The organism is Sporosarcina sp. 6E9 (genome assembly GCF_017921835.1).
Classification (GTDB): domain Bacteria; phylum Bacillota; class Bacilli; order Bacillales_A; family Planococcaceae; genus Sporosarcina.
In genome coordinates this window covers 1,381,801-1,439,471 of the sequence record NZ_JAGEMN010000001.1, presented here as the reverse complement: position 1 = coordinate 1,439,471, position 57,671 = coordinate 1,381,801, and the positions used below count along the sequence as shown (strand labels likewise).

Sequence of the window (57,671 nt, the reverse complement as noted above, 5' to 3'; positions counted from 1 at the left end):
TGCAGGACCACTCTTCAACTTTATTCTTGCATTCTTCATTTTTATGGCCATAGGGCTTTTACAAGGCGTACCTACAATGGAACCGATAATAACGGAAGTTCAAACGACAGGTTCGGCTTATGAAGCTGGCATGCAGAATGGCGATCTGATAAAAAAGGTTGATAATAAAGATATTACGACTTGGACTGAATTCGCTGAAATTATTCAGGAAAGCCCGGGCGAAATGTTGTCGTTTACAGTAGAACGTAATGATTCACTAGTCGAATTACAAGTGGTTCCGGATACATTAAAAGAAGCCGGCCGCGAATTTGGTCAAATCGGAGTTCTATATTCAAGTCCTATTGAAAAAAACGCATTGAAATCAGTGGCATTCGGGGCTGAACAGACTTGGTCATGGTTCACGAAAATCCTTGAACTACTTGGAATGCTCGTAACAGGGAAGTTTACGATTGATGCACTATCAGGCCCGGTCGGTATATATAAAGCGACTGAGGAAGTGGCAAAGTACGGCGTATTCAACTTGATGAACTGGGCAGCGATCTTAAGTATAAACCTGGGTATTATGAATCTGCTTCCGTTGCCAGCACTTGATGGTGGTCGTTTATTATTCTTTTTATTCGAAGCAGTCCGTGGAAAACCAGTCGATAAACAAAAAGAAGGAATGGTCCATTTTGTCGGGATTATTCTATTAATGCTCTTGATGCTTGTCGTTACTTGGAATGATATTCAACGCTTTTTCTTTTAACAAAAATATAGAAGTTCTTGCTCGAAAAACAAACTATGGGGTGAAATGATGAAACAATCTTTAACGTTTATTCCTACAATGCGTGAAACACCATCGGATGCAGAAATTAGATCTCACCAACTCCTATTGCGTGCAGGTTTCATTCGTCAAACGACGAGTGGCATCTATTCCTATTTACCTTTAGGTAAAAAAGTTTTAGCGAAAATCGAGAAGATTGTTCGTGAAGAAATGGAAGCAATTGATGCGGTCGAGGTGCTAATGCCTGCTATGCAACATGCAGAACTTTGGCAAGAATCCGACAGGTGGTACAACTACGGTCCCGAATTATTTCGTTTAAAAGACCGTCATAATAGAGAGTTTGCACTTGGGGCAACTCATGAAGAAGTTATCACGGCACTAGTACGTGATGAGTTGAAGTCCTATAAGCAGCTACCATTAACGATGTATCAAATTCAGACAAAATTCAGGGATGAACAACGTCCTCGTTTTGGATTGCTTCGTGGTCGGGAATTCATCATGAAAGACGCGTACTCTTTCCACGCATCTGAAGAAAGCCTCGATGAGAAATATCAAGATATGAAGCAAGCCTATACAAATATCTTTACAAGACTTGGCCTAAATTTCCGATCTGTAATTGCGGATGCAGGAGCAATCGGCGGGACGGGTACACACGAATTCATGGCGCTTTCTGAAATTGGTGAAGATACAATTGCGTATAGCAATACTTCTCAATATGCGGCTAATGTTGAGATGGCGGAAGTACTAAATGACTACGCTAAATCTGATGAACCGTTAAAAGAAGTAGAGAAAGTATCAACGCCAGATATGCGAACAATTGATGAAGTTGCTTCGTTTTTAAATGTCGAAGCAAGCAAAGTTATTAAAACACTTGTGTTTAATATAGACGGTGAACTAGTCGTTGTACTAGGGCGAGGCGATCACGAAATTAACGATATTAAATTGAAAAATGCGCTTGATGCGACTTCGGTTGAATTTGCTTATGAAGGTGATATTTACGAGTTGCTCTCATGTGAAGTCGGTTCGATTGGTCCTGTTAAACTACCAGTTGGCGTTAAAGTAATTGCAGATAACGCGGTTGCGGCAATTGTCAATGCTGTAACAGGTGCAAACGAAGATGGATATCATTTAATAAATGTGAATCCTGAACGTGATTTTGCAGTCGATAAATATCTAGACCTACGGTTTATCGAAGAAGGAGATCCATCGCCGGATGGTGAAGGAACTGTTAAATTTGCTAAAGGTATCGAAGTCGGACATATATTCAAACTAGGAACAACTTATAGTGAGCCGATGGGCGGAACTTACCTTGATGACAACGGTAGAACGAAACCATATATTATGGGTTGCTACGGAATTGGCGTTTCACGAATTATGGCAGCAGTTGCTGAACAATTCAATGATGAAAACGGTTTGAAATGGCCGAAACACCTCGCGCCATTCGACATCCATCTCGTGCCAATCAATTTGAATAATGAAGATCAGAAAGAAGTCGCGAATAATTTATACAAGCTCCTTAAGTCGTATAAGTTTGACGTCTTGTATGATGATCGCTCGGTTCGCGCGGGTGTGAAATTTACTGATTCAGACCTTATCGGTTTACCAATTCGGATTACAATCGGCAAGAAAGCCGCTGAAGGTATTGTTGAAGTAAAATTCCGCGAATCAGGTGAGTCAACAGAATGGCATGTTGAAGAAATCACTGAAAAGCTCCAAGAGTTTTTCGGAGCCGAATAAAACAGTAGAGGGAAGACCGTTGTCGGTGCTTCCTTCTTTTTTACTGATTAGTAAGGGGGAAGACATTTATGGGCGAATTACTTGATCAAAAAATGAAGTTGCAACTTTTATTAAAACAAATCGATATGACTGATGATGAATATACTCGACACTTTGAAAATGCATTATTACAACGCGTAAGCATTCACCGTAAATCGAAAGTCTGGCAATTTAATCTCCAATTAGCTAATCCACTACCAGTCGATGTGTATACAGTTTTTTCCCAGCGAATCAATCAAGCGTTTTCTGCAATAGCAAAAATCAGACTCCAAATTACAAGTCAAAACACGATTTCCGATGAACAATTAATCGCAAGCTATTGGCCATTCGTTATTGAAGAGCTACAAGATATGTCGCCGCCAATTCGTGAAAGGTTGACGAGTCAGAAACCAGCCGTAATGGGCGGGAAAATGACACTTATATGCGTCAATGACATGGAGCTTCAAACGATGAAAGGAAAGTATGCGCCTCTAATTTCTGACGCATATACAAAGTTTGGATTCTCCCAACCGATAATTGATTTTCAATTAACCGAAAACACGAACGAGGCGGAAGAAGCGCACCAAGCATTCCTCAAACAACGTCAACTAGAAGAAGAGGAAATGGGAAGACAAGCACTTGCCGACATGCAAAAACGCGAACAAAATCGCAAGGAAAACGGCGATGCACCGTCCGGTCCGTTCCAATTAGGTACGCCAATTAAAAATAATGAACCGATAATGGAAATCCGTAATATTCAGGATGAGGAACGCAGCGTTATTATTGAAGGTTATGTGTTCGATACCGAGGTTCGTGAACTCAGAAGCGGTAGATCACTCCTTACGATTAAAATAACCGATTATACAGACTCCATCATCGTTAAAATGTTTTCGCGAAATGAAGAAGATGGCCTGCTCATGTCGAATTTAAAGAAAGGCTCCTGGGTTCGTGCACGAGGTGGAATCCAAAACGATACATTTGTTCGAGATCTAATCATGATGGCACAATCCATAATGGAAGTATCCCCCATTATTCGCCAGGACAAAGCGCCAGAAAACCGAAAGCGAATTGAACTGCATGCGCATACGACGATGAGTCAAATGGATGCAGTTGTTACACCGTCTGCACTAGTTGAACAAGCGGCAAAATGGGGACATCCAGCCATAGCAATAACAGATCATGCAAACGTCCAATCTTATCCGGATGCATATTCAGCCGGAAAAAAACATGGCATAAAAGTTCTATTCGGAATGGAAATTAACCTTGTCAACGACGGTGTTCCGATTGCATACGGCGAGCAACACCGTAAACTCGAAGATGATACATACGTCGTTTTTGACGTGGAAACGACAGGCTTATCGGCAGTTTACAACACAATCATTGAGCTTGCCGGCGTTAAGATAAAGAATGGTGAAGTGATAGATACGTTCGAACGATTTGCCAATCCGCATCAACCAATATCCGCTTTAATAACAAACCTCACGGGAATTACGGATGATATGGTGAAGGATGCACCTGATGTTTCAGAAGTTGTCACCGACTTTACTGAATGGATTGGTGATTCAATACTTGTTGCGCATAATGCATCGTTTGATATGGGGTTCTTGTATGAGGCATCTAAAAATGCTGATTTGCCTTCTGTTACGTATCCAGTAATCGACACGCTTGAACTTGCTCGTCTTCTCCATCCAGAAATGGGGAATCATCGACTGAATACACTTGCGAAGAAATATAATATCGAATTAACGCAACATCACCGTGCAATTTACGATGCTGAAGCTACAGGACATTTATTCCTCAGACTTCTGGCAGATGCGCAAGAAGAAAAAGGAATTACTTACTTGGATGATTTCAACAAGCATATCGGCGGTGGCGATACGTACAAACGTGCACGACCATCGCATTGTACGATTCTTGCAACGGATGATGAAGGTTTAAAGAACCTATTTAAACTTGTTTCACATTCGCATATGGATTACTTTTTCCGTGTTCCGCGAGTTCCAAGATCCCTCCTGGTTAAACACCGAAAAGGTCTTTTAGTCGGTTCGGGTTGTTCAAATGGGGAAGTATTTCAAGGGCTAATGCAAAAATCTCCTGATGAAGTTGAAGAAATTGCAAAGTTTTACGATTATCTTGAAATACATCCGAAAGCCGTTTATTCACACCTGATCGATATGGAACTAATTCGTGATGAATGGAATATGGAAGATATTATGCGTAAGTTATTGAAACTTGGTAAAGCAGTTAATCTACCTGTTTGTGCGACAGGTAATGTCCATTATTTAGATGAAAATGATGCGATGTTCCGTAAAGTTCTAGTTCGTTCACAGGGCGGCGCAAATCCGTTGAACCGTCATTCGTTACCTGCCGTCCATTTTAGAACGACAGATGAGATGTTGGCTGAATTCGCTTTTCTAGGCGAACATATTGCAGAAGAAATCGTAATTGACAATCCACGTAAGATAATGGAAAGAATCGGCGATGTTAAACCGATTAAAGATGATTTATATACACCTAAAATTGAAGGTGCAGAAGACGAAGTCAAAGATTTAAGTTATTCCATGGCTCATGAACTATATGGCGAAGATTTACCGGAGATTGTCGTAGAGCGATTGGAAAAGGAACTTACCTCTATTATTGGAAATGGTTTTTCTGTTGTCTATTTAATCTCTCATAAGTTGGTTAAACGTTCTCTCGATGACGGTTATCTAGTTGGTTCCCGTGGGTCAGTAGGCTCGTCATTTGTTGCAACGATGATGGAAATTACGGAAGTGAATCCACTGCCGCCACATTATGTGTGTCCTGATTGTAAAAAGGCAGAATGGTTCACAGATGGATCTGTCGGTTCTGGATATGATCTACCGGATAAAAATTGTGCTGATTGTGATGTACCGCTTAGTAAGGATGGGCAAGATATTCCATTTGAAACATTCCTAGGATTTGAAGGGGATAAAGTTCCAGATATTGACCTGAACTTTAGTGGAGATTATCAAGCGAACGCGCATAACTATACGAAAGAACTCTTTGGAGAAGACTTCGTATACCGGGCAGGGACAATTGGAACGGTCGCTGAACGGACGGCATACGGCTATGTTAGGGGCTATATGAATGATAATGGACTTCATTTGCGCGGCGCTGAAATTGACCGCCTCGTTATCGGATGTTCCGGCGTAAAACGAAATACCGGTCAGCATCCAGGTGGAATTATAGTTGTTCCGGATACGATGGATATACACGACTTTACACCGATTCAATATCCAGCGAACGACTTGAACTCTTTATGGAAAACGACGCACTTTGACTTCCATTCAATAGAAAACAACCTGTTGAAGCTCGATATTCTAGGTCACGATGACCCAACTATGATAAAAATGCTGGAAGATTTATCTGGTATCGATCCGCTATCAATTCCGCCTGATGATGAAGGCGTCATGAAATTATTTAGCGGAACCGAATCACTCGGTGTTACACCTGAGCAAATCGGATGTAAAACAGGAACGCTTGGCGTGCCTGAATTCGGTACGCGCTTTGTCCGTCAAATGCTAGAAGAAACAAAGCCGTCGACATTTTCGGAACTCATTCAGATTTCCGGATTATCGCATGGTACGGATGTTTGGCTAGGAAATGCACAAGAATTAATAAAGAATAAAACCTGTGAGTTATCGGAGGTTATTGGTTGTCGAGATGATATTATGGTGTATTTAATGCACCAAGGTCTAAAACCATCTATGGCATTTAGTATCATGGAGTCCGTTCGACGAGGACGAGGACTTACACCGGAGTTCGAAGATGAGATGCGCTCACAAGGCGTACCGGCTTGGTATATTGACTCCTGTAAAAAAATTAAATACATGTTCCCGAAGGCGCATGCCGCGGCCTATGTATTAATGGCACTTCGAATTGCATATTTTAAAGTGCACCATCCAATCTTTTATTACTCGGCATACTTTTCGGTAAGAGCTGCTGATTTCGATTTATTAACAATGACAAAAGGATCAGCGTCTATCCGGGCACAAATACAGGAAATAAATGCGAAAGGGTTGGAGGCATCGCCAAAAGAGAGGAATTTATTGACGGTGCTTGAGATATCTCTAGAAATGTATGAGCGTGGATTTTCAATTAGTAAACCTGATTTGTATAAATCAGATGCTTCTACTTTCATCATTGATGGCGATTCACTCATTCCACCGTTCAATTCGATTCCATCACTTGGGACGAACGTCGCGAAAACGATTGTTGAAGCACGAAAAGATGGCGAGTTCTTGTCAAAAGAGGATTTACAGCAACGTGGCCGTGTTTCCAAAACGGTTATTGAGTATATGGATTCACTTAATTGTCTTGAAGGTTTGCCTGAAGCTAACCAGCTATCGTTGTTCTGACCGCATTGTTTGCAACACCCAATTGCCTATGTTATAGTTAATACAACTTTTGTAATAGTCTTGCGCAGAGAGTGGGATTTCCCGCTCTTTTCTGTTGTTCAGTAGTTTTTTAGCATCATTTCGCAACTTCGAAATGAGGTTAAAGCATTGGAAGAATGCCAAAGATATTGAATAAGGAAAGTTAATTTGAAATCCAGACGCAAACATTTCAAGGCTGATTAATGTGATTATGGGAGGGATAAAATGAGTAAAATTACGGAAATAGTCGAAGAGCTCGTTCATCCAATTGTAGCTGATTTAGGACTGGAGCTTGTCGATGTAGAATTTGTGAAGGAAGGACAAGATTGGTTCCTACGCGTTTATGTTGACACACCAGAAGGTGACATCGACATTGATCAATGTGCGCTCGTAAGTGAACAATTAAGCGAGGAGCTTGACCGTACCGACCCAATTACACAAAACTATTTTCTGGAAGTTTCATCTCCAGGAGCTGAACGACCATTAAAAAAAGATGAAGATTTTGAAAATGCGATTGGACAATACGTATACATTAAAACATATGCACCAATTGATGGCATGAAAGAATTTGAAGGTTATTTGTTGGCATATGGTCCAGACGGAGCAGAGGTTGAAATACGTATTAAAACTAGAAAAGTTACTGTTTTAATTGAAAAAACGAAAATTGCAGTTGCACGTTTGGCAATTGACTTTTCCGCATAAATGATAATAGGAGTGATGAGAAATGAGTAGTGATCTACTCGATGCATTAACAGCTCTTGAACAACAAAAAGGAATTTCAAGAGACGTATTGCTGGAAGCGATTGAAGCGGCGCTTGTAACTGCATATAAAAGAAACTTTAATCAAGCTCAAAATGTTCGGGTTGACTTGAATTCTGATATCGGTTCAATGAAGGTATATGCACGAAAAGATGTTGTAGAAGAAGTTGAAGATGATCGTCTTCAAATTTCGATAGAGGATGCACATCTTATCAATCCTGCATATGAAATCGGGGATGTTTTTGAAGAAGAAGTTACACCAAAAGATTTTGGACGAATTGCAGCGCAAACGGCAAAGCAAGTTGTAACGCAACGAGTTCGCGAGGCAGAGCGCGGCATGATATATGATGAATATGTAGATCGTGAAGATGATATCGTGAATGGTATTGTAGAACGACTCGATGCGCGTAATATTTATGTGGGTCTAGGAAAAGTTGAAGCGGTATTGCCGTCTGGAGAACAAATCCAAGCTGAATCCTACAAACCGCATGATCGTATTAAAGTATATATTACAAAAGTTGAAAAAACGTCACGAGGACCGCAAGTATTCGTTTCAAGAACGCATCCGGGACTCCTCCGTAGATTGTTTGAACTTGAAGTGCCTGAAATCTATGAAGGCATCGTTGAAATTAAAACAATTGCTCGTGAAGCAGGCGACCGTTCGAAAATATCAGTCTTTACAAACCAGGCTGAAGTGGATCCGATTGGTTCATGTGTCGGTTCTAGGGGTGCTCGTGTACAATCAATCTCTACGGAATTAAATGGCGAGAAAATTGATATAGTAGAATGGTCAGAGGATCCAGTCGTTTTTGTTGCGAATGCATTGAATCCATCCAAAGTACTGGATGTTCAGGTGAATGAAGAAGAGCGGTCAACGACAGTAATTGTACCTGACTATCAGTTATCACTTGCTATCGGAAAGCGCGGACAAAATGCGAGACTTGCTGCTAAATTGACAGGATGGAAAATCGATATTAAAAGTGAAGAAAGTGCGCGCGAACTTGGAATTTATCCGCCAAGTGATAAAGCGGGCGAAGTTGACGCATACTTTGAAGAAGAAGATTATGCTAATCATGATGAACCAATTGATTTATATAAAGAAGACGAAGACTGAGAAGAAAGGATGATCACACATGACGAACATGAAAAAAGTACCTTTGCGTAAATGCGCAGCGACAGGCGAAATGTTTCCTAAAAAAGAAATGATTCGCATCGTTCGCCCAAAAGAAGGGGAAGTTTCAGTCGATCTAACAGGTAAGAAATCAGGTCGAGGGACTTATGTGTCAAAATCCGAAGAAGCGGTCGAAACTGCACGACGTAATCGTTCCATTGAAAGTCAACTGAAGACGGCTATTCCAGAAAATGTGTATGAGGATTTACTACATGCAATCCGTCGGGAGTCTTTGAAATGAAAGACAAACAGAAAATCTTTCAGTTGCTCGGTTTAGCAACGCGCGCGAGAATGGTAGTAACGGGTGAAGACCTCGCAATACGCGAAGTTCAAAACGGCAAAGCACAACTCGTCATCGTTTCGAATGATGCATCTGCAAACACAATGAAAAAAGTCACGGATAAATGTACCTTTTTTAACGTTGAGAAGCATGTTTTTGGGAGTCGAGAAGATCTGGGACACGCAATTGGCAAGGAGTCGAGAGTCATACTTGCAATAACGGATGCTGGATTTGCTAAAAAACTTTCCGAGCTTCTTAACGAATACAACCGGGGGTGAGCGCATGACAAAAGTACGTGTACATGAATACGCGAAACTAGTGAAAAAAACGAGTAAAGAAGTAATTGAAGAACTCGGGAAATTAAATGTGAATGTAACGAATCATATGTCTACAATAGATAAAGATGTCGTTACAAAACTGGATCAGTCATTTGGCGGAAATAAAGAAAGAAAAGAAGTATCAAAAGCGCCAACAAGTAAACAAGGCGGCCAGAATCGTCCAGCATCGGGCGGCCAAAATCGTCCGGCATCGGGCGGTCAGAATCGTCCAGCATCGAGCGGTCAGAATCGTCCGGCATCGGGCGGTCAGAATCGTCCAGCATCGGGCGGTCAGAATCGTCCGGCATCGGGCGGTCAGAATCGTCCAGCGTCGGGCGGTCAGAATCGTCCAGCATCGGGTGGCCAAAATCGTCCAGCATCAGGTGGAGCTAATCGTCCAGCTACGACATCACCAGGTGGATCGACAGGTCCGGCTTCACGTCCTGCAGGGGGCAGAGCACCAGGTCGTCGCGGTGGACGTCCACCAGCACGAGGTATTAACCAAGGAAGAAGAAGATACCGTCCAGCACCAACTCCGAAGGTTCAACAACCTCTTCCAGAAAAAATTACGTTTTATGAATCTCTTTCAGTAGGGGAACTTGCACAGAAATTAGGTCGCGAACCTTCTGAGATTCTTAAAAAGTTATTAATGCTTGGCGTTATGGCTACAATTAACGAAGAACTTGATAAAGATGCGATTGAGTTAATTTGTTCAGATTACGGTGTAGAAGTTGAAGAAGAAATTCGTATTGATGTTACTGACCTTGATATTTATTTCGAAGAAACTGAAGGCTTTGAAGAAGAGGTTTCTTCACCGGAAAATATTATTGAACGTGCACCAGTGGTAACAATTATGGGTCACGTTGACCACGGTAAAACGACGCTACTTGACTCGATTCGAAATACGAAAGTAACACAAGGCGAAGCGGGCGGAATTACACAACATATCGGTGCTTATCAGATCGATAATGATGGTAAAAAAGTAACGTTTTTAGATACACCTGGTCACGCGGCATTTACAACAATGCGTGCACGTGGTGCTTCAATAACGGATATTACAATTCTGGTTGTTGCAGCTGATGATGGTGTCATGCCCCAAACAGTTGAAGCCATTAATCATGCGCAAGCAGCAGAGGTTCCGATTATTGTAGCTGTAAATAAAATCGATAAGCCTGCTGCAAATCCAGAACGTGTTATGCAAGAACTTACAGAACACGGACTCGTATCAGAAGAGTGGGGCGGCGAAACAATTTTCGTTCCAATCTCTGCACTAACAGGCGAGGGAATCGATACATTACTTGAAATGGTTCTACTTGTAGCTGAAATTGCTGAACTTAAAGCAGATCCAACAATTCGTGCGCGCGGATCGGTTATTGAAGCCGAGTTAGATCGCGGACGCGGTGCTGTTGCAACGTTACTCGTGCAAGATGGAACACTTAAAGTCGGAGATCCGATTGTAGTAGGAAATACATTTGGTCGCGTACGTGCAATGATTAGCGATACAGGTCGTCGTGTTCAATCTGCTGAACCTTCTACGCCAGTTGAAATTACTGGACTAAGCGATGTACCACAGGCAGGTGACCGTTTTGTCGTCTTTGAAGATGAGAAAACAGCACGTCAAATTGGTGAAGCAAGAGCTGGTGAAGCGATTCTAGAACAACGAGATGTGAAAACCAGAGTTACATTGGATAACTTGTTTGATCAAATGAAACAAGGCGAAATGAAAGAATTAAAACTAATTGTTAAAGCCGACGTACAAGGAACGGTTGAAGCAATGGCGGCATCTCTCATGAAAATTGAAGTAGAGGGCGTCAATGTGAAAATCATCCATACAGGTGCGGGAGCAATTAATGAATCAGATATATCCCTTGCAGCAGCTTCAAACGCAATCGTTATTGGATTTAACGTTCGACCGGATGTGAATGCAAGACGTGCTGCGGATGCTGAAGGTGTCGATATTAGACAACACCGTGTCATTTACCAAGTAATCGAAGAAATCGAATCAGCGATGAAAGGAATGCTAGATCCGGAATTCGAAGAAAAAGTCGTCGGTCAAGCAGAAGTGCGCGAAACCTTTGTTGTGTCTAAAATCGGTACTATCGCAGGTAGCTATGTCACTGAAGGTAAAATAGTTCGTGACGCTGGCGTGCGCGTCATACGCGACAGCATCGTAATCTTTGAAGGTGAACTAGAAGCTTTGAAACGTTTCAAAGATGACGTTAGAGAAGTTGCAAGAGGGTACGAATGCGGGATTACAGTGAAGAACTTTAACGACATTAAAGAAGGCGACATTATTGAAGCCTTCGTGATGGAAGAAATTAAACGGGTATGATCGTCTACGCTGAATGTACGTTTTTCATTCCCATGGCTGCTTCGTTAAAAGAAAAACGCTCTGTTTTGAAAAGCATGACGGATAGGACGAAAAATGCCTATAACGTATCCATTGCAGAAATAGACCATCAAAATCTTTGGCAGCGAACGACATTAGCGCTTGTAGCAACAGCATCATCAAAAGATGCTGCGGAACGAGAGGTAAGAAGGGCAATCCGATTATTGGAATCAAATCCAGAATGGGAAATGACCCAGATGACAGTAGACTTTTACTGATTACGAATCGGGGTGACTATCCATGTCAAAACGTGTAAATCGTGTTGCGGAACAGATGAAGAAAGAACTTGGCGAAATTATTTTGCAAAAAGTAAAAGACCCAAGAATCGGTTTCGTCACCGTGACCGATGTAGAGGTAACAGGTGATTTGCAAAATGCAACAATCTTTATTTCCGTTCTTGGAAATGAATCAGAAAAAGAAGCAACTTTAAAAGGCTTAGATAAGGCAAAAGGTTTTATTCGCACTGAAATCGGCAAGCGAATCAGACTTCGAGTAACGCCTGAGATTGAATTTGCATTCGATGAATCCATTGCTTATGGAAATAGAATCGAAACGCTTCTCACTCAAGTGAATAACGAATCTAAAGAATAACAAAATGGAGGAAGTCGGTGTCCAAATGGACTTTCCGACTTCCTTTAATTTACATAGAAAACGGGGTTTTGACATGAATGGGATTCTCCCACTATGGAAGGAAAAAGGGATGACGTCACATGATTGCGTATATAAATTACGCAAAATATTGGGGACGAAAAAGGTCGGACATACTGGCACGCTGGATCCAAGTGTAGAAGGTGTCCTCCCTATTTGTATTGGCCAAGCGACGAAAGTGGCAGAATATATAACCGACGCAGGGAAAGAATACATTGCTGTCATTTCAATTGGCAAAGCGACTGAAACCGAAGATGCCGACGGCGCAATTGTTACAGAAAATGATGAGTTTAAACGTTTTTCACGATTGGAAATTGAAAATATCCTCTTAGAACTTACTGGGGACATTGAACAAATCCCGCCAATGTATTCAGCTGTTAAAGTAAATGGTCATAAGTTATATGAATATGCTCGAAAAGGTATCGAAGTAGAAAGACCGAAGCGAATTGTAAAAATCCATGAGTTGGAATTACTTGACGATGCGAATACGTTTGAAGGAACGGAAGTGAGTTTTAAAATCCGTATTAGTTGCGGAAAGGGAACTTACATCCGAACGCTTGCTGTTCAAATCGGTGAGTTATTGGGTTATCCTGCACATATGGCATCACTTGTTCGAACAGCCTCTGGCACCTATGGAAAAGCAGACTGTTACACGCTGAAAGAACTCGAAGAACTCAAAGCAACTGATCAACTTCACACATGCATACATCCGCTGGAGGACGCATTAGTCGAATTTCCATTTGTTGAGGTAGACAATCAAGATTATGATAAAATAATACATGGGCAAGTGTTGCCTAAAAACCCGTTGCTTGATGAAGGACAGCCAATTGTCTACACGAAAAATAATCAAGCTTTGGCTGTCTATAAAATTCATCCGACTAAGCCTGAATTAATGAAGCCAGAAAAGATGTTTCCATTAAATCATTGAGAGGGAGGGGACGAATATGAAAGTTTTCAAGCTAGATTTTCCGGAAAATATGACGATTGATAGTGATGATGAATATTCTTTAGCAATCGGCTTTTTTGATGGTCTGCATAAAGGACACCAAACTGTAATTACGAAAGCCATCGAAAAAGCGAAAGAATTATCGATTCGCTCTGCTGTGATGACATTTGATCCGCATCCATCTCATGTATTAGGCGGAGGCGAAAATAAGATTGGCTACATTACCCCGTTTAAAGAAAAGAAAAGACTTTTGGAGAGTATGGGAGTAGATGCAGTATTCGTTGTGAAGTTTGATATGCAACTAGCCTCTCTCAAGCCGAGTGAATTTGTAGAGTTATTTATTAAATCAATTGGTGCTAAGCATGTAACGGCTGGATTTGATTATTCCTTTGGATTGAAGGGTGCTGGTACAATGGAAGATATGAAGATGCTTTCAGCAGGCGTATATGAAACGACAATCGTTGGGAAAGTAACGGATAATGCTGACAAAATATCATCAACCCGTATTCGAAAACTTCTATCAGAAGGGAATGTAGAGGAAGCATCGTTGCTCTTGGGTAGAAATTTTCGAACGATTGGTACCGTTGTTGGCGGCGAAAAGAAAGGTCGCCAATTAGGATTTCCAACAGCAAATGTCTTACCTTTAGAAGGTTCTATTCTACCTGAAAACGGCGTCTATGCAGTCCGCTTTATAGTTGACGAAACGTTGATGAACGGCGTTTGTAATGTAGGCGTAAAACCAACTTTTAATAATCCAGATGTCAAAAGTCCAATGGTTGAAGTTCATATATTTGATTATGATGGGGATTTATATGGTAAGGAAGTTTCCGTTGAATGGGTGAAACATATCCGAGCAGAAAAGAAGTTCGAATCGATAGATGCGCTCATCGTACAAATTGAAAAAGATAAAAAGATGGCGATTGAAATCCTCGCCGAGGGCTAAACATTCTTTACATTGATAAATTTACATGGTATTATGAATTAGTACATTAAATATGTACGAACCTTTTCTTGGCATAACGAGTCACCAACGTTTGCGAGGAAATTGGGGATATTTTGATATAGGAGGTGAAAAGGATGGCTATTACACAAGAGCGTAAAAACGAATTGATTTCTGAATTTAAAACTCACGAGAACGATACTGGTTCTGCAGATATTCAGGTCGCTATCCTTACTGAAGAGATTAATAACCTGAACAAACATTTATCTACTCATAAGAAAGACCACCACTCACGTCGTGGACTTATGAAAATGATTGGTCGTCGTCGTAAACTTCTTAAGTATATGCGCGACAACGAAGTTCAGCGTTACCGTGATCTTATCACTAAACTCGGTCTACGCCGATAATAAGATGACTACATGAAAGCGGGCCTTGCCCGCTTTTTCTTTTTGTTATGAAAATTTCGCATCACCACGCCTAATTTGGTACACTATAAATATACATACAACGTATGCAATTCTGATTGTTGCTACATGGAGAGGGGTTCAATAATGACAGAACAAAAGAAAGTATTTTCGCTTGAATGGGCTGGAAGACAATTAGTCGTTGAAACTGGCCAGTATGCAAAGCAAGCAAATGGCGCTGTACTCATTCGTTACGGGGATTCGACAATCCTATCGACTGCAACAGCTTCAAAAGAATCAAGAGGTCTTGATTTTTTCCCACTGACAGTGAATTACGAAGAACGTCTATATGCTGCCGGTAAAATACCAGGAGGCTTTATTAAACGTGAAGGTCGTCCTTCTGAAAAGGCGGTATTGACAAGTCGCCTAATCGACCGCCCGATTCGTCCATTATTCGCGGATGGTTTCCGTAATGATGTACAAGTTATATCGTTGGTTTTATCAGTCGACAATGATAGCTCGCCTGAAATGGCTGCAATGCTGGGCTCTTCTTTAGCGCTATCTGTATCAGACATTCCATTCGAGGGACCGATTGCGGGCGTTCAAATTGGCCGTATTGACGGAGAGTTCATCGTGAACCCGACATTGGACCAATTAGAAAAGAGCGATCTAGATCTGATTGTTGCGGGAACGAAAGATGCGATTAACATGGTTGAAGCGGGTGCATCTGAAGTAGCGGAAGACGTTATACTTGAAGCAATTATGTTTGGCCATAACGAAATCATCAAGCTTGTCGAATTTCAAGAGAAAATAATTGCTGAAGTCGGGAAAGAGAAAATGGAAATACCATTATTCCAATTAGACGAAGCATTAAAATCTGAAATTCAATCGAAGTATGAAGCGCAACTTACGGACGCAATTCAGACAAAAGAGAAGCATGAACGCGAAGACGCGATCAATGCTGTTAAAAACGAAGTGATGGAGTCTTATACTGAAAGTGAAGCTGATGAAGCTACTTTAAAACAAGTGAAGGCTATTTTAGGGAATATGGTAAAAGAGGAAGTACGCAGACTTATTTCTGATGAAAAAGTACGTCCAGATGGCCGTGCCCCAGATGAAATCCGTCCGCTTGAATCCCATGTCGGCATCTTACCAAGAGCACATGGTTCAGGTTTGTTTACGCGCGGTCAGACACAGACACTAAGTATTTGTACGCTAGGTGCACTTGGCGAGGTGCAAATTATTGATGGTCTTGGTCTTGAAGAGTCTAAACGTTTTATGCACCATTATAACTTCCCGAATTTCAGTGTTGGAGAAACTGGCCCAATCCGTGGACCGGGTCGTCGTGAAATCGGTCACGGTGCTTTAGGAGAACGTGCACTTGAGGCAGTTCTTCCGGACGAGTCTGATTTCCCGTACACAATGCGCCTAGTTGCTGAAGTCCTTGAGTCTAATGGTTCATCTTCACAAGCTTCCATTTGCTCGTCCACGATGGCTATGATGGATGCTGGAGTACCATTGAAAGCGCCAGTAGCTGGAATTGCGATGGGACTTGTTAAGAGAGAGGAAAATTATTCAATTCTTTCTGATATTCAAGGGATGGAAGATGCACTTGGAGATATGGACTTTAAAGTGGCAGGAACTGAAAAAGGAATCACTGCACTTCAAATGGACATTAAAATTGAAGGGTTATCACGTCAAATTCTTGAAGAATCTTTGACACAAGCGAAAATCGGTCGTTTGCATATCCTTGAACATATGAATTCAGTGATTTCAGGACCACGTGAAGAGTTATCTGAGTATGCGCCTAAAATCATTAAAGTTCAAATCAACCCAGATAAAATCCGCGATGTTATTGGACCTGGCGGTAAGGTGATCAATAAAATCATTGAAGAGACTGAAGTTAAAATCGATACCGAACAAGACGGCACGATTTATATCTCTTCTCCAAATAGCGAAATGAATGCTAAAGCAAAAGCGATGATTGAAAATATTGTTCGTGAAGCTAAGGTCGGCGAATATTACATGGCGAAAGTTAAACGAATTGAAAAATTCGGCGCTTTCCTTGAATTATTCCCAGGAAAAGATGGTCTACTTCACATTTCCCAAATTGCCGAAGAACGTACGCGCGAAGTTGAAGACGTATTAAAATTAGGTGATGAGTTATTTGTTAAAGTCATCGAAATTGATAACCAAGGTCGCGTAAATTTATCAAGAAAAGAAGTTATTCTTGAAGAGAAAAAGGCTGCGGAAAAAGAGAATAAATAAGCAGGTTTTATCGTACAATTAAGGGCCTCTCATCGAGGTCTTTTTTTGTCTTTTAAATCTATTGGGCGTCGTTTGGATAGACGATTGGTCACCAAAATGATGAACTTTGGAGAGAAGGAGGGAAATATTTTTGATTTCAAAACATACCTGTACGAATGGTGTCAGAATTATTCATGAGAAAATGCCGCATGTTCGTTCCGTAGCGTTAGGTGTCTGTATAGAAGCGGGATCACAGGATGAGTCGAAGGGCGAAGAAGGTATTGCGCATTTTATTGAACATATGCTTTTTAAAGGAACGCCCACCCGATCAGCGCGTACAATCGCAGAACAATTTGATCGTATGGGAGGAGATGTGAATGCATTTACTTCTAAAGATATGACTTGTTTTTACGCAACTGTTCTTGGTGATCATGCAGAAACGGCAATTTCCATATTAGAGGATATGATATTTCATTCGGTTTTTGATGAGGTTGAAATGGAGAAAGAGAAGTCGGTTGTCCTTGAAGAAATTGCAACTGTTGAGGATACGCCCGATGATGACGTGCATGAGCAACTCTGGCGTTCAATGTATCCGGAGCATCCAATCGGAAAATCGATACTGGGAAGTAAATACACAATAGAGTCGTTTAACAAAGAAATGGTTAGAAACTTTATTAACCGAGTCTATAAACCTGAGCGAATCGTTATTTCGGTCGCTGGAAACTTTGATGATCGCTTAATTAACATGATTGAAACGCTTTTCGGTTCATTCGAGTCGCCGAGTCAAAAGCTTGTCGCATCCAATACAGAAACGCCATTGTTTAAACCAGGGATAATCATCAAAGAGAAAGACGTAGAACAATCCCATCTTTGTATTGGTTTCCCAGCGTTAGCGTTAAAAGATAAACGCATGTATGACTTAGTTATTTTGGATAGTATATTGGGATCTGCTATGTCATCTCGTCTCTTTCAGGAAGTTCGTGAGGAACGCGGTCTTGCTTATTCAGTGTATTCATATTACACATCTTATGAGGAAGGTGGATCATTCATTATCTACGGTGGAACTTCACCAGAAAAGACAAATGAACTGTATGAAACCATTGATAAGATTATTGAAATGGTTTTGACTGAGGGGGTATCTGAAGAGGAAATTGATCAGGCGAAGGAACATGTCATCGGCGGATTTTTGTTGAGTTTAGAAAGTACAGAGTCGCGAATGTCTCGGAATGGTAGAAATGAAATTGTTTATGGAAAGCATCGAAGCATTGACGATGTCGTTTCTGATATCCAATCGGTCAAAAGAGAAAACATTATACAAATTGCAAACAAGATTTTGGGCAACGAACGTGCCATTTCAATCATCGCTCCGAAAGAAACAATTGAAGGGATTGCATTCATTTAACAATCTTTCCAATTCTCATTCATATACTGAAGAGAGAGAATAGAAAGGGGAATGAATGATGCTACTTTCGGAACTTGCCGGGAAAGAATTGATCCAAGTGGATGAAGGAATACGTTACGGATTATTGGCTGATACCGATCTAATTTTTAATGGAAAAACAGGCGAAATTATCGGACTTGAAATAAAAAAGAAATTCGGTCGATTTTCATTTAAAAACCGCCCTGAAGAAGCGGATGAGTTTATTCCGTGGTCGGAAATCGTCTTAATCGGAGAACACCGTATCCTTTTTAGAAAAACAGGTCCAATTGATGAGGCTTATTTGAATGAGTAAAGAAAAATGGTTATTTATCGGCACCGATAAACGACTATCGGTATGTTGCAAATTGATGGAGAACAAGGGATATACTTCTCGCTGGATTCCCACAAATGCGTATACAGATGAACTTGAATCGCTACTCATGGAGTTTCAACCAAATCATATTGTTTTCCCTATATTAGAAATGAAAGGCACAATACCGCTTCATCTACTAGGAGAAGGTACTAAATTATATACTGGCGTTGCTTCGGAGGGATGGAAGAAGCGTTATAAAAAATCTCATTTTTTGATAGAATCCTATCTTCAAGATGAGATTTTTATATGGGAGAATGCGCGGATTACTGCGGAAGCCTTCATCAGTGTATTTTATAATGAAATAGGCCAGACGATAGATCGAAAACAGTTCTATGTCGCAGGTTATGGACGAGTCGGAAAAATGGTTGCGGACTCACTAAAACCACTTGGTGCCGATGTAACGGTGCTTGCCCGTTCAGATGCCCAATTAGGCGAGGCGAAAATGCGAGGATTTAATGCCGAACGGTTTTCAATTGAGCTTAAGATGAGTGAAGCCTATCTCATTAATACAATTCCGGTACAATGGTTTTCCAATCAATATGAAATTCCGAAATTCATCTTCGATCTTGCGTCAGCGCCCGGTTGCCTAAGGGAAACGTCGACAAATGAATACTATAGATTACTCCCTGGTTTGCCAGGGAAGTATTTTCCTGTCGATGCGGCAATTTCTTTAAGTGATGCACTCGAGAGGATCCACCGAAGATGAAAGGGGAAGTAAATGTTACTACAAGGAAAGCGAATAGGTCTTGGAATAACGGCCTCACATTGCACGTATGAAGAGATTATTCCGGTTATTGACTCTTTGATTGATGCTGGCGCTACAGTTATCCCTGTTATTACACATTCAGTTCTCACTGCTGCGACGAGATTTGGCACGGGAGAAGAGTGGATTGCCAAGATTGAAAAGGCGACAGGGGAAAAAGTTATTTCAACAATTGTAGGCGCTGAGCCATTTGGACCATCAACACCTGTTGATTGTATGATTATTGCACCGATGACAGGCAATTCCTTAAGTCGATTTGCCAATGCGTCAACCGACTCGCCAGTATTAATGGCCGCTAAAGCAACATTACGTAACGGTAGCCCAGTTGTTTTAGGTATTTCAACGAATGATGCATTAGGATTAAATGGTGTCAACCTTATGAAACTCCTCAATATGAAAAGTGTGTATTTCATCCCATTTGGACAGGACGATCCGATAAAAAAACCAAACTCCTTAATCTCCGACTTTACCTTAATGGTTCCAACAGCTGCAGCAGCTCTTAATCATGAACAACTCCAACCTTTATTAATCATTCATGAAAAAAAGTGAAGGTTCCGACACAAAAAACCAAATCTTATGCTATAATCTTTCCATTACAACTGCTTTGATGCTGAAAGGGAGATTTGATTATGAGTACAGTTAATATCGCGATTGTCGGTGCTACGGGAGCCGTTGGGACTACAATTTTAGAAAAACTACTTGAACGAGATTTTCCTTCAAGTTCAATTAAACTACTAGCTTCAGCAAGGTCAGCTGGGAATGTTATTGAAGTAGACGGTAAACAATTTACTGTTGAAGAAACCGTTCCGGAATCTTTTGAAGATGTTGATATTGCGTTCTTTAGTGCAGGCGGCGCAATCTCAAAAATGTTTGCTGAAGAAGCTGTAAAACGAGGCGCAGTTGTTATTGATAATACAAGTGCATTTCGAATGACGGAAACAATTCCGCTCGTGGTTCCAGAAGTGAATGCTGATGCGCTGAATGAGCATAATGGAATTATTGCAAATCCGAACTGTTCTACAATTCAAATGGTGACAGCTCTGGAACCGATTCGTGACAGTTTCGGATTGGGCCGGATTATCGTGTCGACGTACCAAGCAGTTTCTGGTGCTGGTGCGGAAGCGATTGACGAATTAGAAACACAAAGTAATCAGTTTTTAAATCGCCATGAAATCGAAGCGAAACTTCTGCCGACCGGCGCGGGAGAAAAGTTTTATCCAATTTCATTTAACGCGATTCCTCAAATTGATGCTTTTGATTCTTCAGGGTATACACTAGAGGAACTTAAAATGATTAATGAAACAAAAAAAATATTTAATATGAATGACTTACATGTATCAGCGACATGTGTGCGAATCCCAGTTGTATCGGGCCATTCTGAATCCGTTTATTTTGAAGTTGATAAAGAAGGCGTTACTGTTGATGAGATTCGTTCCTCACTCGTCAATGCACCTGGAATTGTAGTACAAGATGATACAAATAAGCAAGAATACCCAATGCCATTATTTTCGGAAGGCAAAGACGATGTTTTCGTTGGACGTCTTCGAAAAGACCCGGATCATCCAAAAGGTTTTCATATGTGGGTTGTGACGGATAATCTGATTAAAGGCGCTGCGCTGAATTCAGTGCAGATTGCAGAAGCTCTCTTAGCAACTGAGAAGAAATGAATTCAATGAAAGAGGGATTTTAGTATGGAACTTGGACGAATTTCTACGGCGATGGTGACTCCGTTTTCATCAACAGGGGCCATCGATTTTGAAAAGACTAGGACGCTGATTGAACATCTTATCGCAAACGGAACAGATTCGTTGGTCGTTTGCGGAACAACAGGTGAATCCCCTACGTTAACAGCTCAAGAGAAAGAAAAATTACTTTCATTTACAGTTGAAACAGTGAATAAACGAATTCCGGTTATTGCAGGAACAGGTTCGAATGCAACTGCTGAATCAATTGAAAGTACGCTGATGGCTGAACGGATGGGAGTCGACGGCATTATGCTTGTGACCCCTTATTATAATAAGCCGGATCAAAAAGGACTGTACGCACACTTTTCAACAGTAGCCGAGAAAACAAAACTTCCAATTCTTTTGTACAATATCCCAGGACGATCCGTTATTAATATGACTTCTGAAACGACAATTGCTTTATCGAAAGTGAAGAATATTCGAGCAATAAAAGAAGCAAGTGGAGACCTCGAACAAATGGCGGCAATTATTGAAGGAACGGACGCTGGATTTAAAGTATATAGTGGGGATGATGGGCTAACGTTGCCATTGCTTGCAATTGGTGGAAACGGCGTTGTCTCAGTAGCGGCACATGTCGTCGGAAATGAAATGCAAAAAATGATTACTGCATTTAACGAGGGACGCACACAAGAAGCGGCTCGCATGCACCGGGCGTTAGTTCCATTGTTTCAAGAATTATTTACGGCACCAAATCCGGTTCCAGTGAAATATGCATTGCAAAAAAACAGTGTTGACACTGGCGGCGTACGCTTGCCGTTAATCGGGTATGACGAAGAAAATATGGCCTTTGATAAAGTGTGGGAAAAGTTCAAAAGCAATGAACATATTTTTGTTTGACGAAAGCCGGTCTAAGAAACCGGCTTTTTTTGTTTGTACAAGAACGTTTCGTCCCGTATAATGAATCATAGTCGATATGGACGGGAAGTAGAAATAGGAGGAACAAAATTGACAAAAACAAAAAATGAATTAATACGAATTATCCCCCTTGGAGGGGTAGGAGAAATCGGGAAAGCAATGTATGTCGTTGAAATCGATGAAGAATTATTTATCGTTGATTCTGGACTTATGTTCCCTGAACGAGAAATGCTAGGCATAGATATCGTAATACCTGACCTTACATACGTTGAGGAAAACAAACAACGCGTGAAAGGAATATTCTTAACGCATGGACATGAAGATGCAATTGGTTCACTTGCTTACTTATTACAAGTCGTACAAGCCCCAGTATACGGTTCAAAACTTACGTTAGCATTAGCGAAAGAACATTTAAAAGACATGCCCGCGCCGGCATCTGTTCGCTTCTTTGAAGTGACAAATAAAAGCAGAATGAACTTTAATTGCACGCATGTTACATTTTTCAATACGACGCATAGTATTCCTGATTCATTAGGAATCGTGTTTAACACAAGTGAAGGTGCAATTGTTCACACTGGCGAGTTTAAGTTTGACCAATCAGCAAAAGGAAAATATCGCCCGGACATTGGAAAAATGGCAAATCTAGGTGAAGAAGGCGTCTTTATTTTAATGTCAGATTCGTCTGAGGCAGAACGGCCTGGATATACAACATCTGAATCGGTCATTGAAAAACAATTATCACAAACCTTTCATGCAGCAGAAGGTCGAATATTGGTTGCGTTATATGCCTCCAACTTTATCCGAATTCAACAAGTGTTGGACACAGCATTTGAGACGGGTAAAAAAGTGGCCGTTGTCGGCAAGAGTCTGGAAAGCTATTTCGAAGTAGGCGTTAACTTAGGTTATTTATCGACGGAAGACGATGTTGTCATCCCTGTTAATGAATTAGAGAAGTATGAAGATGATCAAGTTGTTATTATCGTCACTGGTAATAAAGGCGAGCCATTGGATGCCTTGGAGAAAATCGTTAGAAAGCATCATAGTGATGTTCGTATTAAAGATACAGATACGGTTTTAATCACATTTACGCCATCGCCTGGTATGGAAGTATCGATGTACGAAACAATGAACGAATTAGCTAAAAACGGCGCGACCGTACTGACGTCAAGCAAAAAAGTTCACGTTTCCGGACACGGTAGCCAAGAAGATTTGAAGCTTATGTTAAATTTGATGAAACCAAAACACTTCATTCCAATTCAAGGCGAATATCGCATGCTTATGGCGCATTCAAAACTTGCGCAAGAGGTGGGTATGCAAAAGAAGAGCATATTTATCGCTGATAAAGGCGATATTGTAGAATATAAAAGCGGTAAAATACGTATGAGTGGACGTGTCCAAGCTGGCAACGTGCTAATAGACGGAATCGGTGTTGGCGACGTCGGTAACATTGTTCTTAGGGACCGCAAACTATTATCGCAGGATGGCATATTTACGGTCGTTGTGACCCTTAGTCGTAAAGAAAAGCGTATCACGGCAGGTCCGGAAATCGTTTCGCGCGGATTTGTTTATGTTCGTGAATCTGAAGATCTTCTTGACGAAGCAACTAAACTAGTTACAAAAATAGTTGAGAAGCATGTGTCTAAAAAGTCATTCGAATGGACAGGGATAAAGCAAGAGATTCGTGACACACTTAGCTCATTCCTATTCCAACAAACGAAACGACGTCCAATGATCATACCAATTATTATGGAATACTAATCGAAAGAAAAAATTAGGATCCTACCGCTCTGAAGGGTTTCCTTGCCGTCTGAACGGCGGGAAACCTTTTTTTAAAAGAAAGGAGGAGAGCAATGTCTAGAAAAAGAAAGTCAAAACGGCGCGCAAATCAACGGAAAAAGAAACAACCAGGTATGCATCCATTGTTGTATGAAGTAATTGGTCTTGCATTGATCGGTTTAGCCGTTATAATTATGTTTGAATTTGGGCCGGCGGGAAGAGGTCTATCGTCGGTAACGAGGTTTTTGTTTGGGAACTTGCATATTGCGATCCCATTTCTATTAATTGTACAAGCACTTATATTTATGATTATGCGAAAAGTGGGAGGGTGGAAAAATCGGATTATGGGGGGAAGTTTGTTTATTCTTGCAAGCTTACTCCTATTTAGCCACGTCCATTTATTTAAAGAGCTTAATGAAAGCCGTGTGCTTATGTCGGATTCGGCATTAAGAGAAACATGGAAAGTGCTAATTGTTAATGACGGAATAGCAGACCGAACCGGTGCACTAGGGGGAGGAATGCTCGGAGCATTTCTATTTGCGATGTTTTATTCCTTGTTTGATACTTCGGGTGCAACTGTTGCGGGAATCTTATTACTGCTAATCGGACTCGTATTATTAACTGGAAAGGCATTAGTGCCAATCATTGCGGAAAAGTTTCCGGAAATGGTTGATTCGTTCAAGAAGAATTTTAAAGAAAAGGCTTCTCGAGACAAGGTAGAAGAGAAACCGAAAAAAGAGGCGCCTAAGCCTAAGAAAACAAGGGCTCGTCGGGCAGAAGTAAATGAAGAGGCTGTAATCGCGGAACCCGTCGTCGAAGACATTCCATCGCAACCAATTATTTCTACGTTTACGGAACAGATAGACAAACGTGCTAAAGACGAAGAAGCTGCGGTTCTAGAAAAAGTGGTCGTTGAGGAATCAACGGATGAAGCCGTTAGTAATTTAAGTGCAATAATCGGTGAAGAAGAAAATGAGTCTTATATATTACCACCAACAACATTATTAACTGAAACTCCATATAATGATCAATCCGGCGAATATGACTCAATCCAAGAAAATGCGCAAAAATTAGAAGATACCTTTTTAAGCTTTGGCGTTAAAGCCCGCGTGGTGCAAGTGCATCTAGGGCCTGCAGTTACGAAATATGAAGTGCTACCAGCTACGGGGGTTAAAGTGAGTCGTATAGTGAGTTTGACAGACGATTTAGCACTGGCGCTTGCAGCGAGTGATATTCGAATCGAAGCGCCGATTCCAGGTAAATCTGCTATTGGCATTGAAGTGCCCAACAGAGATGTTGCTGTCGTTAGTCTTCGGGAAGTCGTTGAATCAAAAGAAAATGATGCACCTGAATCGAAATTAATGATTTCACTTGGTCGAGACGTTACAGGACAAGCTATTCTGGCCGAATTAAACAAAATGCCGCATATGCTAATCGCTGGAGCGACGGGCAGTGGTAAAAGTGTTTGTATAAACGGAATAATAATCAGCATTCTTATGCGCACAAAACCGCATGAAGTGAAAATGATGATGATTGATCCGAAAATGGTTGAACTTAATGTCTACAACGGTGTACCGCATTTGTTGGCACCAGTCGTTACAGACCCGCGAAAAGCGGCTCAAGCTTTGCAAAAAGTGGTTTCTGAGATGGAGAGACGTTATGAACTTTTCTCGCATACTGGTACACGAAATGTCGAAGGGTATAATAATCATATTGACGAATGGAATTTAGAGAATGACGAAAAGCATCCACATATGCCTTATATTGTCGTCATCGTCGATGAACTTGCGGACTTAATGATGGTTGCGTCAAGCGATGTGGAAGATTCTATAACACGACTTGCACAAATGGCACGGGCTGCGGGAATTCACTTGATTATTGCAACCCAGCGTCCAAGTGTCGACGTAATAACGGGTGTTATTAAAGCAAACATTCCATCACGAATCGCATTTGCGGTTTCATCAGCAATCGATTCCAGAACGATTTTGGATAGTGGCGGAGCTGAGAAGTTGTTGGGAAGAGGAGATATGTTATTCTTGCCAGCTGGTGCATCCAAACCGGTTCGAATTCAAGGCGCTTTCGTTTCGGACCGCGAAGTTGAGGCTGTTGTAGATTTTGTCATTGAACAACAAAAAGCCCAATATCAAGAAGAAATGATTCCAACTGAAATCGTTGATATTCCGTCGCACGAAGAGACGGATGATTTGTATGATGATGCAGTCCAACTAGTTACAGAATTGCAAACAGCATCAGTCTCTATGTTGCAACGTCGATTTAGGGTCGGATATTCTAGGGCGGCACGCATCGTAGATCAGATGGAAATGCGGGGAGTTGTCGGACCTCCGGATGGAAGTAGACCGCGTCAAGTTCTTATCAGTAAAGAGGAAGCCGATATGCATTCATGAAATAATGGGTAATATAGTACAACTTTGTTACTAAAGTTTGGTAATCATATGTTTATTTGAAATCTATGTTTATTTTCTGGGACGAAAGTGATATAGTGAAATTGATTAGTAATGATATTCAAATAGCAATGAAAAGTCTGACCATATAGAGGGCGGTGATACAAAAATGATGAGTGCTGGGAAACAACACCATTTGCAAGTCGTTGATATCTTGAGGAAAAATATAGAATCAGGGGTTTATAAAGAAAATGATAGACTGCCATCCGATTTTGAACTTGCACAAATGTTTGATGTCACTCGGACAACTCTTCGAAAAGCATTAACTATTTTAGAAGATGAACAAGTATTAACCCGCCGACACGGGGTTGGTTTGTTTATTAATCCAAAACCAATCTTTACATCAGGTATTGAACAGTTGGAAAGCGTATCTACAATGATAGAAAATGCGGGAATGGAACCTGGTACAATTTTCATGGATGTTTCAGATACGGATCCAACTGATGAATGTGTCTCTCAATTCGGCTCTTCGGAAGATGAGAAACTTGTCACGATTAAACGTGTTAGAACGGCAGATGGCGAACCTGTTGTCTATTGTATTGATAGTTTACTAGCTAAATATCTACCAAGTGAAACCGAAGAACTTTTTAGTGTATCTATTTTTGATGCAATTGAGCAATCCGGCAATGTTCGCATCGTGCAAGCAATCGCACAGATTGAACCAGTCGGTTATGATGAAGAAGCATCCTCAATTTTACGTTGCGGTGTGGATGTGCCACTTCTAGTTTTAAAACAACGGCATTATACTGAAGACGGAGAAATGGTCCTGTATTCGAAGAACTATTTTCGAGCAGATAAATTTAGTTTCCATGTCGTGCGAAAAAGGGTATAAGACGTCTATACGTCCTTACTAATATAAAAACAAAAATCATAGGAGGGTCTTACATTGAGAAAAAGTAAATTGGGTCTTGCACTTGCAATGATGCTTGTTATCGGCGGTTTGCTCGGCGCTTGCGGTACTGATAAAGACAAAGGCAAAGAAACTACAGGCTCTAGCGAAGTAAATGAAAACGCTGTATCGGTAGCAATGGTAACGGATACAGGCGGCGTTGACGACAAATCGTTTAACCAATCTGCTTGGAAAGGGATTGAAGAATACGGAAAGAAAAACGGCCTAGAAAAAGGAGATAAAGGTTACGACTACCTACAATCTAATGACGCTTCTGAATACGAGACAAACTTGAATAGACTTGTTCGTCGTGATTTCGATGTCGTTTATGGAATCGGATTCCTACTTAAAGATGCAATTGAAACAATTGCTGAACAGAACCCAGATGCTATGTTCGGACTTGTCGATGAAGAATCAGAAGTAGAAAACGTTGCAAGTATTATGTTTAAAGAACAAGAAGGTTCATTTCTTGCAGGCGCGGCAGCTGCACTTATGACGAAATCCGACAAAATCGGATTTGTTGGCGGAATGGAAATTCCAGTTATTGAACGTTTCCATGCAGGATTTGTAGAAGGTGTTGCGGCTGTTAACCCTGATATTAAAGTAGACGTACAGTATACGGGTAACTTTGATAAAGCGGAAGATGGAAAAGCGGCTGCAAACCGTATGTACACTTCCGGTGTTGACATTATCTTCCACGCAGCTGGCGGAACGGGTAACGGGGTATTCTCAGAAGCGAAAGAGCGTAAATCTGCAAACCCGGATGAGTATATTTGGGTAATCGGTGTTGACTCAGACCAGTACGATGAAGGCCAAGTGGGCGACCATAACATCACGCTTACTTCGATGCTTAAACGTGTTGACCTATCAGTTATCAGCGTTGCGGAACTTGCTGAAAAAGACGAATTCCCAGGCGGCGAAATCACTCGCTATGGTATTGCTGAAGGCATGATTGAACTTGCTGATTCTCGCGGGGCAATTCCTCAAGATGTTCTTGACAAAATCGACGAATTATCAAAACAGATTGTTGATGGAGAAATTGTAGTATCAGCAGATCCAAAGAAATAATTTAGTATAGCTAGGGGCCGGGTTTTCCGGCCTTCCTAATTTTATCAAATGTAAATTAATACAAGAAAGGTTTCCTCCGAATATGGAATCTTTTCTTGTATTAATTTTGTAAGTCAATTATTAAAGGAGTGAACCCATTGGAATACGTCATTGAAATGCTGGATATTAGAAAAGAATTCGGTAATTTCGTTGCGAACGATAACATTACGCTTCAGTTAAAAAAAGGGGAAATCCATGCGCTTCTAGGTGAAAATGGCGCAGGTAAATCAACATTAATGAACGTTCTTTTTGGCCTTTATCAACCTGAAGGCGGAGAAATTCGAGTTCGTGGTGAAAAAGTCGCAATATCTAATCCTAATATCGCAAATAACTTGGGCATCGGAATGGTTCACCAGCACTTTATGTTAGTAGAAAACTTAACTGTTACAGAAAATATAATCTTAGGCAACGAACCAAAAAAAATGGGAACCATCAATATCCGGGATGCTGCAAAAAAAGTTGCAGAAATCTCAAAATTATACGGGTTAAATGTGGATCCATACGCGAAAATCGCAGATATTTCTGTCGGCATGCAACAGCGGGTGGAAATTTTGAAAACGCTTTATCGGGGTGCGGAAATCCTAATATTTGATGAACCAACCGCATCTCTAACACCGCAAGAAATTGATGAGCTATTTATTATTATGAAAAAGCTGATTGAGGAAGAGAAGTCGATTATTTTAATAACACATAAGCTCCAAGAAATTATGGATGTCACGGATCGCGTGACAGTTATCCGTAAAGGCCAAGGTATTGGTACTGTAATTACCGAAGAATCCAATCCGGAAGAGCTTGCGACATTAATGGTTGGGAGACAAGTCGTTTTCAAAACGGAAAAAGGTCCTGCGTTTCCAACCGAGGAAGTTTTACATATTGAGAATCTTGTAGTGGAAGATTATCGCGGAGTAGCAAAAGTTAAAGGATTGAATCTATCGGTTAGAAGAGGTGAAATTGTTGGGATTGCAGGAATCGATGGGAACGGTCAAAGCGAACTTATCGAAGCAATAACGGGACTTCGAAAGGTGAAGGATGGAAAAATATCAATTAACGCTAAAGATATTACAGGTAAACGTCCGCGAGAAATCACGGAAACGGGACTTGGTCATATTCCTCAGGATCGCCATAAGCATGGATTAGTTTTGGAGTTTTCTGTCGGTTATAACGCCGCTTTGCAATCCTATTATCATGCACCTTATTCGAAAAACGGCATTATGAATTATAAAATTGTGTCTGAAAAGGCTAAAGGAATTATTGAAACGTATGATGTGCGGACACAAGGCGAGCATGAGCCTGTACGCGCTCTGTCCGGGGGTAATCAACAAAAGCTTATTATCGGACGAGAAGTGGAGCGTAATCCGGATTTGTTAATTGCAGCACTGCCAACCCGTGGACTTGATGTTGGTGCAATTGAATTTATCCATAAAAGATTGATAGAGCAGCGAGACAAAGGAAAAGCTGTTTTGTTAATTTCTTTTGAGCTCGATGAAGTTATGAATGTGTCTGATAGAATAGCAGTTATCTATGATGGCCAAATTGTCGATACCGTGAATCCGTCAGAAACAACTGAACAAGAACTAGGGTTATTAATGGCTGGTCACCAGAAGAGTGAAATGATGGTTGTTGGTGATGAAGTTGTACTGAAAGAAGGTGAGGATAGAAATGTCGAATAGAGTTATCAATCTATTAGTACCTGTCATTTCCATAATATTGGGCTTAATTGTCGGGGCAATTGTCATGATATTCAGCGGCTATGATCCAGTTGCCGGTTATATCGCATTGTGGAATGGTATTTTCGGTGATGCTTATGCAATTGGGGAAACGATTAGACAAATAAGTCCTTATATATTAGCGGGATTAGCAGTTGCATTCGCATTCCGTGCAGGTTTATTTAATATTGGGGTAGAAGGGCAACTAATCGTCGGTTGGTTTGCAGCCGCGTATGTTGGATCGGCATTTGATTTGCCGAAAATCATTCATTTGCCGTTTGCCCTTATTGCAGCCGCTTTAGCGGGTGCATTATGGGGATTAGTGCCAGGGATTTTAAAAGCTACTTTACGAGTTCACGAGGTAATCGTTACGATCATGATGAACTATATTGCACTTCATGTAGTCAATGCGTTAATCAAAACGGTATCCGGAACCTATAAGACTGAAAAAATTAGCGCAACAGCATCACTTCGGTCTGAATTTTTATCCAACCTAACGGATTATTCAACACTTCACTACGGCATATTAGTAGCGCTCGCGATGGTTGGTGTCATGTGGTTTTTATTGGAGAAAACCAAAACAGGCTACGAGTTGAAATCAGTTGGCTTCAATGAGCACGCTTCGCAATACGCGGGCATGAACGTAAATCGAAACATCGTTCTATCCATGGTGATTTCAGGTGCATTTGCGGGCCTGGCTGGATCCATGGAGGCGCTTGGAACATTTGGTTATTTGGCTAATATGGGGGGCTTTACCGGGATTGGGTTTGATGGTATCGCAGTTGCATTATTAGGCGCGAATACACCGCTCGGAGTCATTTTCGGGGCATCATTATTCGGCTCATTGAAATACGGTGCAGGGAATATGCCGAATGAGGCTGGGGTTCCGACAGAGATTGTTTCAATCATTATTGCACTCATTATTTTCTTCGTTGCTTCGGGATATATCATTCGAGTGATCCTAAATCGCATGAATAAGAAAAAGGGGGCGAAGTGAAATGGGTTTTCTTGATATACTATATTTCATCGTGCCAATTACCATTTCATACGCAGCGCCTTTAATATTTACTGCGATTGGCGGCGTTTTCTCGGAACGTTCTGGTGTTGTCAACATCGGACTTGAGGGGCTAATGGTTATGGGGGCTTTCATCGGTATTTTGTTTAACTTAACATTTGCAGGTACCTTTGGCGCTTGGACGCCGTGGCTAGCTTTACTTGCGGCGATGATTGTATCAGCAATCTTTTCAATCATGCATGCTGTCGCCTCGATTACTTTCCGAGCCGATCAAGTTGTATCGGGTGTTGCGATTAATATGCTAGGAATCGCAGTCGCTTTATTTACAGTGAAATTAATATACGGAAAAGGACAGACGGACTTTATTCAACGCAGTATTCCGCGTTTTAACGTTCCTTTTTTGGAAGATATACCGGTTCTTGGACCAATGTTTTTTAAAGGAATCTATGGTTCATCAATATTAGCGATTCTATTGGCAGTATTGGCATGGTTTGTCATTTACAAAATGCCGTTTGGGCTACGATTGCGTTCTGTTGGTGAACATCCGCTAGCTGCAGACACGATGGGAATTAACGTGACGAAAATACGCTATATTGCAGTCATTATTTCTGGTGGTCTAGCTGGTATTGGCGGCGCGATTTATTCTCAAACGATGACGAATGACTTTGGGCACGCCACGATTAATGGACAAGGCTTTATGGCGTTAGCCGCAATGATTTTTGGTAAATGGCATCCAATCGGTGCAATGGGCGCGGCATTGTTTTTCGGATTTGCGCAGGCGCTAGCGATTAGTGCGCCATCCATCGAATTTTTGAAAAATGTTCCGACAGTTTATCTACACATTTTGCCATACGTTCTAACAATTTTAGCACTTGCAGGATTTATCGGTAGGGCAACAGCTCCGAAGGCTAACGGACAACCATATATAAAAGGACAACGTTAAGAAATTTTAAGCTACCTTGAAAGTCGTAAAAGACTTCGGGTAGCTTTTTAATTTTTTTGAACTTTAATAGAACGACTAATTTGCATGAAGAGCCAGTTGGAATGTATAGTGATGTGAGTATGACACATATTAACAAAAACAGAGGTGCTAGGATGTTTACAAAAAATCGATTAGAACAAGGTGTAACCTTATATACCCGAAAGTCAAATCAATTCAAGACAGTAAACTTTGCTATTAAGTGGAAAAGTAATCTTGATGTTAAGACTGCAGCTGCACGAGCTGTGCTTGCAAATGTTTTAGAAGATTCAAATGGCATGTACCGAACGCAAACCGAACTCCGCAATAAATTAGATGATTTATATGGGACTATTATGTACACGGGTGTTGCAAAACGCGGTGATACGCATATTCTGTCTTTGAATGTTGAATGTGTGAATGATGAATTTCTGTCGGATGGCGGCGTTCTAGCGGAAGCTATCGAATTACTGGGAACTGTTATTTTCAATCCGAATCTAGCCGGTGGGAATTTTAAAGCAGAAATCGTTGAACGGGAGAAAAAATCAGTCCGTGAAAGAATTCGTTCGCAATATGATAATAAAACAAGTTACGCGCAACAACGAATGCTTGAAGTCTTGCGGCCGAATAGCCCGATTTCGACTAGCTCAGATGGAACAGAAGAAGCGGTAGCAGCAATAACACCTGAAACTTTACTAGCAACTTATAAATCGATGATCGAGGAAGACACGATTGACATTTATGTTGCAGGCGATATCGACGAGATGGAAATTGCCGAAAGATTAAAAGCGGTTCTATCATTTGGCGCTCGTCCAGCACGTAAAATAGAAACTTTCAAGACGACAGAAAATGTTAATCGTGCCGAACCTGAACATGTACGGGAAAAACAAGACATGAAACAAGGAAAACTACATCTTGGCTTTAGTACGCCTATTACGATTCATCATCCGGATTATACGAAAATGCAAATGATGAATGGCGTGTTCGGTGGATTTGCTCACAGTAAATTATTTATGAATGTTCGTGAAAAAGAAAGTATGGCTTATTACGCGTCTAGTTCTTATGCTTCCCATTATGGTCTAGTTTCTGTCATGGCAGGGATTGACGCAAAATTAGAAGAAAAAGCTGTAGCGCTTATTAAGGAACAACTATTAGCACTTCAAAATGGAGAGGTAACGGATCTTGAATTAGATCAAACGAAAGCTTTACTCACCAACAGCATTACAAGTACCTTCGATTCGGCAAGAGGGCAAATTGAGGTATACGATCAGTTTAAAGAGCTTGATGAAGATTTCACTGCGGATTATCTTATTTCCAAGTGGAATGCCGTTACAAAAGATGATGTAAAGAAGATGGCAGAGGACATTCAATTGGAAGTCGTCTATTTGTTATCGGGTAAGGAGGATACTTCTAATGAATAAAGTGCATTTTGAAAACTTGCAGGAAACTTTATATAATGAGAAATTGGAAAATGGTCTTGATGTTTATATTTTACCAAAACGGGGATTTTCCAAGACATATGTAACCTTTACAACAAAATACGGTTCTATCGACCGGACATTTATTCCATTTGGTAAAAATGAAGAAGTGACTGTTCCTGACGGTATCGCTCATTTTCTAGAACATAAACTTTTTGAAAAAGAAGATGGCGACGTATTTCAAGATTTTAGCGTTCTTGGTGGATCGGCGAATGCATTTACTTCATTCACGAGAACCTCATATCTTTTTTCTGCAACAGATAAATTATATGAGAATACGGAAGTGCTGCTTGATTTCGTACAGGAACCCTACTTCACGCAAAAAACTGTTGAAAAAGAAAAAGGGATTATCGGGCAAGAAATTACGATGTATGACGATCAGCCCGACTGGCGTTTATATTTCGGAATGATTGAAAATATGTACCATGAGCATCCTGTGAAAATCGATATTGCAGGAACAATTGAATCGATTGATGAGATTACAGCGGAACATTTGCATGAATGTTACGAAACATTTTATCATCCATCGAACATGGTCTTTTTTGTCGTAGGAGCTGTGGATCCAGAAGAAATGATGGAATTCATAAAGGAAAACCAAAATAAAAAAACATTTATTCCCGCTGAGGAAATCACCCGAAGCTTCCCTGAAGAACCTGATACCGTTGCCCAACCAGAACGAACGCTCTCCATGGATGTAACAAAACCAAAACTAAGTTTTGGCATGAAGTGCACGAAAACGGATGTTTCAGGTGAGGAAATGCTCATCCGTGAACTTGCATCAGAACTTGTCATGGATATCTTATTCGGGAGATCATCAGACTTTTATGCGAACGCTTATAAAAATGATTTAATCGATGAATCCTATTCATATAGCTTTATGCTAGAAAATGGATTTGGCTTCTCAATGATTTCATCCGATACTGAAAAACCAGAGGATCTAGAAAAAGCGATTCGCGCTAGGCTGAAAGAAGCAACAACTACATGGCTAATTACAGATGAAGATTTGGATCGCCAAAGAAAACGCAAGATCGGGCAATTTATGCGGTCCCTCAATTCAATTGAATTTATTGCTAACCAATTTACCAGATATTCGTTTAACGATATGAATTTATTTGATGTCGTACCAACGCTTGAAAAAATGACGCTTGAAGATTTGAAAAACGCATTCTCAACATTCAATGATGAAAGTGGCTTTACGGTTTATAAAGTACTTCCAGCAGAAAAAGAAAATGCATAAACAGCGATATGCGGTAATCCTCGGTGCTTCAGGCGAGATTGGGCAAGCAATTTGCCGAAATCTCGCAGCACTAGGATGGTCACTATACTTGCATTACAATGAAAATGAATCGAAAGCTAAAAGCCTTCAAGCGATATTAAGCAAGCAGTTTCCGGGACTTTCATTTAAAATCGTACAAGCAGATTTTAAAAGAAGTGACGGTGCAAAAGTATTGGCGCAACAATTGACAGACATTCATGCCGTTATTGTTGCTAATGGCCAGCCAATGTACAAATTGCTCTCCGAAACAACTACGTCCGATATGGATGCGCTTTGGAAAGTACATGTCCAAAATCCCGCCCATTTCATCGGCTTGATTTCATCGAAACTTAGACTTGAAAATCCTTCTTACATTGTTTTCATCGGTTCAATCTGGGGAAACACTGGAGCAGCCGGAGAAGTTATGTATTCGGCGGTTAAAGGCGCCCAGCACGCTTTCGTCAAAGCATATGCGAAAGAAGCTGCATATTCAGGTGTTCGTGTTAATGCGATTGCACCAGGTTGGATTGAAACCCGCATGAATGATTCAATCCCTGAAGATGAGCGGCAAATGATTGTCGATGAGATTCCCCTTATGAAAGTTGGAACACCAAAAAATGTAGCAGATACGGTTGAATTTCTTTTAAGTGGAAAAGCAGATTATATGACAGGCGAAATAATAAAAGTAAATGGTGGGTGGTACATTTAATCAGTGGTTCACAGGAATAAGTTGCGAAATTGACCATTGTTTTTGTAATGTCTCCAGATTTTTACTTTATCCTTTTCTTACTGTCTTAAATCCGTTATCATGGAACTATGTACGTTTTCAGGCGTCCTTATAACCGGAAGGGGTGTGTCGAATGGGAAAGTGGTATCTCGAATATGAAATTCAAGTGAACCGCCCAGGACTACTCGGGGATATTTCTTCACTACTAGGCATGTTAAGAGTCAACATCGCAACGATTAACAGTGTAGACGGTGGACATGATAGAGTAGAAGGCGGCTTACACAGAGGCCTTTTATTAACAACTGATGATGACGACCAAATTCAACGTTTTGAGCAAATAGCCTCCACTATGGATACGATAAAAATCAAGAAGATTCGAGAACCAAAATTGAGCGATATTCTTGCGGTGCGCCATGGACGCTATATTTTGCGAGATTCTGAAGACCGCAAAACTTTTAGGTTTCTTCGAAGTGAACTTGGAATCTTAGTTGACTTTATGGCGGAAATATTTAAAGAAGAGGGTCATAAATTAGTCGGAATTCGAGGGATGCCACGTGTAGGTAAAACAGAATCTGTTGTTGCGGCAAGTGTTTGCGCAAATAAGAAATGGATTTTTCTTTCTTCCACGATGATCAAGCAAACGGTTCGGAATACGCTTGCCGGAGATGAGTTCTCGAAAGACAATATTTTCATCTTAGATGGAATTGTTTCTCGTAAAGCAACAGATGAACGACATTTACAGCTTGTTCGGGAGATGATGCGCATACCTTCAGTAAAAGTGGTCGAGCATCCGGATATCTTTGTGCAACATTCAGAGTACAATATTGAGGATTTTGACTATATTATTGAATTGCGAACTGAACATGATCAAGAAATTACATACGAAATGATGGAGAAAAACCACATGATGTCCAATCGAGGGACAATGGGTGGATTCGACGTCTTTAACCTTTGATAGGAATAGGTAGGTGTTATAGGTGACCGGACTAGGTGACCGTCTCAGAGAGGCGAGAAAAGCGAAAGGCTACTCACTAGATGATTTGCAGTCAATAACAAAAATACAGAAACGGTATTTATCGGGTATCGAGAATGAAGAATTTGGATCGATGCCAGGTTCATTCTATGTCCGTGCTTTTATTAAGCAATATGCAGAGGCTGTTGGACTAGATGCGGACGAGATGCTTCTATTGTATCGCGACAGCTCTGGAAAAATGGAATTGAAAGCAGAAGAACAGCAACATGTTCCTCAAACTTTATCGCGTCGAAGCGGTTCAAGAAATAGTCGTCTCAATGAAGTTTTGCCGAAAATAATCGTGGCATTATTTATTATCGTAATCATTGTTGTCGTCTACTTTTTGAACAAACATCACGTTGCAAATAAAGATGATACTCCCGGGACGGAAGAGTCAATAATCGTTGATAAAGATAATTCGGCCGACGCCAATAAAGATGATAAAACAGATGGTGAGGCAGCAGGTGACGAATCGGATAGCAAAGAAGATCCTGAAGACGCCGAAGAACCAGCTGTTGAACAAAGTTTAGCGCATGAAAGCTCGGCTGGGGAAGATTCATTCTACAGACTAACTGATGCGGAAGAATTCAAACTAGAAATTAAAACAAGCGGTGATTCATGGATTGGTGTATTGGACCGTTCAAATACAGAGCGGATGCCACAACCTCGAGGCGCTTATACTTTAACCGCTGGTGATGCAGTAGAAATGGACGTTTCAGATACTGATTGGGTACGAATTCGTGTTGGTCGTACAGCTTCTACGGAAATTTATGTGAACGGCGAGTTGCTTGAATACGCAGACAATCGTACAACACGAAATATTATTATAGAATATGAGAAAGAATAATAGTCATCTAGCTAGATGACTATTTTCTTTGAAAGGAAAGTGATCCATTTGAATTTACCAAATAAGATTACAGTTTCACGCATTTTATTAATACCAATTTTCATGCTTTTCATGCTTGTTGATTTTAATTTTGGAACGGTAAATTTGCTCAATACAGATATTGAGACCAGCCATATAATCGGCGGTTTGATATTTATTATTGCCTCCATTACAGATTGGCTGGACGGTTATATTGCTCGAAAGTATGAACTCATTACGAATATGGGTAAATTTCTTGATCCGCTTGCAGACAAACTACTCGTTTCAGCGGCATTTATAATACTCGTTGAACTTGGCTCTGCGCCTTCATGGATAATCATTGTTATTATCAGCCGTGAATTTGCAGTGACAGGTCTTCGTTTAATTCTTGCGGGCGGCGGGGAAGTTGTAGCTGCAAATCAACTTGGTAAAATTAAAACCGTGACGCAGATTATTGCGATTATTTCATTGCTATTCAATAATATCTATTTCGAATCAATCGGAGTACCGTTCGGAACCATAATGCTTTACATTGCACTATTCTTCACAGTTTGGTCAGGTGTTGACTATTTTTATAAAAATAGACGCGTTTTACTTGAATCCATGTAAGGAGAGGTTTCTTTATGAAAGTAGAGATTATTGCTGTTGGGTCAGAATTATTACTTGGTCAAATTACGAATACGAATGCAACATTCATGTCGTCCAGTCTTGCGGAGATAGGCGCAGATGTGTATTTTCACACCGTAGTAGGAGATAATCCGAAACGCTTGGAAGAAGCGATTACTGTGGCGGAAAAACGCGCGGATGTCCTTATTTTTTCGGGAGGACTTGGACCGACTAAAGACGACATGACAAAAGAGACAATTGCAAAACATGTGGGCTTATCACTTATAAGCGACGAAGAAGCACTTAGACAAATTGAACAGTATTTTGAGCGAAGCAAACGCGTTATGACGGAGAATAATAAAAAACAAGCTTTTGTTTTTGAAGGTTCGAAAGTACTTCCGAACCGCACTGGAATGGCTCCGGGAATGGCTGTTGAAAGAAAAGGTATTCAATACATACTTTTACCAGGCCCACCCCATGAAATGCAACCGATGTTCGTTGATGAGGTAATTCCTTATTTGCTAAAAATTAGTGGCAAAACAGAAGTAATTACATCACGTGTTTTGAAATTTTATGGGATTGGCGAAGCAGAACTCGAACATCGCATTCAACCAATTTTAGAAAAACAAGCCAATCCAACAGTAGCCCCATTGGCGACAGCAGAAGCGGTCACGTTACGAATTACAGCAAAAGCGGATACGATTGATGAAGCCAATCAATTGATTAATCCAATTGAAGAAGAAATTCGTTCCATCGTAGGCGAATTCATATATGGGATTGACGATGACACATTATCTTCAAAAGCTGTAGGACTACTGAAGGAAAAGGGATTTACATTATCAGCAGCAGAAAGTTTAACGGCAGGTTTGTTCCTTGCTGAACTTGCAAACGAACCTGGAATTAGCGGCACGCTTTCCGGCGGAGTTATCGTTTATGACGAAGTAGCAAAAGTAAATCAACTTAGTGTCGAACAGAAAATGCTGGATGAGTACGGGATCGTAAGTAAGCAATGTGCGGAATCTCTCGCGTTTCATGTCCAAAAGAAATTTAATACACATGTAGGCGTAGGAATAACAGGTGCAGCGGGCCCAACACCGCATGATGGAGAGCCGGTAGGTACAGTTTGGATAGGCATTGCTTTGCCAAATAAAAAGCCTGCAACATACAAACTTCTATTATCAGGAACTAGAAATAACAATCGCCTTCGTTCTGCACGATTTGCACTTTATTACTTGATCAAAGAACTTTCGAAGTCTTAAAAGTTGAAAATATTAATTTGATAGCGATTTTCTTTTGAAAATTGAATAATCACCCCTATTTATTATGAATAATTTCATTTCAATAAAAACCTCTCGAATAAACGTTCGCTTTTTTGTTGTGTATTCTTTATAAAAGAGGTATAGTAAGAACAGATAGAAAAACTGGAATTAATATTAGGGAGGAAATATATTTGAAAAATCGTAAAGCAGCACTAGATATGGCGTTAAAACAAATTGAAAAACAATTTGGTAAAGGATCTGTTATGAAGCTGGGTGAAAAAACGGATCGCCAAATTTCAACGACCTCCAGCGGATCACTCTCACTCGACATCGCACTTGGTGTAGGTGGATATCCACGTGGCCGTGTTGTAGAAATATATGGACCTGAGAGTTCGGGTAAAACGACAGTTGCACTTCATGCGATTGCTGCGGCACAAGCAGAAGGTGGAACAGCCGCATTTATTGATGCGGAGCATGCACTTGATCCTGAATATGCAAAACGACTTGGTGTTAATATAGATGAACTTTTATTATCACAACCTGATACAGGCGAACAAGCGCTAGAAATTTGTGAAGCGCTAGTTCGTAGTGGTGCCGTCGACATTGTCGTCGTTGACTCGGTTGCTGCTCTAGTTCCAAAAGCAGAAATTGAAGGAGAGATGGGCGACTCGCACGTTGGTTTGCAGGCACGCTTGATGTCCCAAGCTCTACGTAAATTATCGGGTGCCATTAATAAATCAAGAACGAACGCAATTTTCATCAACCAAATTCGTGAAAAAGTTGGCGTCATGTTCGGTAGCCCAGAAGTTACGCCAGGAGGACGTGCACTGAAGTTTTATGCATCAGTTCGAATCGATGTTCGCCGTGGTGAAGCAATTAAACAGGGAACTGAAATTGTCGGAAACAAGACGCGCATCAGAGTTGTGAAAAACAAAGTCGCACCGCCTTTCCGTCTTGCAGAAGTAGATATTATGTACGGTTTGGGAATTTCACAAGAAGGTGAAATAGTAGACCTGGGTACTGAAGTAGAAGTAGTACAACGTAGTGGATCATGGTATTCCTACGAAGGAGAGCGTCTAGGACAAGGTCGAGAAAATGCCAAGCAGTTCTTGATTGAAAATCCAGATGTTAAAAAAGCTATTGATAAAAAAATTCGTGAATATTATAAACTTGACGGAGAAGCTACTGTCGTTGAAGGTCATGATGTTGATGACGCAGCTGAAGCTGAAGAACTCGAATTATTGCTAGAAGAAGAAAAAAAATAAAATATGCTTAGTAAACGGTTCACTCTTTAAAGGGTGAACCGTTTTTTGTTCAGAATGGGAGAGGGGGGGCTTCGGTTGTTCTTACCGCAACGTGTTTCATTCACGATAACTTAATTCCATATAGACTTCTTACTAGTGTCTATTTCCAGTAATATCCTCCCGGCCGGTTTGGCGTTTGCGGCATCTCTTCAATTTATTGGTAAGAAAGGTCGTGTGTATCCTTGACATGCGATTTTGACAAAGATACAATTAGAACTGTATACCTTATACCCCAAAAGATTAATTTAGGCAGTATGTTGTACGTTGATATACGAGCCGACTGAAAATGAAAAGAATAGCAATTAGGAGGTGACCAGGATGTTATTAGAAATAATCATCTCCGCTTTGCTCGGTTTCTTCGTCGGTGCTCTTGTTATCTATTTTGTTAATCGTAAAGTGAATGAATCAAAAGTGACAGGTGCCAAATACTCGGCAGAAGCGATTGTCGAAGAGGGCAAGCGTGAAGCGGAGGCTTTGAAAAGAGAGGCACTACTGGAAGCGAAAGATGAAACTCACAAACTGAGAATTGAAGCGGAAGCTGAAATCCGCGAACGACGGTCAGAATTGCAAAAACAAGAAAATCGTCATTTGCAGCGGGAGGAACATCTCGACCGTAAAGATAATGCTCTCAACAAAAGAGAAGCGGGTCTGGAGCGCAAAGAAGAAGCGCTTACCGGAAGACAACAGCATATTGAACAGATGGAACGCAAGGCGGAAGAACTAGTGACCGTTCAACAAACGGAGCTTGAAAGAATATCATCACTTACGCGAGAAGAAGCGAAGCATGTCATTCTCACGGAAGTCGAGAAAGAACTCGCAACGGATATTGCCGTTATGACAAAAGAGTCAGAGTTACAAGCAAAAGAAGAATCAGACAAAAAAGCACGTGAAATTCTTTCCATTGCACTGCAACGTTTTGCAGCAGATCATGTTGCTGAAACTACAGTGTCTGTAGTAAACTTACCGAACGATGAAATGAAAGGCCGAATAATTGGTCGTGAAGGACGTAACATTCGGACACTTGAAACACTTACAGGAATCGATCTAATCATTGATGATACACCGGAAGCTGTCGTCTTATCAGGATTCGATCCAGTTCGTCGGGAAACTGCTCGCTTAGCACTTGAAAAACTTGTGCAAGACGGGAGGATACATCCGGCGCGTATTGAAGAAATGGTTGATAAGTCTAGACGTGAAGTGGATGAGCTTATCCGTGAAACTGGAGAGCAAACATCATTTGATATCGGCGTACACAATCTTCACCCGGATCTCATTAAGATTCTCGGAAGACTGCGCTTTAGAACGAGCTATGGACAAAACGTCCTGAAGCATTCAACAGAAGTTGCATACCTGACGGGACTTTTAGCAGCAGAACTTGGAGAAGATGTAACACTTGCAAGACGTGCAGGACTCCTTCATGATATTGGAAAAGCAATCGACCATGAAGTTGAAGGAAGCCATGTCGAAATCGGTGTGGAACTTGCAACAAAATATAAAGAGCATCCGGTTGTCATTAATAGTATTGCATCCCATCACGGAGATACAGAAGCGACATCGGTTATTGCGGTACTTGTTGCAGCGGCAGATGCATTATCTGCGGCCAGACCAGGTGCCCGTAGTGAAACACTCGAAAACTACATTCGACGTTTACAAAAACTCGAAGAAATTTCGGAATCATACGAAGGCGTGGAAAAATCATTTGCCATCCAAGCAGGTCGTGAAGTTCGGATTATCGTTCGTCCAGATCAGATTGATGACATTACAGCTCATCGTCTTGCTAGGGATATTCGAAAAAGAATTGAAGAAGAACTTGATTATCCGGGTCATATAAAGGTAACAGTCATTCGTGAAACACGAGCGGTTGACTACGCGAAATGATGAAAAAGGCTTCCGGGATTTACAGTCCCGAAGCTTTTTTTATTTTAATAGGCATCCAGCACTGTGCGCCATTCTTGGCCGAGTGGCGCCTTTGCTGTTTTTTACAACCCTAAAATTAGAAAGAGGTCTTTTAATGAAAATCGTATTTATTGGTGATATTGTTGGCTCGCTTGGAAGAGATATGGTTTACCGCTATTTACCGCGTCTAAAACGTAAATATAGTCCAGATGTAGTGATTGCAAACGGAGAAAACGCAGCAGCCGGTCGGGGAATTACGAAGGCGATTTTTGATGACATGCTACGCGCTGGCGTCGACGTTGTAACAATGGGAAACCATACTTGGGATCAAAAAGAAATTTATGATTTTATAGATGAAACGGATTATTTAATACGCCCGGCAAACTTTTCGGACGAAGCACCAGGTCGTGGAATGACGACCATTTCACGGAACGGGGTCACATTATCTGTTATTAACTTACACGGAAGAACATTTTTACCGCCTCATGGGGACCCGTTTGCGAAAGCTGATGAACTATTAGACGAAGCCCATGAAATTTCACCACTTGTTTTTGTCGATTTTCATGCGGAAGCAACGAGCGAAAAAATCGCGATGGGGTTTCATCTTGATGGTCGCGCCTCAGCCGTCGTAGGAACGCACACGCATGTCCAGACAGCCGACGATCGGATTCTTCCTAAGGGAACTGCTTACTTAACCGATGCGGGTATGACGGGGCCGTACGATGAAATCCTCGGAATGAAAAAAGAAGATGTCATTTACCGTTTTCAAACAAATATGCCAGTACGATTCGAAGTGCCAAAAAATGGACGCGTCCAATTAAACGGCTTATACGTTGAATTGGATGACAAAACGGGGAAGGCTATTCACGTCGAACGGATTATGATTAACGACGATAAACCATTCGAAAGTTAAGTTGAGTCTAAACGAATCCTTTTTCTCATAGTATGGGCTATGGACGTATCCGTTCCATAGACATCGGAAAATAAGGAGGAATAATGGTGAACCCATTGAAAGTCTCATCTCGCTCGAATCCAAATTCAGTTGCTGGTGCGCTCGTCGCAGTCATCCGAGAACAAGGGTATGCTGAAATGCAAGCTGTAGGAGCGGGTGCACTCAATCAAGCAGTAAAAGCAATCGCAATTGCACGGGGGTTTGTAGCGCCAAGTGGATCTGATCTAACCTGTGCGCCAGCATTCACCGATATCATGATTAATGGTGAGGGACGGACGGCTTTGAAATTACTCGTCGAAAAGCGAACGCGTGGAGCTGCACAAAACGATATGTAATGAAAAACTACGGGGATGAGATCTCCGTAGGTTTTTTAAATATCCAATGAATAAAGTTTTATTACTTCTTCTGCCGTAATCAGTTTATCGAAAGGTAAAAAACGACTATAAACTTCCTTGAAATTAACAACTCCTTCAAATTCATCATTCACCTCAAAGATATCCAATATTGTTACAAAACTCCAAGTAGTAAGACCGCCTACAGCATTTTCATAGGTTTCGTCAACATAGTGGTTACGAATTATTTGTTCGACTTTTTCTAAACGCTCCGCTTCTATTAATACAATAGATTCTTCATATGTTTTTGTACCGTAATCGTTTGGCGTGACAGTTGATTCCAGTAATAATTTGACTGAGTAAATATTCATTAATGGTTCCCCCAAATGGTTATCGTTGTTGAATACATTTTATCATAAGGTGTCTTCTCCATGAAAACTGTGACAAACAATCGACAAAATGCCAACAACTAATCCTCTCCTTGTACACTTGACCCCAAGTTAAGTATAATAAGAGACGTATGAAATCGTTCCCGAGAAACTGTCGGAAAGGGGATTCAAAATTATGAATGAAGAACAGCGCATAAGTGCCGGGCAGATAAAGTCAGGCTTAGTAAATAAAGAAGAAAAGACTGAGAAAGATTACAGTCAATATTTCCAAACTGTCTACAAACAACCCAATTTGAAAAAAGCGAGAAGACGCGGTGGGGAAGAAGTTTCGTATTTCGACGACTTCGAAATCGACGAACGCTTTCTGAATATGGGTAAAGGCCGCAAGTTTTATATTCGTACATATGGCTGCCAAATGAACGAGCATGACACGGAAGTAATGGCAGGTATTTTCACAGCACTTGGCTATGAAGTAACAGAGACGGTTGAAGATGCGAACATTATTTTGTTAAACACATGTGCCATTCGTGAAAACGCAGAAAACAAAGTGTTCGGAGAGCTCGGACATTTAAAGCCGCTTAAACAGCGCAATCCGGATATTTTGATCGGTGTTTGTGGTTGTATGTCGCAGGAAGAATCCGTCGTCAATAAAATACTTCAAACCTACGACCAAGTTGACATGATCTTCGGCACGCATAATATTCATAGACTCCCGAACATTTTACATGAAGCGTATATGTCAAAAGAAATGGTTATCGAAGTGTGGTCTAAAGAAGGCGATATTATTGAAAACCTTCCAAAAGTCCGCCACGGTGATATTAAAGCATGGGTCAATATTATGTACGGTTGCGATAAGTTTTGTACGTATTGCATAGTGCCGTATACAAGAGGAAAAGAACGTAGTCGAAGACCTGAAGATATCATTACAGAGATTCGACAACTCGCCGCACAAGGGTATAAAGAAATTACATTACTTGGGCAAAACGTAAATGCCTACGGGAAAGATTTTGATGATCTGGATTATCGTCTTGGCGATTTGATGGATGATTTACGTAAAATCGATATACCTCGTGTCCGCTTTACGACAAGTCACCCAAGAGATTTCGATGATCACTTAATCGAAGTCCTTGCTAAAGGCGGAAACCTCGTTGAACATATTCATCTTCCGGTACAATCAGGTTCTACATCAATCCTGAAAATTATGGGTAGAATTTATTCACGCGAAGAATATCTCGAACTCGTTCGTAAAATAAAAACTGCGATTCCTGATGTGTCATTAACAACAGATATCATTGTCGGCTTTCCGAATGAGACCGATGAACAATTTGAGGAAACGATGACATTGTATGAAGAAGTTGGTTTTGAAACAGCTTATACGTATATTTATTCACCGCGTGATGGCACACCAGCAGAGAAAATGGCAGATAATATTCCGATGGAAGTTAAGAAAGAAAGACTTCAACGATTGAATAAACTAGTAAACGACTATTCCCTGAAAGCTATGCAGCAATTTGAAGGGCAAACAGTCGAAGTACTAGTTGAAGGTGAAAGTAAACGGAATGATGAAGTCCTTTCCGGATACACTAGGAAGAACAAATTAGTTAATTTTAGAGCACCAAAAGACGTAATCGGGAAACTTGTCCATGTAAAAATAACAGATGCGAAAACATGGTCGCTCGACGGCGAGTTTATCGACGTTGTAGAAAAGAAAGAGGTCGTATTATAATGGAGAAAAAATATACTAAAGATGATATCATCGCGAAGGCGAATGAAATAGCGGTGATGATTGCTAACACAGAGGAAGTAGACTTTTTCAAACGCGCTGAAGCACAAATCAATGAAAATCAAAAAATCCGTGAAAACATCGCAAGTTTGAAATCATTGCAAAAGCAAGCAGTCAATTTCCAACAGTACGGAAAAGAAAGAGCGTTGGAAATTATTGAAGGTAAAATTGATAAAATTCAAGAAGATATCGATACGGTTCCAATTGTTCAAGAGTTCAAGCAATCACAAGGTGAAGTCAACGATTTACTTCAACTTGTCTCGACAACAATTGCGAACGGCGTAACGAATGAAGTCATAAAATCGACTGGCGGAGATTTACTTCGCGGCGAAACGGGTTCATACGTTGAAAACACAACATATAACAATAAATAAATAATTTAAATCGACGGGATAAAATTCCTGTCGATTTTTTCACTCTCTAGGCTCCTGTCGCATAAGATAAATTGAAGCGAATGGAGGAGGAAGAAAACTGAAGAATTTACGTCAAATCGTGACGAAGGCGATTGTTGCAAAAGGGAAAGAGCGGACCGAAACAAAAGAAATTTTATGTCCACCAAACAAACCGACCAGTATCCTTGGCTGTTGGGTTATCAACCATACCCATCAAGCAAAAAAATCAGGTAAATACGTTGAAGTCTCGGGTAAGTTCGATATAAACGTTTGGTATTCCCATAATAATCACTCGAAAACTTCGGTGTTTACAGAAACGATCCCCTATAAAGACCGAATTCGATTACATTATCGGGATGAGCCGACATCTAGAGTGGAAGAGGTAATCGTAGATGTCATACAGCATCCAAACTGTACTGAAGCAATCATATCCGAGTGTGGAGAAAAATTCGTTATTTGTGTGGAGCGTGAATTAGTCGCGGAAGTAGTGGGCGAAACGAAAGTTTGCGTTTCCGTCCATCCGCACACTTTTGAAGAGGAGTGGCCGCAGCGAGATGAATCATCATCATCCAGCCATAGACATGGGCATGGTCATGTCCACGGGGAGCATGAACATGATCACAAAAAAGGAAAAGATTCAAAACCGTTCTAACAGGCTTTCTGGTTGGTAATTACGCTCTGGCGAATTAATCAAGTCGGGAATGATATCCCGGCTTTTTTTCGTATTCGATGAAACTTTGATATAATGAATAAAACATATTGTAATAGTGAGGGTACATAATAATGACATCTTATACACCGATGATACAGCAATACTTAAAAATAAAATCAGAACATGAAGATGCCTTCTTATTTTTCAGACTAGGCGATTTTTATGAGTTGTTCTTTACCGATGCGACGGAAGCTTCACAAATACTTGAAATCACATTAACGAGCCGGGATGCAGCCAGTGGCAACCGCATTCCAATGTGTGGTGTTCCGTATCACTCCGCTGAAGGATATATTGAAACGCTTGTGCGTAAAGGATACAAAGTAGCCATTTGCGAACAAACAGAAGATCCTCGCGCAGCAAAAGGAATAGTTCGACGGGAAGTCGTTCGAATTATAACGCCAGGAACAATGACAGAAGGTAAAAGCATTGATACAAATACGAATCATTTTATTGGTTCAGCTGCTATTATCGCCGATGGAAAATACGCACTTGCCTATTTAGATTTATCAACAGGTGAAGGAAAAGTTCAATATGTCCAAGGTGATGAGCGCACGTTAATTTCTGAAATCGATGCACTTGGCATGAAAGAAGTCGTGGTAGCGGAAGGGCTACATATTGCATTAAGCGATAACATGGCAAAACGAAATATTACATTATCAATAGAATATAATAAGGATGCATTGGAACGCCAAGGCAACATTCCGGAAGATGTAGTTGAAGCTTGCGATAATCTAATTTCATATGTGAAACGCACGCAAAAGTCGTCACTTGAACATATTCGCCCCTTCGATTTTATAGAAAAACAAGAAAAGCTATCCATTGATGCAAACTCCATGCGTAATTTGGAGCTCGTTCAATCTATTCGTAATGGTACTAAAGAAGGGACACTGTACTGGCTGCTTGATGAAACCGTGACGGCTATGGGTGCAAGAAAGCTGAAAATGTGGATTCATCAACCGCTTGCCGAGCAAGTGAAAATTGAAGCTCGCCTCGATACAGTGACTGAATTAGTCGAGGATTTCTTTTTAAGCGACGATCTTAAAACGAACTTGCGCGAAGTGTATGATCTTGAAAGATTGGCGGGACGTATTTCAATGGGTTCGGCAAACGGTCGAGACCTTGCTCAGTTACGAAATTCCTTGCGACAAGTGCCGAACTTGAAAGATGCACTTGCAAACTCCGGAAAAAAACACTTGACGCAGTTCGCGGAAAAAATCAATTTGTGTCCAGAGGCAAGAGACATCCTTGAAATGTCGATTGCAGAACATCCGCCGATTACTGTAAAAGAAGGCGGAGTTATAAAGGACGGTTATGATGAACAACTCGATACATACAGAGATGCCGCTAGGAACGGGAAAGAGTGGTTAGCAAAACTGGAACAAGAAGAGCGTGAACGCACGGGCATAAAAAACTTGAAGATTGGATATAATCGTGTCTTTGGGTATTTTATCGAAATTACGAAATCAAATATTCATTTAGCGGATCATGAACGTTATGAAAGAAAGCAAACACTAGCAAATGCCGAGCGTTATATCACGCCTGAGCTGAAAGAAAAAGAAGATTTAATATTAAATGCCGAGTCAGATGGATTAGAGCTAGAATATGATCTGTTTAGCGCTGTTCGTGAATCGATGAAGATGCATATTAGACAAGTTCAGCAACTGGCATCCATCTTAAGCGAACTAGATGTTCTTTTATCATTTGCGACAGTAGCGGAAAAACAAAACTACGTGAAGCCGACTTTTCATAATAATAAAGGATTAGAAATAAAAAATGGGCGTCACCCAGTCGTTGAAAAAATGATGGATCATTCGCTTTATGTACCAAATAATTGCGTACTGCAAGAAGATGCAAATATGCTTCTCATAACAGGACCAAATATGTCCGGAAAGAGCACCTATATGCGTCAAGTAGCACTCACAGTCGTAATGGCCCAAATCGGTTGTTACGTTCCTTGCGACAGCGCAGTTCTTCCTGTTACGGATCAGATCTTTACACGAATCGGTGCTGCGGATGATTTAGCATCCGGACAAAGTACATTTATGATGGAAATGATGGAATCTCAACATGCGATTGCCAATGCAACTGAAAAAAGTCTTCTGTTATTTGATGAGATAGGGAGAGGGACATCAACCTATGATGGTATGTCTTTAGCCCAAGCCATGATGGAATATATACACGATGAAATTGGAGCAAATACATTATTTTCGACTCACTATCACGAGTTAACCATGCTAGACACTAAACTGGCAAGACTTGAAAATGTTCATGTCGCTGCGATGGAACAAGATGGTAAAGTAGTGTTCCTCCATAAAGTCATGAAAGGGGCAGCGGATAAAAGTTACGGCATTTACGTTGCTGATCTTGCGGGCTTGCCGACGCCTTTACTTGCACGTGCAAAAGAGCTACTGCAAACCTTTGAAAATAAAGAAAAAGGACCAATCAATGAACCCCAGCAAATGGCGTTTTTCGATATAAGAGAAGAAGAGCAGCACACATTGTCTGATGAGAAAAAAGAAGTCCTAGCAAGTCTGGAAGAAACAGATTTACTCAATATGACACCATTAAACGCCCTGCAGTATGTCTTTGAACTGAAAGAGAAACTCCGCTCAGCGAAAGGATGAATAACGTGAATATAATTAAAGTAATGGACGATACGCTGTCGAATAAAATTGCCGCAGGAGAAGTTGTTGAAAGACCTGCGTCAATCGTAAAAGAACTTGTCGAAAATTCGATAGACGCGGAGAGTACAGTCATAGAAATTGCCTTAGAGGAAGCTGGCCTGACCAAAATCAGAGTAACCGATAACGGCAAAGGTATGTCAAAACAAGATGCAGTCCGAGCCTTCGAGCGCCACGCAACCAGTAAAATAGATAATGAGCATGACCTGTTTCGCATACGGACACTTGGTTTTCGCGGGGAAGCACTTGCCAGTATTGCATCCGTGTCCAAAATTGAATTGTGGACATCTGACGGGGAAAGCACTGGAACCGAAGTCTTTATTGACGGCGGAAAACTAGTGAAACATGACAATGCCGCTTACCGAAAAGGAACGGACATAGCAGTTTCTCAACTATTTTTTAATACGCCAGCGCGTCTTAAGTATATGAAAACAATCCAAACGGAACTTGGCCATACGATAGGATTGGTGAATCGATTAGCCCTAAGTCACCCGCACATCGCTTTCAAATTAACGCATTTCAGTCAATCGCTGCTGCAAACTTCAGGAAGCGGAGACCAACTGCGTGTGCTAGCGGATATATACGGCATCTCGGCCGCTCGAAAAATGGTTGAATTCAAAGGAGAGAACGCGGATTATTCGACTTTCGGCTATGTATCATTGCCGGAAATGACGCGCGCATCAAGAAATTATATGACGACTATTGTAAATGGGCGTTGGATTCAAAGTTACGCGATTAACCGGGCTGTTCTTGACGCCTTTCATACGTATCTGCCTATAGGCAGATATCCGATTGTGGTTATCAATGTTGAAGGCGATCCGTTTTTAACAGATGTGAACGTCCATCCATCGAAACAACAGATTCGAATGAGTAAAGAAGGCGAACTGCTAACGCTTATTAAAGAATCCATACAAAAAGCAATTCAGAAAAACGTCGTTGTGCCCGGAGTAACAAAAAAAGAATCAGTCCCTAAAAAGCCTACCGAACAAGTTAGGTTTTGGGAAAGTCCTCCGCGTCAAGAACTCCCTTCTGAAAAGTTCAGTACGCCCGTACAACAGCCGGTTAATAAACCGTCGCCTGTATATGAAAAAGACGAGCAAGCCGCTCAGCAATCTGATTGGACGGTTAACGAACCCCTACCTGCAGAGGAGGTAGCCGAAGAAAAAGATACACCTTCATTTCCGATATTATTCCCTGTAGGACAAGTGCATGGGACATATATTATTGCGCAAAATGAAGACGGATTTTTTATGATTGATCAACATGCAGCGCAAGAGCGTATTAAATATGAATACTTTAGGGATAAACTAAAAGAAACAGAGAATAATGAAAGGCAGCTTCTTTTAGTCCCGCTAACTTTTCATTATTCAATGGATGAAAAAACACGAATCGAAGAGGGCAGAAAGCTTCTTGAAGATGTGGGAATATACTTGGAAGAATTTGGGCAAACTTCATACATTGTTCGTGAATTTCCTACTTGGTTTCCGGCCGGTGAAGAAACAGCAATTATCGAAGAAATCATTGAGCAAGTATTGAATTCGCGCAGGATAGATATCGGAAAGTTGCGCGAAGAAGCTGCGATTATGATGAGTTGTAAACGATCAATCAAGGCGAATCACCATTTAACGATGGCGGATATGGGAAAATTATTGAATGATTTATCCGAAGCTGGAAACCCATTTACTTGTCCACACGGAAGACCAGTGCTCATTCATTTCACGACATATGAAATTGAGAAAATGTTTAAACGAGTGATGTAAAAGATATATATATATAATATCAGCAAGACTAAGGGGTGGTGTTGAAGATTGAAAGAGCTAACACTGGAAATGTCGGATGGGTTCAAACTCTATGCATTTATTAAAGAACCACCTTCTAAGCCAATCGGGCATATTCATCTCCTTCATGGAATGGCGGAACATATTGGCCGCTATGAATTTGCGATAAACTTTTTCTGTGACCAAGGTTTTGTCGTTTCCGGGCATGATCACCGGGGACATGGACAAACCGCAATATTAAATGGCATGAAAGGCTATTTTGCAGATAAAGATGGTTTCAATCGTGTTGTCCAAGACGCGCACGAAGTTATTTCAGAAGTTAAAACTGTTCATTCGAATTTAAAATTCATTCTATTAGGACATAGTATGGGTTCGTTCATCGCACGCCGCTATATTCAATTGCACGGAAATGAGGTGGATCTCGCAATCTTATCTGGAACGGGCGATGATTCTGGGATTGCCAGGTACGGGGGACTAGCATTAGCTCATCTCGCTGGCAAAAGAAAAGGTTACACTGAACGTAACCATCTGTTGGATTCACTTGTTTTTGGCGCATTCAATAAAAAAATTGATAATCCGCAAACGAAATTCGACTGGCTGTCGAAAAATGAACAACATGTATCGGATTACATGCTTGATGAAAAATGCGGCTTCATTCCAACCACCCAATTTTTTATCGATCTATTTAACGGGCTTGGGTTAATCCATAAGACGCAAGAAATCGAAAAAATACCGAAAAATTTGCCGATATTGCTCTTTTCGGGAGTTGATGATCCAGTAGGGGAATACGGGAAAGCGGTATGGAAAGTAGCCCGACAGTATCATGATGCAAATATTAAAGAGGTTACTGTATTAATCATTGAAGAAGGACGACATGAATTGTTGAATGATCCAGCTCAAGTTCATGTTTTAGAGGCGGTGCTTGAATGGATGCAAAAATGATGACAGATAAAATTGATGTACTTGCGATTGTCGGCCCGACAGCATCAGGGAAAACTGCAATTAGTGTGTCGTTGGCCAAGTTATTAAACGCTGAAATTATTAACGGCGATTCAATGCAAGTTTATAAAGGCCTTGATATTGGAACTGCCAAAATTACAACAGCTGAAATGGAAGGTGTTCCTCATCATCTATTCGACATAATTGAGGCAGAGGACACTTTTTCTGTTGCGCAGTACCAAGCTGAAGTTCGAAAAAAGATTGATGAAATCCGGGGCAGGGGAAAGTTGCCAATCATCGTAGGCGGCACTGGACTTTACGTACAGTCTGTTTTATATGATTTCCGTTTTACAGATGAGGCTTCAGACATGGAAATACGAAGCCGATTAGAAAAAGAGCTTGACGAAATCGGTGCCGACCATCTTTATCGACGGCTTGAACAACTAGATCCGATTGATGCAAAAAAAATACACCCAAACAATCACCGTCGAATCATTCGGGCACTTGAAATTATTGAAGTGACGGGGAAGACCAAAGGCGAACATGAACAAAAAGTAGGGGGAAATGCACTTTATAACCATTTGCTAATTGGAATGGAAATGGAACGCGATTTGCTATATGATCGAATTGACAGACGCGTTGATCAAATGATGGAAAAAGGATTTTTACAAGAAGCCGAAGCTTTATGGAATGCAGGAATTCGCGATATGCAATCCGTGCAAGCAATCGGATATAAAGAACTTCATCGGTTTATTGAAGGAGAAATACCGTTAGATGTCGCAATTCAATTAATCAAGAAAAATTCTCGGAATTATGCGAAGCGTCAGATGACTTATTTCCGAAACAAATTAGCGATTGAGTGGGTTGATGCAACACTTAACACAGATGATCAAGTGAAAGAAATATTTACTGTTTTAAAGGGTTTTGGATCAAGCAAGGAGAAAGAAGTAGTAGAGAAAAGTTTTGACCACACAGGAGGGGCAATATTATGAAACAAGGCAAAATGCAAGACGTATTTTTAAATTCATTGCGTAAGAGCAACATATCTGTAACTGTATTTTTAATGAATGGCTTTCAACTGAAAGGACTTATTAAATCATATGATAATTACACAGTCCTACTTGAAACGGATGGTAAGCAGCAACTTATTTATAAGCATGCAATCTCAACTTATGTACCTGCAAAAATGATTACAATGGATCTCGAAGAATGAAATAAACGGAACAGGCGATTATAGCCCTGTTCCGTTTTTTCTTGTACCATTTTGAAATGGCGAAGTAGCAAATCATTACGTTCTAATTTTAGATGAATTACAACTATGTGAATTATGTGAACGTTGACCACGTACAGTTAACTGATAAAATTAGACTATAACATAAAGAAGAAAGAGGCTAAAATAAATGTTAGCAAATGAAGAAACAAACTTGGACATTCAAACCGAATTGATGGAACAAAAACTTGAACCCTATTTTAAACAGGTTGAGAAAGTAGCATTTTTCAATCAGAAAAAAGTTCTTGCGGCATTCAAAAATAATCGTGTCAGTGATTTTCATCTAATGGGCTCTACAGGGTATGGGTATGATGACGAAGGTCGTGACGTATTGGAGAGTGTTTATGCGGATACATTCGGGGCTGAAAGTTGTCTCGTTCGTAATCAAATCATTTCAGGCACACATGCCATTTCAATTAGTTTGTTTGGCGTACTTCGTCCAGGAGACGAACTGTTATACATAACCGGAAAACCGTACGATACGCTCGACTCAATTGTTACTGGAAATGGGAAAGATACTGGGTCGCTTCATGACTATGGCATCACGTATAAACATATTGATTTACTCGAAGATGGTCGTGTCGATTTTGATGAAGTGAGAAAGAATATTCATGATAAAACCAAGGTAATTGGAATTCAACGATCTAAAGGGTATTCAGATAGACCATCATTTATGATTGACGAAATTTCTGAAATGGTTCAAAAAGTAAAGGCGATAAATCCAAATCTAATTGTTTTTGTTGATAACTGCTACGGAGAATTCGTGGAAGAGAAAGAACCGACTGAGGTAGGTGTCGATTTAATGGCGGGTTCGCTTATAAAAAATCCGGGTGGTGGACTTGTCAGAACTGGCGGGTATATTGCAGGCGGGAAAGACCTTGTTGAACAATGCGCTTACAGAATGACTTCACCGGGGTTGGGCGCCGAGGCTGGAGCGTCGCTTGATACGCTCCGGGAAATGTATCAAGGTTTTTTCTTAGCACCTCATATCGTAAGCCAAGCGGTTAAAGGCGCACTGTTTACAGCAGCCCTGTTAGATAGTTACGGTCTTGTGACAACACCGCATTACACGGATAGAAGAACGGATCTGATTCAATCTGTATCATTTCGGAGTGCTGAACAAATGATTGAGTTCTGTCGAACGATTCAAGAAAATTCTCCAATCAATGCGCATTATGCACCAGAACCGTCTTATATGCCCGGCTACACAGACGATGTAATAATGGCGGCAGGAACATTCATTCAAGGTTCTAGTATTGAATTGACTGCGGATGGCCCCATTAGACCTCCATACACTGCTTACGTTCAGGGCGGACTTACTTATGAACATGTAAAAGCGGCAGTATTATCTTCGATGGATAAATTAATAACGAATAAATTAATAGATATAAATTAAAAAAAGGAGCTGTTTAATCAGCTCCTTTTACATATGATTTACTGGATATTTCGGTATACGCCGACAACTTTTCCAAGTACGGAGACATTGTCAACGATAATTGGATCCATAGAAGAGTTTTCAGGTTGTAATCTGAAATAGTTTTTCTCTTTAAAGAAACGCTTAACAGTCGCTTCCTCATCTTCGGTCATCGCTACGATAATCTCCCCGTTTTGAGCTGTGCTCGTTTGTTTAACAACAACGTAGTCACCATTTAAGATTCCGGCTTCAATCATACTCTCACCGACAATTTCCAACATGAAGATATTATCGTCTGCCGTGCCAAATGTCTCCGGAAGTGGAAAATACTCTTCTATGTTCTCAATCGCTGTAATTGGTAGCCCGGCAGTAACTTTACCGACCAGTGGGACGTTTAGAACACCAGGTTTAATAGTTTCAAGACCCTCGGGATCCAATACTTCTATCGCACGGGGCTTTGTAGGATCTCTTCGAATATATCCTTTACTTTCCAATCTTGCCAAATGTCCATGAACCGTTGAGCTAGAAGCTAGTCCAACAGCCGTTCCGATCTCACGTACGGATGGTGGATAGCCTTTCAGATTTACCTCGGATTTAATAAAATCCATAATCGCTTGTTGTCTTTTAGAAATTTTTGTCATCCCAATCACCCCTATTAGTAGTTTTCGTATTGAGAAAGTGTAGTCACTCGAACACGAACTCCCTTATTGAATCTAGTATATCAGCCGTTCTTCTAAAAGACAAACGTTAGTTCTATTAAAAGATTGACAAATGTAAAAATCTATTTTATTATAGGAACATGCATTCCGAACAAACATTCGCTAGGAGGGATTAATATGCCATTCATAAAAAATAATAGTTATTTACTTCTTGTCGTTGCAGTTTGTATTATATTTACCATAATGGGTACGAGTAAAGCGGAAAATGATAATGAATTTGAAAAAGTAGTTGTTACTGAAGGGGATACGTTATGGGGCTATTCTGCAAAATACGCTAACAATAACATTCCTGCTGATAAATGGATTAAAGATATTATTAATATTAACAACCTTACAACGACAACGATTCGTGTAGGCGATGAGTTGAAATTGCCAAAGAGTACTGTATCCAATCCAACAGATATTGCGACGTTTGCAGGTGAAGGTGATTGAAGACAGGAAAAAAACGATGTGTCATATACTGTAGAGTCAGTACTGAAAAAGAAGTGCAGGAAATGTCACTCGCTAGACAGGAAGAGGAACTAGAACAATTAGCTAAAGAACTTGATTTTAATCACATAGAAACATTTAAAGATCGACATAGCGGTTTTGATATCGATCGAGATGGGTTACTAGAATTGTTAGATTTTGTCCGAGATGAAAGTATTGAGGTCGTGCTAATTCAAGACGAAACTAGACTGGGTCGCGGGAATGCCCGAATGGCAATTTTGCACCTACTGGCCAAAACCGAAACGGAAATATTTTCCCATAACGACGGTGGTCCGATCGCATTAAATGAGATGGATACAATGATGCTGGAAATACTGGCAATCGTCGAAGAATACCAGCGCAAATTGCACAATGCCAAAATTAGACGAGGGATGCAGCGTGCGGTCCGTGATGGCTACCGTCCTGAACGAAACTTGAAGAACCGTGGCAATGCAGAAGGGCGAGAAAGAATCGAAGTACCGGTCGGTGAAATTATTTCTTTACGCGACAAAGGGTTAACATTTGAAGAAATTACAAATGTACTAAAAGGACTTGGTCATGATATAAGTAAAGCGACGGTACATCGTCGTTTTAAGGAATACGAAACTGAGCAGGAAGGCTAAATTATTGCGCTTCCTGCTTTTTTTGTATACCTTTTACATAGTAAACGTAAATGATGCGGAGGAATAAAAATGTTATCACAAGAAAAAATAGATCGGATTAATGAACTCTCTAAAAAATCGAAAACGTCGGGGCTCTCAATTGAAGAAGCAAAGGAGCAAACGAAATTACGCCAAGAGTATTTAACTTCATTTCGCTCTTCAATGAGGGAAACGATTGAAAATGTGCAAGTGATTGATCCAGAGGGAACAGATGTCACACCAGAAAAAGTCAAGCAAGCAAGAAATCGAAATTTGCGCAATTAAAAAAGTATGACATATCCTTGATAAACCTTCGAAAGAATTGTAATTGCAGTCCGGTTTGACTAAACTATAGGATAGATACATGTTTAATCTAGATTTGACATAGGAAAGGAAGAATATTACTTATGACTCAAAATATTGACCAATTAGCTATTAATACAATCAGAACACTTTCAATTGATGCAATTGAAAAAGCAAATTCAGGACACCCTGGATTACCGATGGGTGCAGCTCCGATGGCATATACGCTATGGACTAAACATATGCACCATAATCCATCTAACCCACAGTGGTTTAACCGCGATCGTTTCGTACTATCTGCAGGTCATGGATCAATGCTTCTATATAGCTTATTACATCTTGCAGGCTATGGTCTTCCAATGGAGGAACTTAAAAACTTCAGACAATGGGATTCATTAACACCGGGTCACC

The 57,671-nt window shown here is 40.7% G+C and carries 53 protein-coding genes (2 of these 53 only partly in view); 51 read left to right on the top strand and 2 right to left on the bottom strand.

Going from position 1 to position 57,671, the window contains the following annotated elements:
- The 38 genes from rseP to J4G36_RS07305 form a co-directional block, all read left to right on the top strand.
- On the top strand, positions 1–745 hold the 3' portion of the coding sequence (gene rseP, locus J4G36_RS07490) for an RIP metalloprotease RseP (RefSeq protein WP_210469405.1). It extends 515 nt beyond the left edge of the window; 745 of the gene's 1,260 nt are visible here — the last part of the coding sequence; the start codon falls outside the window, past its left edge; its stop codon occupies positions 743–745.
- 48 nt (positions 746–793) lie between these two features.
- Positions 794–2,500 carry a proline--tRNA ligase gene (locus tag J4G36_RS07485; protein ID WP_210469404.1) on the top strand — a complete coding sequence of 569 codons (1,707 nt, stop codon included), beginning with the start codon at positions 794–796 and terminating at the stop codon, positions 2,498–2,500.
- Between the two features lie 68 nt (positions 2,501–2,568).
- Positions 2,569–6,897, top strand: coding sequence for a PolC-type DNA polymerase III (locus J4G36_RS07480; protein ID WP_210469403.1), 4,329 nt, complete (start codon positions 2,569–2,571; stop codon positions 6,895–6,897).
- A gap of 243 nt (positions 6,898–7,140) precedes the next feature.
- Positions 7,141–7,617 carry a ribosome maturation factor RimP gene (rimP, locus tag J4G36_RS07475; RefSeq protein ID WP_210469402.1) on the top strand — a complete coding sequence of 159 codons (477 nt, stop codon included), beginning with the start codon at positions 7,141–7,143 and terminating at the stop codon, positions 7,615–7,617.
- Positions 7,618–7,639: 22 nt separating this feature from the next.
- Positions 7,640–8,788, top strand: coding sequence for a transcription termination factor NusA (gene nusA / locus J4G36_RS07470; RefSeq protein ID WP_210469401.1), 1,149 nt, complete (start codon positions 7,640–7,642; stop codon positions 8,786–8,788).
- Between the two features lie 19 nt (positions 8,789–8,807).
- Complete coding sequence (rnpM, locus tag J4G36_RS07465) at positions 8,808–9,086, top strand: RNase P modulator RnpM (protein WP_210469400.1); 279 nt, start codon at positions 8,808–8,810, stop codon at positions 9,084–9,086.
- Positions 9,083–9,403, top strand: coding sequence for a YlxQ family RNA-binding protein (locus J4G36_RS07460; RefSeq protein WP_210469399.1), 321 nt, complete (start codon positions 9,083–9,085; stop codon positions 9,401–9,403). Before rnpM ends, J4G36_RS07460 begins: the two co-directional genes overlap by 4 nt.
- Positions 9,404–9,407: 4 nt before the next feature.
- Positions 9,408–11,774, top strand: coding sequence for a translation initiation factor IF-2 (infB, locus tag J4G36_RS07455; protein ID WP_210469398.1), 2,367 nt, complete (start codon positions 9,408–9,410; stop codon positions 11,772–11,774).
- Complete coding sequence (locus J4G36_RS07450; RefSeq protein ID WP_210469397.1) at positions 11,771–12,049, top strand: DUF503 domain-containing protein; 279 nt, start codon at positions 11,771–11,773, stop codon at positions 12,047–12,049. The genes infB and J4G36_RS07450 overlap by 4 nt, the downstream gene beginning before the upstream one ends.
- A gap of 22 nt (positions 12,050–12,071) precedes the next feature.
- On the top strand, positions 12,072–12,422 hold the full coding sequence (rbfA, locus tag J4G36_RS07445; protein ID WP_210469396.1) for a 30S ribosome-binding factor RbfA: 351 nt from the start codon (positions 12,072–12,074) through the stop codon (positions 12,420–12,422).
- A 73-nt stretch (positions 12,423–12,495) separates the two neighbouring features.
- Complete coding sequence (gene truB / locus J4G36_RS07440) at positions 12,496–13,407, top strand: tRNA pseudouridine(55) synthase TruB (protein ID WP_210469395.1); 912 nt, start codon at positions 12,496–12,498, stop codon at positions 13,405–13,407.
- A gap of 16 nt (positions 13,408–13,423) precedes the next feature.
- Positions 13,424–14,368: a bifunctional riboflavin kinase/FAD synthetase gene (locus tag J4G36_RS07435; RefSeq protein WP_210469394.1), complete on the top strand. Its 945-nt coding sequence runs from the start codon at positions 13,424–13,426 to the stop codon at positions 14,366–14,368.
- A gap of 134 nt (positions 14,369–14,502) precedes the next feature.
- On the top strand, positions 14,503–14,772 hold the full coding sequence (gene rpsO, locus J4G36_RS07430) for a 30S ribosomal protein S15 (RefSeq protein ID WP_210469393.1): 270 nt from the start codon (positions 14,503–14,505) through the stop codon (positions 14,770–14,772).
- A 144-nt stretch (positions 14,773–14,916) separates the two neighbouring features.
- On the top strand, positions 14,917–17,037 hold the full coding sequence (gene pnp, locus J4G36_RS07425) for a polyribonucleotide nucleotidyltransferase (RefSeq protein WP_210469392.1): 2,121 nt from the start codon (positions 14,917–14,919) through the stop codon (positions 17,035–17,037).
- Between the two features lie 130 nt (positions 17,038–17,167).
- Positions 17,168–18,418: a M16 family metallopeptidase gene (locus J4G36_RS07420; RefSeq protein WP_210469391.1), complete on the top strand. Its 1,251-nt coding sequence runs from the start codon at positions 17,168–17,170 to the stop codon at positions 18,416–18,418.
- Between the two features lie 58 nt (positions 18,419–18,476).
- A complete protein-coding gene (locus J4G36_RS07415; RefSeq protein WP_210469390.1) occupies positions 18,477–18,749 on the top strand; it encodes a YlmC/YmxH family sporulation protein in 273 nt (90 codons plus the stop codon).
- Entirely contained in the window at positions 18,742–19,515 is a 774-nt protein-coding gene (locus J4G36_RS07410; protein WP_210469389.1) for a dipicolinate synthase, read from the top strand. The genes J4G36_RS07415 and J4G36_RS07410 overlap by 8 nt, the downstream gene beginning before the upstream one ends.
- Before the next feature lie 12 nt (positions 19,516–19,527).
- Positions 19,528–20,121, top strand: coding sequence for a dipicolinate synthase subunit B (locus J4G36_RS07405; protein ID WP_210469388.1), 594 nt, complete (start codon positions 19,528–19,530; stop codon positions 20,119–20,121).
- 80 nt (positions 20,122–20,201) lie between these two features.
- Complete coding sequence (locus tag J4G36_RS07400) at positions 20,202–21,239, top strand: aspartate-semialdehyde dehydrogenase (RefSeq protein WP_210469387.1); 1,038 nt, start codon at positions 20,202–20,204, stop codon at positions 21,237–21,239.
- Positions 21,240–21,263: 24 nt separating this feature from the next.
- On the top strand, positions 21,264–22,154 hold the full coding sequence (gene dapA, locus J4G36_RS07395; RefSeq protein WP_210469386.1) for a 4-hydroxy-tetrahydrodipicolinate synthase: 891 nt from the start codon (positions 21,264–21,266) through the stop codon (positions 22,152–22,154).
- Positions 22,155–22,262: 108 nt separating this feature from the next.
- Complete coding sequence (locus J4G36_RS07390) at positions 22,263–23,930, top strand: ribonuclease J (RefSeq protein WP_210469385.1); 1,668 nt, start codon at positions 22,263–22,265, stop codon at positions 23,928–23,930.
- Between the two features lie 92 nt (positions 23,931–24,022).
- Positions 24,023–26,353 carry a DNA translocase FtsK gene (locus tag J4G36_RS07385; protein WP_210469384.1) on the top strand — a complete coding sequence of 777 codons (2,331 nt, stop codon included), beginning with the start codon at positions 24,023–24,025 and terminating at the stop codon, positions 26,351–26,353.
- A gap of 166 nt (positions 26,354–26,519) precedes the next feature.
- Entirely contained in the window at positions 26,520–27,242 is a 723-nt protein-coding gene (locus J4G36_RS07380) for a GntR family transcriptional regulator (RefSeq protein ID WP_210469383.1), read from the top strand.
- 54 nt (positions 27,243–27,296) lie between these two features.
- Positions 27,297–28,367 (top strand): BMP family lipoprotein, encoded by a 1,071-nt coding sequence (locus J4G36_RS07375; protein ID WP_210469382.1) that lies wholly within the window; start codon positions 27,297–27,299, stop codon positions 28,365–28,367.
- 137 nt (positions 28,368–28,504) lie between these two features.
- Complete coding sequence (locus J4G36_RS07370) at positions 28,505–30,076, top strand: ABC transporter ATP-binding protein (RefSeq protein ID WP_210469381.1); 1,572 nt, start codon at positions 28,505–28,507, stop codon at positions 30,074–30,076.
- On the top strand, positions 30,066–31,109 hold the full coding sequence (locus J4G36_RS07365; protein WP_210469380.1) for an ABC transporter permease: 1,044 nt from the start codon (positions 30,066–30,068) through the stop codon (positions 31,107–31,109). Before J4G36_RS07370 ends, J4G36_RS07365 begins: the two co-directional genes overlap by 11 nt.
- Position 31,110: 1 nt before the next feature.
- Positions 31,111–32,070, top strand: coding sequence for an ABC transporter permease (locus J4G36_RS07360; RefSeq protein ID WP_210469379.1), 960 nt, complete (start codon positions 31,111–31,113; stop codon positions 32,068–32,070).
- A gap of 152 nt (positions 32,071–32,222) precedes the next feature.
- Positions 32,223–33,506, top strand: coding sequence for an EF-P 5-aminopentanol modification-associated protein YfmF (gene yfmF / locus J4G36_RS07355; RefSeq protein WP_210469378.1), 1,284 nt, complete (start codon positions 32,223–32,225; stop codon positions 33,504–33,506).
- The gene (gene yfmH / locus J4G36_RS07350; protein WP_210469377.1) at positions 33,499–34,800 is read left to right on the top strand and encodes an EF-P 5-aminopentanol modification-associated protein YfmH; all 1,302 of its coding nucleotides are present in this window, start codon (positions 33,499–33,501) and stop codon (positions 34,798–34,800) included. Before yfmF ends, yfmH begins: the two co-directional genes overlap by 8 nt.
- Positions 34,793–35,527 carry an elongation factor P 5-aminopentanone reductase gene (gene ymfI, locus J4G36_RS07345; protein WP_210469376.1) on the top strand — a complete coding sequence of 245 codons (735 nt, stop codon included), beginning with the start codon at positions 34,793–34,795 and terminating at the stop codon, positions 35,525–35,527. Before yfmH ends, ymfI begins: the two co-directional genes overlap by 8 nt.
- Before the next feature lie 151 nt (positions 35,528–35,678).
- Positions 35,679–36,500, top strand: a complete 822-nt coding sequence (locus tag J4G36_RS07340; RefSeq protein ID WP_210469375.1) for a DUF3388 domain-containing protein — start codon at positions 35,679–35,681, stop codon at positions 36,498–36,500.
- 22 nt (positions 36,501–36,522) lie between these two features.
- Positions 36,523–37,404 carry a helix-turn-helix domain-containing protein gene (locus J4G36_RS07335; RefSeq protein WP_210469374.1) on the top strand — a complete coding sequence of 294 codons (882 nt, stop codon included), beginning with the start codon at positions 36,523–36,525 and terminating at the stop codon, positions 37,402–37,404.
- 48 nt (positions 37,405–37,452) lie between these two features.
- Positions 37,453–38,031, top strand: a complete 579-nt coding sequence (gene pgsA, locus J4G36_RS07330; protein WP_210469373.1) for a CDP-diacylglycerol--glycerol-3-phosphate 3-phosphatidyltransferase — start codon at positions 37,453–37,455, stop codon at positions 38,029–38,031.
- A gap of 14 nt (positions 38,032–38,045) precedes the next feature.
- Positions 38,046–39,287 carry a competence/damage-inducible protein A gene (locus J4G36_RS07325; protein WP_210469372.1) on the top strand — a complete coding sequence of 414 codons (1,242 nt, stop codon included), beginning with the start codon at positions 38,046–38,048 and terminating at the stop codon, positions 39,285–39,287.
- Positions 39,288–39,478: 191 nt separating this feature from the next.
- Complete coding sequence (recA, locus tag J4G36_RS07320) at positions 39,479–40,552, top strand: recombinase RecA (RefSeq protein ID WP_210469371.1); 1,074 nt, start codon at positions 39,479–39,481, stop codon at positions 40,550–40,552.
- Between the two features lie 357 nt (positions 40,553–40,909).
- Complete coding sequence (gene rny, locus J4G36_RS07315) at positions 40,910–42,469, top strand: ribonuclease Y (RefSeq protein WP_210469370.1); 1,560 nt, start codon at positions 40,910–40,912, stop codon at positions 42,467–42,469.
- Positions 42,470–42,602: 133 nt separating this feature from the next.
- On the top strand, positions 42,603–43,400 hold the full coding sequence (locus J4G36_RS07310; RefSeq protein ID WP_210469369.1) for a TIGR00282 family metallophosphoesterase: 798 nt from the start codon (positions 42,603–42,605) through the stop codon (positions 43,398–43,400).
- An 86-nt stretch (positions 43,401–43,486) separates the two neighbouring features.
- A complete protein-coding gene (locus J4G36_RS07305; protein ID WP_210469368.1) occupies positions 43,487–43,774 on the top strand; it encodes a stage V sporulation protein S in 288 nt (95 codons plus the stop codon).
- A 35-nt stretch (positions 43,775–43,809) separates the two neighbouring features.
- On the opposite strand, the gene J4G36_RS07300 is transcribed toward J4G36_RS07305, so the two are convergent.
- The gene (locus J4G36_RS07300) at positions 43,810–44,142 is read right to left on the bottom strand and encodes a DUF4288 domain-containing protein (protein WP_210469367.1); all 333 of its coding nucleotides are present in this window, start codon (positions 44,140–44,142) and stop codon (positions 43,810–43,812) included.
- 193 nt (positions 44,143–44,335) lie between these two features.
- On the opposite strand from J4G36_RS07300, the gene miaB reads away from it, so the two are divergent.
- The 9 genes from miaB to J4G36_RS07255 all read left to right on the top strand — a co-directional run bounded on the left by miaB (position 44,336) and on the right by J4G36_RS07255 (position 55,111).
- Positions 44,336–45,886 carry a tRNA (N6-isopentenyl adenosine(37)-C2)-methylthiotransferase MiaB gene (miaB, locus tag J4G36_RS07295; protein ID WP_210469366.1) on the top strand — a complete coding sequence of 517 codons (1,551 nt, stop codon included), beginning with the start codon at positions 44,336–44,338 and terminating at the stop codon, positions 45,884–45,886.
- Entirely contained in the window at positions 45,886–46,317 is a 432-nt protein-coding gene (locus tag J4G36_RS07290) for a YlbF/YmcA family competence regulator (RefSeq protein ID WP_210469365.1), read from the top strand. The genes miaB and J4G36_RS07290 overlap by 1 nt, the downstream gene beginning before the upstream one ends.
- A 97-nt stretch (positions 46,318–46,414) precedes the next feature.
- Positions 46,415–46,987, top strand: a complete 573-nt coding sequence (gene cotE, locus J4G36_RS07285) for an outer spore coat protein CotE (RefSeq protein WP_210470465.1) — start codon at positions 46,415–46,417, stop codon at positions 46,985–46,987.
- Between the two features lie 131 nt (positions 46,988–47,118).
- The gene (gene mutS / locus J4G36_RS07280; RefSeq protein WP_210469364.1) at positions 47,119–49,671 is read left to right on the top strand and encodes a DNA mismatch repair protein MutS; all 2,553 of its coding nucleotides are present in this window, start codon (positions 47,119–47,121) and stop codon (positions 49,669–49,671) included.
- A gap of 5 nt (positions 49,672–49,676) precedes the next feature.
- Positions 49,677–51,488 carry a DNA mismatch repair endonuclease MutL gene (gene mutL / locus J4G36_RS07275; RefSeq protein WP_210469363.1) on the top strand — a complete coding sequence of 604 codons (1,812 nt, stop codon included), beginning with the start codon at positions 49,677–49,679 and terminating at the stop codon, positions 51,486–51,488.
- Between the two features lie 48 nt (positions 51,489–51,536).
- A complete protein-coding gene (locus J4G36_RS07270) occupies positions 51,537–52,448 on the top strand; it encodes an alpha/beta fold hydrolase (protein WP_246880432.1) in 912 nt (303 codons plus the stop codon).
- Positions 52,445–53,437, top strand: coding sequence for a tRNA (adenosine(37)-N6)-dimethylallyltransferase MiaA (gene miaA, locus J4G36_RS07265; RefSeq protein ID WP_483315891.1), 993 nt, complete (start codon positions 52,445–52,447; stop codon positions 53,435–53,437). Before J4G36_RS07270 ends, miaA begins: the two co-directional genes overlap by 4 nt.
- A complete protein-coding gene (gene hfq, locus J4G36_RS07260) occupies positions 53,434–53,658 on the top strand; it encodes an RNA chaperone Hfq (RefSeq protein ID WP_210469362.1) in 225 nt (74 codons plus the stop codon). The genes miaA and hfq overlap by 4 nt, the downstream gene beginning before the upstream one ends.
- A 232-nt stretch (positions 53,659–53,890) precedes the next feature.
- Positions 53,891–55,111, top strand: coding sequence for a methionine gamma-lyase family protein (locus J4G36_RS07255; protein ID WP_483315890.1), 1,221 nt, complete (start codon positions 53,891–53,893; stop codon positions 55,109–55,111).
- 38 nt (positions 55,112–55,149) lie between these two features.
- On the opposite strand, the gene lexA is transcribed toward J4G36_RS07255, so the two are convergent.
- Complete coding sequence (gene lexA, locus J4G36_RS07250; protein ID WP_210469360.1) at positions 55,150–55,770, bottom strand: transcriptional repressor LexA; 621 nt, start codon at positions 55,768–55,770, stop codon at positions 55,150–55,152.
- 195 nt (positions 55,771–55,965) lie between these two features.
- Between lexA and yneA the strand changes: the two genes are divergently transcribed.
- The 4 genes from yneA to tkt form a co-directional block, all read left to right on the top strand.
- The gene (yneA, locus tag J4G36_RS07245; RefSeq protein ID WP_210469359.1) at positions 55,966–56,280 is read left to right on the top strand and encodes a cell division suppressor protein YneA; all 315 of its coding nucleotides are present in this window, start codon (positions 55,966–55,968) and stop codon (positions 56,278–56,280) included.
- The gene (locus tag J4G36_RS07240; protein ID WP_256439562.1) at positions 56,277–56,939 is read left to right on the top strand and encodes a YneB family resolvase-like protein; all 663 of its coding nucleotides are present in this window, start codon (positions 56,277–56,279) and stop codon (positions 56,937–56,939) included. The genes yneA and J4G36_RS07240 overlap by 4 nt, the downstream gene beginning before the upstream one ends.
- Positions 56,940–57,008: 69 nt before the next feature.
- The gene (locus J4G36_RS07235) at positions 57,009–57,242 is read left to right on the top strand and encodes a DUF896 domain-containing protein (protein WP_210469358.1); all 234 of its coding nucleotides are present in this window, start codon (positions 57,009–57,011) and stop codon (positions 57,240–57,242) included.
- A 122-nt stretch (positions 57,243–57,364) separates the two neighbouring features.
- A protein-coding gene (gene tkt, locus J4G36_RS07230; RefSeq protein WP_210469357.1) for a transketolase crosses the window boundary here: on the top strand, positions 57,365–57,671 show its start. The gene runs 1,697 nt beyond the window's last position; only the first 307 of its 2,004 coding nucleotides appear in the window; its start codon is at positions 57,365–57,367; the stop codon falls past the right edge of the window.

Coding starts and splice junctions, on each gene's coding strand:
- J4G36_RS07485 (WP_210469404.1), top strand. CDS start 794: ATGAAACAATCTTTAACGTTTATTCCTACAATGCGTGAAACACCATCG.
- J4G36_RS07480 (WP_210469403.1), top strand. CDS start 2,569: ATGGGCGAATTACTTGATCAAAAAATGAAGTTGCAACTTTTATTAAAA.
- rimP (WP_210469402.1), top strand. CDS start 7,141: ATGAGTAAAATTACGGAAATAGTCGAAGAGCTCGTTCATCCAATTGTA.
- nusA (WP_210469401.1), top strand. CDS start 7,640: ATGAGTAGTGATCTACTCGATGCATTAACAGCTCTTGAACAACAAAAA.
- rnpM (WP_210469400.1), top strand. CDS start 8,808: ATGACGAACATGAAAAAAGTACCTTTGCGTAAATGCGCAGCGACAGGC.
- J4G36_RS07460 (WP_210469399.1), top strand. CDS start 9,083: ATGAAAGACAAACAGAAAATCTTTCAGTTGCTCGGTTTAGCAACGCGC.
- infB (WP_210469398.1), top strand. CDS start 9,408: ATGACAAAAGTACGTGTACATGAATACGCGAAACTAGTGAAAAAAACG.
- J4G36_RS07450 (WP_210469397.1), top strand. CDS start 11,771: ATGATCGTCTACGCTGAATGTACGTTTTTCATTCCCATGGCTGCTTCG.
- rbfA (WP_210469396.1), top strand. CDS start 12,072: ATGTCAAAACGTGTAAATCGTGTTGCGGAACAGATGAAGAAAGAACTT.
- truB (WP_210469395.1), top strand. CDS start 12,496: ATGAATGGGATTCTCCCACTATGGAAGGAAAAAGGGATGACGTCACAT.
- J4G36_RS07435 (WP_210469394.1), top strand. CDS start 13,424: ATGAAAGTTTTCAAGCTAGATTTTCCGGAAAATATGACGATTGATAGT.
- rpsO (WP_210469393.1), top strand. CDS start 14,503: ATGGCTATTACACAAGAGCGTAAAAACGAATTGATTTCTGAATTTAAA.
- pnp (WP_210469392.1), top strand. CDS start 14,917: ATGACAGAACAAAAGAAAGTATTTTCGCTTGAATGGGCTGGAAGACAA.
- J4G36_RS07415 (WP_210469390.1), top strand. CDS start 18,477: ATGCTACTTTCGGAACTTGCCGGGAAAGAATTGATCCAAGTGGATGAA.
- J4G36_RS07410 (WP_210469389.1), top strand. CDS start 18,742: ATGAGTAAAGAAAAATGGTTATTTATCGGCACCGATAAACGACTATCG.
- J4G36_RS07405 (WP_210469388.1), top strand. CDS start 19,528: ATGTTACTACAAGGAAAGCGAATAGGTCTTGGAATAACGGCCTCACAT.
- J4G36_RS07400 (WP_210469387.1), top strand. CDS start 20,202: ATGAGTACAGTTAATATCGCGATTGTCGGTGCTACGGGAGCCGTTGGG.
- dapA (WP_210469386.1), top strand. CDS start 21,264: ATGGAACTTGGACGAATTTCTACGGCGATGGTGACTCCGTTTTCATCA.
- J4G36_RS07385 (WP_210469384.1), top strand. CDS start 24,023: ATGTCTAGAAAAAGAAAGTCAAAACGGCGCGCAAATCAACGGAAAAAG.
- J4G36_RS07380 (WP_210469383.1), top strand. CDS start 26,520: ATGATGAGTGCTGGGAAACAACACCATTTGCAAGTCGTTGATATCTTG.
- J4G36_RS07365 (WP_210469380.1), top strand. CDS start 30,066: ATGTCGAATAGAGTTATCAATCTATTAGTACCTGTCATTTCCATAATA.
- J4G36_RS07360 (WP_210469379.1), top strand. CDS start 31,111: ATGGGTTTTCTTGATATACTATATTTCATCGTGCCAATTACCATTTCA.
- yfmF (WP_210469378.1), top strand. CDS start 32,223: ATGTTTACAAAAAATCGATTAGAACAAGGTGTAACCTTATATACCCGA.
- yfmH (WP_210469377.1), top strand. CDS start 33,499: ATGAATAAAGTGCATTTTGAAAACTTGCAGGAAACTTTATATAATGAG.
- ymfI (WP_210469376.1), top strand. CDS start 34,793: ATGCATAAACAGCGATATGCGGTAATCCTCGGTGCTTCAGGCGAGATT.
- J4G36_RS07340 (WP_210469375.1), top strand. CDS start 35,679: ATGGGAAAGTGGTATCTCGAATATGAAATTCAAGTGAACCGCCCAGGA.
- J4G36_RS07325 (WP_210469372.1), top strand. CDS start 38,046: ATGAAAGTAGAGATTATTGCTGTTGGGTCAGAATTATTACTTGGTCAA.
- rny (WP_210469370.1), top strand. CDS start 40,910: ATGTTATTAGAAATAATCATCTCCGCTTTGCTCGGTTTCTTCGTCGGT.
- J4G36_RS07310 (WP_210469369.1), top strand. CDS start 42,603: ATGAAAATCGTATTTATTGGTGATATTGTTGGCTCGCTTGGAAGAGAT.
- J4G36_RS07300 (WP_210469367.1), bottom strand. CDS start 44,142: ATGAATATTTACTCAGTCAAATTATTACTGGAATCAACTGTCACGCCA.
- miaB (WP_210469366.1), top strand. CDS start 44,336: ATGAATGAAGAACAGCGCATAAGTGCCGGGCAGATAAAGTCAGGCTTA.
- J4G36_RS07290 (WP_210469365.1), top strand. CDS start 45,886: ATGGAGAAAAAATATACTAAAGATGATATCATCGCGAAGGCGAATGAA.
- mutS (WP_210469364.1), top strand. CDS start 47,119: ATGACATCTTATACACCGATGATACAGCAATACTTAAAAATAAAATCA.
- miaA (WP_483315891.1), top strand. CDS start 52,445: ATGATGACAGATAAAATTGATGTACTTGCGATTGTCGGCCCGACAGCA.
- hfq (WP_210469362.1), top strand. CDS start 53,434: ATGAAACAAGGCAAAATGCAAGACGTATTTTTAAATTCATTGCGTAAG.
- J4G36_RS07255 (WP_483315890.1), top strand. CDS start 53,891: ATGGAACAAAAACTTGAACCCTATTTTAAACAGGTTGAGAAAGTAGCA.
- lexA (WP_210469360.1), bottom strand. CDS start 55,770: ATGACAAAAATTTCTAAAAGACAACAAGCGATTATGGATTTTATTAAA.
- yneA (WP_210469359.1), top strand. CDS start 55,966: ATGCCATTCATAAAAAATAATAGTTATTTACTTCTTGTCGTTGCAGTT.
- J4G36_RS07235 (WP_210469358.1), top strand. CDS start 57,009: ATGTTATCACAAGAAAAAATAGATCGGATTAATGAACTCTCTAAAAAA.